Source organism: Serratia sp. LS-1 (assembly GCF_003719595.1).
Taxonomy (GTDB): Bacteria; Pseudomonadota; Gammaproteobacteria; order Enterobacterales; family Enterobacteriaceae; genus Serratia; species Serratia ureilytica.
Genome location: NZ_CP033504.1, coordinates 4,141,022 through 4,198,692, shown reverse-complemented (window position 1 = coordinate 4,198,692; position 57,671 = coordinate 4,141,022). Strand labels below are relative to the sequence as shown.

The 57,671-nt window shown below is 61.4% G+C and carries 50 protein-coding genes (1 of these 50 cut by a window edge); 26 read left to right on the top strand and 24 right to left on the bottom strand.

The annotated features are described in order from the left end of the window. Positions 1-19 precede the first annotated feature (19 nt). From glgB to glgP, 5 genes are all read left to right on the top strand, one after another. The gene (gene glgB, locus EDY99_RS20080; protein WP_033645310.1) at positions 20-2,206 is read left to right on the top strand and encodes a 1,4-alpha-glucan branching enzyme; all 2,187 of its coding nucleotides are present in this window, start codon (positions 20-22) and stop codon (positions 2,204-2,206) included. After that, positions 2,203-4,185 (top strand): glycogen debranching protein GlgX, encoded by a 1,983-nt coding sequence (glgX, locus tag EDY99_RS20075; RefSeq protein WP_123062020.1) that lies wholly within the window; start codon positions 2,203-2,205, stop codon positions 4,183-4,185. The genes glgB and glgX overlap by 4 nt, the downstream gene beginning before the upstream one ends. A gap of 15 nt (positions 4,186-4,200) precedes the next feature. Further along, positions 4,201-5,478, top strand: coding sequence for a glucose-1-phosphate adenylyltransferase (glgC, locus tag EDY99_RS20070; protein ID WP_004930810.1), 1,278 nt, complete (start codon positions 4,201-4,203; stop codon positions 5,476-5,478). A gap of 135 nt (positions 5,479-5,613) precedes the next feature. After that, on the top strand, positions 5,614-7,044 hold the full coding sequence (gene glgA, locus EDY99_RS20065; protein ID WP_033645308.1) for a glycogen synthase GlgA: 1,431 nt from the start codon (positions 5,614-5,616) through the stop codon (positions 7,042-7,044). Positions 7,045-7,184: 140 nt separating this feature from the next. After that, positions 7,185-9,632, top strand: a complete 2,448-nt coding sequence (glgP, locus tag EDY99_RS20060) for a glycogen phosphorylase (protein WP_123062019.1) — start codon at positions 7,185-7,187, stop codon at positions 9,630-9,632. Between the two features lie 58 nt (positions 9,633-9,690). Here the strand turns inward: glgP and glpD are convergent, their stop codons facing one another. The 5 genes from glpD to malT all read right to left on the bottom strand — a co-directional run bounded on the left by glpD (position 9,691) and on the right by malT (position 16,385). Continuing rightward, the gene (gene glpD / locus EDY99_RS20055) at positions 9,691-11,199 is read right to left on the bottom strand and encodes a glycerol-3-phosphate dehydrogenase (protein WP_004930801.1); all 1,509 of its coding nucleotides are present in this window, start codon (positions 11,197-11,199) and stop codon (positions 9,691-9,693) included. Positions 11,200-11,444: 245 nt separating this feature from the next. After that, a complete protein-coding gene (locus EDY99_RS20050; protein ID WP_004930797.1) occupies positions 11,445-12,203 on the bottom strand; it encodes a DeoR/GlpR family transcriptional regulator in 759 nt (252 codons plus the stop codon). A gap of 50 nt (positions 12,204-12,253) precedes the next feature. After that, positions 12,254-13,090: a rhomboid family intramembrane serine protease GlpG gene (glpG, locus tag EDY99_RS20045; RefSeq protein ID WP_033651754.1), complete on the bottom strand. Its 837-nt coding sequence runs from the start codon at positions 13,088-13,090 to the stop codon at positions 12,254-12,256. Positions 13,091-13,261: 171 nt separating this feature from the next. Then, positions 13,262-13,588 carry a thiosulfate sulfurtransferase GlpE gene (glpE, locus tag EDY99_RS20040; protein ID WP_004930790.1) on the bottom strand — a complete coding sequence of 109 codons (327 nt, stop codon included), beginning with the start codon at positions 13,586-13,588 and terminating at the stop codon, positions 13,262-13,264. An 82-nt stretch (positions 13,589-13,670) separates the two neighbouring features. After that, positions 13,671-16,385, bottom strand: coding sequence for an HTH-type transcriptional regulator MalT (gene malT, locus EDY99_RS20035; protein ID WP_069100677.1), 2,715 nt, complete (start codon positions 16,383-16,385; stop codon positions 13,671-13,673). 460 nt (positions 16,386-16,845) lie between these two features. Between malT and malP the strand changes: the two genes are divergently transcribed. After that, a complete protein-coding gene (gene malP, locus EDY99_RS20030) occupies positions 16,846-19,251 on the top strand; it encodes a maltodextrin phosphorylase (protein WP_096242658.1) in 2,406 nt (801 codons plus the stop codon). 9 nt (positions 19,252-19,260) lie between these two features. Then, positions 19,261-21,354 carry a 4-alpha-glucanotransferase gene (gene malQ / locus EDY99_RS20025; RefSeq protein WP_089195266.1) on the top strand — a complete coding sequence of 698 codons (2,094 nt, stop codon included), beginning with the start codon at positions 19,261-19,263 and terminating at the stop codon, positions 21,352-21,354. 184 nt (positions 21,355-21,538) lie between these two features. Here the strand turns inward: malQ and nfuA are convergent, their stop codons facing one another. Together nfuA and gntX are read right to left on the bottom strand one after the other, a co-directional pair. Next, positions 21,539-22,114: a Fe-S biogenesis protein NfuA gene (gene nfuA / locus EDY99_RS20020; RefSeq protein WP_004930777.1), complete on the bottom strand. Its 576-nt coding sequence runs from the start codon at positions 22,112-22,114 to the stop codon at positions 21,539-21,541. Between the two features lie 58 nt (positions 22,115-22,172). Next, positions 22,173-22,856, bottom strand: a complete 684-nt coding sequence (gntX, locus tag EDY99_RS20015) for a DNA utilization protein GntX (RefSeq protein ID WP_069100680.1) — start codon at positions 22,854-22,856, stop codon at positions 22,173-22,175. A gap of 40 nt (positions 22,857-22,896) precedes the next feature. Here gntX and bioH point away from each other — a divergent pair, with 40 nt between their 5' ends. Together bioH and EDY99_RS20005 are read left to right on the top strand one after the other, a co-directional pair. Further along, positions 22,897-23,667, top strand: coding sequence for a pimeloyl-ACP methyl ester esterase BioH (gene bioH / locus EDY99_RS20010; RefSeq protein WP_042785508.1), 771 nt, complete (start codon positions 22,897-22,899; stop codon positions 23,665-23,667). A gap of 270 nt (positions 23,668-23,937) precedes the next feature. After that, positions 23,938-24,222 (top strand): YdgH/BhsA/McbA-like domain containing protein, encoded by a 285-nt coding sequence (locus EDY99_RS20005; RefSeq protein ID WP_004930765.1) that lies wholly within the window; start codon positions 23,938-23,940, stop codon positions 24,220-24,222. A 43-nt stretch (positions 24,223-24,265) separates the two neighbouring features. Here the strand turns inward: EDY99_RS20005 and EDY99_RS20000 are convergent, their stop codons facing one another. The 6 genes from EDY99_RS20000 to greB form a co-directional block, all read right to left on the bottom strand. Next, positions 24,266-24,505, bottom strand: a complete 240-nt coding sequence (locus tag EDY99_RS20000) for a FeoC-like transcriptional regulator (protein ID WP_123062018.1) — start codon at positions 24,503-24,505, stop codon at positions 24,266-24,268. Continuing rightward, on the bottom strand, positions 24,505-26,820 hold the full coding sequence (feoB, locus tag EDY99_RS19995; protein ID WP_123062017.1) for a Fe(2+) transporter permease subunit FeoB: 2,316 nt from the start codon (positions 26,818-26,820) through the stop codon (positions 24,505-24,507). The genes EDY99_RS20000 and feoB overlap by 1 nt, the downstream gene beginning before the upstream one ends. Before the next feature lie 72 nt (positions 26,821-26,892). Beyond that, a complete protein-coding gene (feoA, locus tag EDY99_RS19990; protein ID WP_033645291.1) occupies positions 26,893-27,117 on the bottom strand; it encodes a ferrous iron transporter A in 225 nt (74 codons plus the stop codon). Positions 27,118-27,121: 4 nt separating this feature from the next. Then, on the bottom strand, positions 27,122-27,418 hold the full coding sequence (locus EDY99_RS24685) for a hypothetical protein (protein ID WP_142076148.1): 297 nt from the start codon (positions 27,416-27,418) through the stop codon (positions 27,122-27,124). A 304-nt stretch (positions 27,419-27,722) separates the two neighbouring features. Next, positions 27,723-30,056 (bottom strand): Tex family protein, encoded by a 2,334-nt coding sequence (locus EDY99_RS19985; RefSeq protein WP_123062016.1) that lies wholly within the window; start codon positions 30,054-30,056, stop codon positions 27,723-27,725. A 157-nt stretch (positions 30,057-30,213) separates the two neighbouring features. Continuing rightward, the gene (gene greB, locus EDY99_RS19980; protein WP_033645289.1) at positions 30,214-30,687 is read right to left on the bottom strand and encodes a transcription elongation factor GreB; all 474 of its coding nucleotides are present in this window, start codon (positions 30,685-30,687) and stop codon (positions 30,214-30,216) included. A gap of 230 nt (positions 30,688-30,917) precedes the next feature. Between greB and cbpA the strand changes: the two genes are divergently transcribed. From cbpA to envZ, 4 genes are all read left to right on the top strand, one after another. Further along, a complete protein-coding gene (cbpA, locus tag EDY99_RS19975; protein ID WP_033645288.1) occupies positions 30,918-31,880 on the top strand; it encodes a curved DNA-binding protein in 963 nt (320 codons plus the stop codon). Positions 31,881-31,885: 5 nt separating this feature from the next. Then, the gene (locus EDY99_RS19970; RefSeq protein WP_004930739.1) at positions 31,886-32,191 is read left to right on the top strand and encodes a chaperone modulator CbpM; all 306 of its coding nucleotides are present in this window, start codon (positions 31,886-31,888) and stop codon (positions 32,189-32,191) included. A gap of 256 nt (positions 32,192-32,447) precedes the next feature. After that, complete coding sequence (ompR, locus tag EDY99_RS19965; protein ID WP_004709363.1) at positions 32,448-33,167, top strand: two-component system response regulator OmpR; 720 nt, start codon at positions 32,448-32,450, stop codon at positions 33,165-33,167. Further along, entirely contained in the window at positions 33,164-34,534 is a 1,371-nt protein-coding gene (gene envZ, locus EDY99_RS19960) for a two-component system sensor histidine kinase EnvZ (protein WP_033645286.1), read from the top strand. The genes ompR and envZ overlap by 4 nt, the downstream gene beginning before the upstream one ends. 32 nt (positions 34,535-34,566) lie before the next feature. Here the strand turns inward: envZ and EDY99_RS19955 are convergent, their stop codons facing one another. From EDY99_RS19955 to EDY99_RS19925, 7 genes are all read right to left on the bottom strand, one after another. Further along, positions 34,567-35,046: a type II toxin-antitoxin system VapC family toxin gene (locus EDY99_RS19955; RefSeq protein ID WP_033645285.1), complete on the bottom strand. Its 480-nt coding sequence runs from the start codon at positions 35,044-35,046 to the stop codon at positions 34,567-34,569. Further along, a complete protein-coding gene (locus EDY99_RS19950) occupies positions 35,043-35,306 on the bottom strand; it encodes a plasmid stability protein (RefSeq protein ID WP_004930730.1) in 264 nt (87 codons plus the stop codon). Before EDY99_RS19950 ends, EDY99_RS19955 begins: the two co-directional genes overlap by 4 nt. Positions 35,307-35,432: 126 nt before the next feature. Then, positions 35,433-37,052 (bottom strand): phosphoenolpyruvate carboxykinase (ATP), encoded by a 1,620-nt coding sequence (gene pckA, locus EDY99_RS19945; protein ID WP_015379308.1) that lies wholly within the window; start codon positions 37,050-37,052, stop codon positions 35,433-35,435. Between the two features lie 194 nt (positions 37,053-37,246). Continuing rightward, on the bottom strand, positions 37,247-38,125 hold the full coding sequence (gene hslO / locus EDY99_RS19940; RefSeq protein WP_123062015.1) for an Hsp33 family molecular chaperone HslO: 879 nt from the start codon (positions 38,123-38,125) through the stop codon (positions 37,247-37,249). 25 nt (positions 38,126-38,150) lie between these two features. Then, positions 38,151-38,558 carry a ribosome-associated heat shock protein Hsp15 gene (gene hslR / locus EDY99_RS19935; RefSeq protein WP_123062014.1) on the bottom strand — a complete coding sequence of 136 codons (408 nt, stop codon included), beginning with the start codon at positions 38,556-38,558 and terminating at the stop codon, positions 38,151-38,153. Then, positions 38,555-39,235, bottom strand: coding sequence for a GMP/IMP nucleotidase (gene yrfG, locus EDY99_RS19930; RefSeq protein WP_025304546.1), 681 nt, complete (start codon positions 39,233-39,235; stop codon positions 38,555-38,557). The genes hslR and yrfG overlap by 4 nt, the downstream gene beginning before the upstream one ends. Positions 39,236-39,333: 98 nt before the next feature. After that, a complete protein-coding gene (locus EDY99_RS19925) occupies positions 39,334-41,466 on the bottom strand; it encodes an intracellular growth attenuator family protein (protein WP_123062013.1) in 2,133 nt (710 codons plus the stop codon). Between the two features lie 445 nt (positions 41,467-41,911). On the opposite strand from EDY99_RS19925, the gene nudE reads away from it, so the two are divergent. Beyond that, entirely contained in the window at positions 41,912-42,466 is a 555-nt protein-coding gene (nudE, locus tag EDY99_RS19920; protein ID WP_123062012.1) for an ADP compounds hydrolase NudE, read from the top strand. A gap of 51 nt (positions 42,467-42,517) precedes the next feature. Here nudE and mrcA read toward each other — a convergent pair whose 3' ends face one another. Further along, a complete protein-coding gene (gene mrcA / locus EDY99_RS19915) occupies positions 42,518-45,076 on the bottom strand; it encodes a peptidoglycan glycosyltransferase/peptidoglycan DD-transpeptidase MrcA (RefSeq protein ID WP_033645280.1) in 2,559 nt (852 codons plus the stop codon). 121 nt (positions 45,077-45,197) lie between these two features. On the opposite strand from mrcA, the gene pilM reads away from it, so the two are divergent. The 12 genes from pilM to trpS all read left to right on the top strand — a co-directional run bounded on the left by pilM (position 45,198) and on the right by trpS (position 55,225). Next, positions 45,198-46,031 (top strand): type IV pilus biogenesis protein PilM, encoded by an 834-nt coding sequence (gene pilM / locus EDY99_RS19910; RefSeq protein ID WP_046687927.1) that lies wholly within the window; start codon positions 45,198-45,200, stop codon positions 46,029-46,031. After that, complete coding sequence (locus EDY99_RS19905) at positions 46,031-46,570, top strand: PilN domain-containing protein (protein WP_046687926.1); 540 nt, start codon at positions 46,031-46,033, stop codon at positions 46,568-46,570. Before pilM ends, EDY99_RS19905 begins: the two co-directional genes overlap by 1 nt. After that, positions 46,563-47,057, top strand: coding sequence for a hypothetical protein (locus EDY99_RS19900; protein WP_033645277.1), 495 nt, complete (start codon positions 46,563-46,565; stop codon positions 47,055-47,057). Before EDY99_RS19905 ends, EDY99_RS19900 begins: the two co-directional genes overlap by 8 nt. Then, positions 47,050-47,409, top strand: a complete 360-nt coding sequence (locus EDY99_RS19895; RefSeq protein ID WP_123062011.1) for a HofP DNA utilization family protein — start codon at positions 47,050-47,052, stop codon at positions 47,407-47,409. The genes EDY99_RS19900 and EDY99_RS19895 overlap by 8 nt, the downstream gene beginning before the upstream one ends. Continuing rightward, positions 47,406-48,650, top strand: coding sequence for a DNA uptake porin HofQ (gene hofQ / locus EDY99_RS19890; RefSeq protein ID WP_123062010.1), 1,245 nt, complete (start codon positions 47,406-47,408; stop codon positions 48,648-48,650). Before EDY99_RS19895 ends, hofQ begins: the two co-directional genes overlap by 4 nt. 349 nt (positions 48,651-48,999) lie before the next feature. Further along, positions 49,000-49,521, top strand: coding sequence for a shikimate kinase AroK (gene aroK, locus EDY99_RS19885; protein ID WP_004391482.1), 522 nt, complete (start codon positions 49,000-49,002; stop codon positions 49,519-49,521). Between the two features lie 106 nt (positions 49,522-49,627). Further along, on the top strand, positions 49,628-50,728 hold the full coding sequence (gene aroB / locus EDY99_RS19880) for a 3-dehydroquinate synthase (protein ID WP_046687922.1): 1,101 nt from the start codon (positions 49,628-49,630) through the stop codon (positions 50,726-50,728). 156 nt (positions 50,729-50,884) lie between these two features. Further along, positions 50,885-51,898 (top strand): SPOR domain-containing protein, encoded by a 1,014-nt coding sequence (locus EDY99_RS19875; protein WP_033645274.1) that lies wholly within the window; start codon positions 50,885-50,887, stop codon positions 51,896-51,898. An 84-nt stretch (positions 51,899-51,982) separates the two neighbouring features. Beyond that, positions 51,983-52,795, top strand: a complete 813-nt coding sequence (gene dam, locus EDY99_RS19870) for an adenine-specific DNA-methyltransferase (protein WP_033651736.1) — start codon at positions 51,983-51,985, stop codon at positions 52,793-52,795. A gap of 51 nt (positions 52,796-52,846) precedes the next feature. After that, on the top strand, positions 52,847-53,524 hold the full coding sequence (gene rpe, locus EDY99_RS19865) for a ribulose-phosphate 3-epimerase (RefSeq protein WP_019456160.1): 678 nt from the start codon (positions 52,847-52,849) through the stop codon (positions 53,522-53,524). Then, positions 53,517-54,215: a phosphoglycolate phosphatase gene (locus EDY99_RS19860; protein WP_033645272.1), complete on the top strand. Its 699-nt coding sequence runs from the start codon at positions 53,517-53,519 to the stop codon at positions 54,213-54,215. The genes rpe and EDY99_RS19860 overlap by 8 nt, the downstream gene beginning before the upstream one ends. 2 nt (positions 54,216-54,217) lie before the next feature. Continuing rightward, on the top strand, positions 54,218-55,225 hold the full coding sequence (gene trpS, locus EDY99_RS19855; protein WP_004930324.1) for a tryptophan--tRNA ligase: 1,008 nt from the start codon (positions 54,218-54,220) through the stop codon (positions 55,223-55,225). A 51-nt stretch (positions 55,226-55,276) separates the two neighbouring features. Here trpS and cysG read toward each other — a convergent pair whose 3' ends face one another. The 3 genes in view from cysG to nirB are tightly spaced (at most 50 nt apart) and all read right to left on the bottom strand, a layout consistent with a single transcriptional unit that may run on beyond the window. Next, positions 55,277-56,680: a siroheme synthase CysG gene (gene cysG, locus EDY99_RS19850; RefSeq protein WP_108682135.1), complete on the bottom strand. Its 1,404-nt coding sequence runs from the start codon at positions 56,678-56,680 to the stop codon at positions 55,277-55,279. 50 nt (positions 56,681-56,730) lie between these two features. Continuing rightward, complete coding sequence (nirD, locus tag EDY99_RS19845) at positions 56,731-57,057, bottom strand: nitrite reductase small subunit NirD (protein WP_033645269.1); 327 nt, start codon at positions 57,055-57,057, stop codon at positions 56,731-56,733. Next, positions 57,054-57,671, bottom strand: the end of a protein-coding gene (gene nirB / locus EDY99_RS19840; protein WP_123062009.1) for a nitrite reductase large subunit NirB. 1,932 nt of this gene lie beyond the right edge of the window; 618 of the gene's 2,550 nt are visible here — the last part of the coding sequence; its start codon lies off the right edge, out of view; its stop codon occupies positions 57,054-57,056. The genes nirD and nirB overlap by 4 nt, the downstream gene beginning before the upstream one ends.

The following is a 57,671-nucleotide window of genomic DNA, read 5'->3' as shown; positions in this document are numbered from 1 at the left end:
TAATCTAAGGAAGAAGACTATGCCTGTACTTCCCGATCGTGACGTGATTGATCAGATCATCTCCGGCCATTACGCCGATCCCTTTGCTCTGCTTGGCATGCATGCGACCGATAACGGTCTGCAAGTGCGCGCGCTGCTGCCGGACGCCGGCGCAGTCTGGCTGGTGGAACAGCAAACCGGCCGGCGACTGGTGCAGCTGAACTGCGACGATCCGCGCGGTTTCTTCAGCGCCGTGGTGCCGCGGCGAAAAAATCCTTTCCGCTATCAGCTGCAGGTCAGCTGGCGCGATCATCAACAGATCGTCGACGATCCCTACCGGTTCGGCCCGCTGCTGCAGGATATCGACAGCTGGTTATTGGCCGAAGGCACGCACCTGCGCCCCTATGAACGGCTGGGCGCTCACCTCGTCACGCTGGATGGCGTCGACGGCGTCAGCTTTGCGGTCTGGGCGCCCAACGCGCAGCGCGTCTCGGTGGTGGGGGAATTCAACTTCTGGGACGGCCGCCGCCACCCGATGCGTCTGCGGCGTGAGAACGGCATCTGGGAGCTGTTCTTGCCCGGCGTGCGGGCCGGGCAACTGTACAAATATGAAATCGTCGATTGCTATGGCAATACCCAACTGAAAGCCGATCCTTACGCCTTTGAGGCGCAGATGCGCCCGGATACCGCCTCGCTGGTGGCGCCGCTACCGGAGGTGGTGCCGTCGACGCCGGCGCGCCGCCGCGCCAACGATTTTGACCAGCCGATCGCCATTTACGAGGTGCATCTCGGATCATGGCGGCGCCACACCGATAACCACTTTTGGCTCAGCTACGGTGAACTGGCGGTGCAGCTGATCGACTATGTGAAGGACATGGGATTCACCCATATCGAGTTGCTGCCGGTCAACGAGCACCCGTTCGACGGCAGCTGGGGCTACCAGCCGCTGGGGCTGTATGCGCCGACCCGGCGCTTCGGCACGCCGGCCGACTTCAGGGCGTTTGTGGCGGCGGCGCATGAGGCGGGCATCAACGTGATCCTCGACTGGGTGCCGGGGCACTTCCCCAGCGACGCCTACGGCCTGGCGAATTTCGATGGCACTGCGCTGTACGAATACGCCGATCCGCGCGAGGGCTACCATCAGGACTGGAATACGCTGATTTACAACTACGGTCGCCACGAGGTGCGCAACTACCTGGCGGGCAACGCGCTGTATTGGCTGGAGCGCTTCGGCATCGACGCGCTGCGGGTGGATGCGGTGGCGTCGATGATCTATCGCGACTACAGCCGCGCCGACGGCGAGTGGGTGCCGAATTACTACGGCGGCAACGAGAATCTGGAGGCCATCGCCTTCCTGCGTTATACCAACCAGACTATCGGCCAGGCGCAGCCGGGCGCGGTGACGCTGGCGGAGGAGTCCACCGACTATCCCGGCGTCACCCTGCCGCCGGACGCCAACGGCCTTGGGTTCCACTACAAATGGAACCTCGGCTGGATGCACGACACGCTCAATTACATGAAGTGCGATCCGGTGCACCGCAAGTATCACCACAACCAGATGACCTTCGGCATGCTGTACGCCTATACCGAGAACTTCGTGTTGCCTATCTCGCACGATGAAGTGGTGCACGGCAAAAAATCGGTCCTCGACCGTATGCCGGGCGACGCCTGGCAGAAATTCGCCAACCTGCGCGCCTATTACGGCTTTATGTGGGCGCATCCGGGCAAGAAGCTGCTGTTTATGGGCTGCGAATTCGCACAGGGGCGCGAGTGGAATTTCGATACCAGCCTCGACTGGCATTTATTGGAAGGGTTGGATAACTGGCATAACGGCGTGCAGCGGCTGGTGCGCGATCTGAACCACTGCTACCGGCAGCAGGCGCCGCTGTACGAGCGCGACTACCGGCCTGACGGCTTCGAGTGGCTGGTGGTCGACGATCACGACAACTCGGTGTTCGCCTTCGCGCGCTACGATTCGCAGGGCAATGAGCTGATCGCCATCAGCAACTTTACCCCGGTGCCGCGCTACCGCTACCGCATCGGCCTCTCGCGCGCCGGTGACTACCGCGAGATCCTCAATACCGATTCGCACCACTATCACGGCAGCAACGCCGGCAATCAGGGGCGGGTCTCTTCCGAAGCGGTCGGCAGCCACGGCCGCGACTTCTCCATCTGCGTAACGCTGCCGCCGCTGGCGACCATTTATCTGCTGCGGGAGGCGCCATGACGGAGCTGACGGCCGGCCTCGCCGCGCCGCTGGGCGCGCATTACGACGGCGAAGGCATCAACTTTACCCTGTACTCGGCGCACGCCGAGCGGGTGGAGCTGTGCCTGTTCGACGGCCAGCAGCGCGAAGTGCGCCTGCCGCTGCCGGCGCGCAGCGGCGATATCTGGCATGGCTACTTACCGGGCGGCAGGCCGGGGCAACGTTACGGTTACCGGGTCTACGGCCCGTTTGACCCGGCGAACGGACAGCGTTTTAACCCCAACAAACTGGCGCTCGATCCGGCCGCGCGCGCGGTGGAAGGGCCGGTGGCGGATCACCCGCACCTGCACGGCGGTTACGAGCAGCCGGACCCGCACGACAGCGCGGAGCTGATGCCGAAGTGCGTGGTGGTGGACGAACGGTACGACTGGCAGGACGATCGCCCGCCTGCCACGCCCTGGGGACAGACGGTGATTTACGAAGCGCACGTGCGCGGCCTGACGCTGCTGCACCCGCAGATCCCGCCGGCGCTGCGCGGCAGCTTCGCCGCATTGGGGCACCCGGCGATGATCGCCCACTTCAAACGCCTCGGCATCACCGCGCTGGAACTGCTGCCGGTGCAGCAACATACCTCCGAACCGCGCCTGCAGCGGTTGGGGCTGATCAACTATTGGGGCTATAACGTGCTGGCGCCCTATGCGCCGGACAACCGCTACGCCAGCCTGAGCACCGATGCCACGCCGCTGAACGAATTCCGCGATGCGGTCAAGGCGCTGCACAAAGCCGGCATCGAGGTGATCCTCGACGTGGTGTTCAACCACAGCGCCGAGCTGGATATGGACGGGCCGATGCTGTCGCTGAGCGGCATCGATAACCTGAGCTACTACTGGCTGACGCCCGAAGGGGACTATGTCAACGACACCGGCTGCGGCAACACGCTGCGGTTGGATCAGCCGCAGGGCGTGGCCTGGGTGATGGATTGCCTGCGTTTTTGGGTGCGGGAGTGCCACGTCGACGGCTTCCGTTTCGATCTGGGCAGCGTGCTCGGCCGCACGCCGGGGTTCGATCGCGATGCGCCGCTGTTCCAGGCGATGCTGGCGGACGATGTGCTGTCGCGCTGCAAGCTGATCGCCGAACCCTGGGACATTGGCCCCGGCGGCTATCAGGTAGGGGCGTTTCCCGGCCGCTTCGCCGAATGGAACGATCATTACCGCGATGACATGCGTCGTTTCTGGCTGCAGAGCGGCGTATCGCTCGGCCAGTTCGCCCGGCGTTTTGCCGCTTCCAGCGATCTGTATAACCAGCGCGGGCGAGCGCCTTACGCCACCGTCAACATGCTGACCGCCCATGACGGTTTTACCCTGCAGGACGTGGTCAGCTTCAACGAGAAACACAATCAGCCCAACGGCGAGGGCAACCGCGACGGCAGCGATCGCAATTTCAGCAACAACCACGGCGTCGAAGGCCTGGTCGCCGACGACGCCATTGTGCAACGCCGCAGGGCCAGCCAGCGGGCGATGCTCGCCACGCTGTTGCTGTCCCAGGGAACGCCGATGCTGCTGGCCGGCGATGAACAGGGACACAGCCAGCAGGGGAACAACAATGCCTATTGTCAGGACAACGCCACCACCTGGCTCGATTGGGCCACGGCGGACGACGCGCTGACCGATTACGTCGCGGCGCTGATCGCGCTGCGCCGCCAGATCCCCGCGCTGCAGCAGGACCGCTGGTGGCAGCAGGACGACGGCAGCGTGCAGTGGCTGAACGCGCAAGGGCAGGCGCTCGACGCGCAGCAGTGGGAGCAGGGCGAGCTGCGCATGCAGATCCTGCTGTCGCAGCGCTGGCTGCTGCTGATCAACGCCACGCCGCAAACGACGGAGATGAGGTTGCCGGAAGGCGATTGGCAGGTTGTCGCCCCGTTCACTCAGGAAGACTCACGGGCGGTATTGCCCGCCTGGCACCAGGCCGCGCGCTCGCTTTGCGTACTGGTACGGAAATAATAAAAGGAGTCCGCTATGGTTAGGTTTGAAAATAAAGACCCCCTGATGTTGGCGCGCCAGCTGCCGATTAAATCCGTAGCGCTGATCCTGGCCGGCGGCCGCGGTTCACGTCTGAAAGATTTGACCTCCACCCGCGCCAAGCCCGCCGTCCACTTTGGCGGCAAATTCCGCATCATCGACTTCGCCTTGTCGAACTGCCTGAACTCCGGCATCCGCCGCATCGGCGTGATCACCCAATACCAGTCGCACACGCTGGTGCAGCACATTCAGCGCGGCTGGTCGTTCCTCAACGAGGAGATGAATGAGTTCGTCGATCTGCTGCCGGCCCAGCAGCGCCTCAGCACCGAGCATTGGTACAAGGGTACCGCCGACGCGGTGTACCAGAACCTGGATATCATCCGCCGCTACGAGGCCGAATACGTGGTGATCCTGGCGGGCGATCACATCTACAAGATGGATTATTCGCGCATGCTGATCGACCACGTCGAGAAGGGCGCTCAGTGCACCGTGGCTTGCCTGCCGGTGCCGCGCAGCGAAGCCGGCGAATTCGGCGTGATGAAGGTGGATGAAAGCGACCGCATCATCGAGTTTCTGGAAAAGCCCGCCGATCCGCCGGCGATGCCGGGCAACCCGGATATGTCGCTGGCCAGCATGGGCATCTATATTTTTAATGCCGCCTACCTGTTCCAACTGCTGGAAGAGGATATGTCGACCCCCGGCTCCAGCCACGATTTCGGCAAGGATCTGATCCCGAAAATCACCGCGCAGCAGGCGGCGTGGGCGCATCCGTTTACCTTGTCCTGCGTGACGTCCAACCCCGACTTGCCGCCTTACTGGCGCGACGTGGGCACGCTGGACGCTTACTGGCGCGCCAATCTCGATCTGGCGTCGGTGACGCCGGAGCTGGACATGTACGACCGCGCCTGGCCGATCCGCACCCACATGGAACCGCTGCCGCCGGCCAAGTTCGTGCAGGATCGCTCCGGTAGCCATGGCATGACCATGAATTCGCTGGTGTCCGGCGGTTGCATCGTCTCGGGCTCGGTGGTGGTGCATTCGGTGCTGTTCCCGCGCGTGCGAGTGAACTCGTTTTGCACCATCGACTCTACCGTATTGTTGCCGGACGTGAACGTCGGCCGTTCCTGCCGCCTGCGGCGCTGCATCATCGACCGCGCCTGCCATATTCCGGAGGGCATGGTGATCGGGGAAAACGCCGATGAGGACAGCAAGCGTTTCTATCGCTCGGAAGGCGGCATCGTGCTGGTGACGCGCGAAATGTTGTCAAAATTGTGAGTTAACGTGGGGGGCAGAACGATAGCCTGCCGCCCGATGAACGGTTCGATGGCTTGCGCAACGCGGCACACATAACAGCGGCAAGCCTGCTTTATTTCTTATCCAGAGGCCTTCGGCCGACTTTCAGGAGTGATAATGCAGGTCTTACACGTATGTTCTGAAATGTTCCCCCTGCTGAAAACGGGCGGACTCGCAGACGTGGTTGGCGCGCTGCCGGCGGCGCAAATCGCCGAAGGCGCCGATGTTCGGGTACTATTGCCCGCTTTCCCTGACGTACGCAACGGCATACCCGACACCGTGCTGGTGGCGGAGATAGACTCGTTCGCCGGCCGTGTCGGCCTGCGTTACGGCACCTACCATGGCGTGGGCATTTACCTGATCGATGCGCCCTGGCTGTATGACCGGCCGGGCAGCCCATACCACGATCAGTCCATGTACGCCTACCCCGACAACCACCGGCGCTTTGCGCTGCTGGGCTGGATGGCCTGCGAATTAGCCAAGGGGCTGGATCGCTACTGGCGTCCGCAGTTGGTGCACGCCCACGACTGGCATGCCGGCCTGAGCTGCGCCTATCTGGCCGCCAACGGCCACCCGGCGCGTTCGGTGTTCACCGTGCACAACCTGGCCTATCAGGGCCTGTTCTCCGCCCATCACGTGACCGAGCTGTGGTTGCCGGCGTCGTTTTACGATGTTTATGGCCTGGAGTTCTACGGCCAGATGTCGTTCCTCAAGGCCGGGCTGTTTTATGCCGACCACGTGACCGCCGTCAGTCCGACCTATGCGCGCGAGATCACCCGGCCGGAGTTTGGCTACGGCATGGAGGGGCTGCTGCAGGAGCGGCAGCGGCAAGGCAGGTTGAGCGGCATCCTCAACGGCGTGGACGACAAGATTTGGGATCCGGCCCACGACCCGCGGCTGAGCGCCCGCTACGACGCCGACGATCTGAAAAGCAAGGTCAAAAACAAGCTGCATCTGCAAAAGGCCATGGGGCTGAAGGTGGACGAATCGCTGCCGGTGTTCGCGGTGGTGAGCCGATTGACCAGCCAGAAAGGCCTCGATCTGGTGCTGCAGGCGTTGCCCGAATTGCTGGCGCAGGGCGGGCAGTTGGCGCTGCTGGGCGCCGGCGACGCGGTGCTGCAGCAGGCGTTTCTGGCCGCCGCCGCCGACTACCCTGAGCAGGTCGGCGTGCAGATCGGTTATCACGAATCCTTCTCCCACCGCATCATCGGCGGCGCCGACGTCATTCTGGTGCCGAGCCGCTTCGAGCCCTGCGGCCTGACGCAGCTCTACGGCCTGAAATACGGCACGCTGCCGCTGGTGCGCCGCACCGGCGGACTGGCGGACACGGTCGTGGACTGCGCGCTGGAGAACCTGGCCGACGGCACCGCCAGCGGATTCGTGTTCGACGATTGCGACGCCGTCGCGCTGGGCAACGCCATCCGCCGCGCCATGGTGCTGTGGAGCCGGCCGAAACACTGGCGCCACGTTCAGCGCCACGCCATGAGCGTGGACTTCGGCTGGCCGGTGGCGGCGAAAGAGTATTTATCGCTTTATCAACGCTTGTAGCCCGCGATTCGCGTCGCGGGTTGACGCGCGGCGGGCAACCGTAAGGGTAGATTGTCGGGGCGCAGCGTACCGCGCCCATGTTCAGCGGGGCCAGCTATTCCGCGGCGGATGGCTGGGCTCCCCATTAGGGATTAAAAGCCATGACTTCACCGTTTAGTTACACCTCACCTACGGTCAGTGTGGAAGCGCTGAAACATTCCATTGCCTATAAGCTGATGTTTATCGTCGGCAAGGATCCGGCGATCGCCAACCGCCACGACTGGCTCAACGCCGTCCTGTTCGCGGTGCGCGATCGCATGGTGGAGCGCTGGCTGCGCTCCAACCGCGCCCAGCTGTCTCAAGACGTGCGGCAGGTGTATTACCTGTCGATGGAGTTTCTGATCGGCCGCACGTTGTCGAACGCGCTGCTGTCGATGGGCATTTATCAGGACATCGACAACGCGTTGAACGAGATGGGGCTGAACCTGGCGGAGCTGCTGGAGGAAGAGAACGACCCCGGGCTCGGCAACGGCGGTCTGGGCCGGCTGGCGGCCTGCTTCCTCGACTCGCTGGCGACGCTGGCGCTGCCGGGGCGCGGCTATGGCATTCGCTATGAGTACGGCATGTTCAAGCAGAACATCGTCAACGGCCAACAGATGGAATCGCCGGACTACTGGCTGGAGTACGGCAATCCGTGGGAGTTTCCGCGCCATAACACCCGCTACAAGGTGCGCTTCGGCGGCCGCGTGCAGCAGGAGGGGGCCAAGGCCCGCTGGCTGGAGACCGAAGAAATCGTGGCCATCGCCTACGATCAGGTGATCCCCGGTTTCGACACCGACGCCACCAACACGCTGCGGTTGTGGGGCGCGCAGGCCAGTAACGAGATCAACCTCGGCAAGTTCAATCAGGGCGATTACTTCGCGGCGGTGGAAGATAAAAACCATTCGGAGAACGTGTCGCGCGTGCTCTATCCGGACGATTCGACCTCCTCCGGACGTGAATTGCGCTTGCGACAAGAGTATTTCCTGGTGTCGGCCACGGTGCAGGATATTCTCAATCGCCATTGGCTGATGCACAAAACCTTCGACAACCTGGCGGACAAGATCGCCATTCACCTCAACGACACTCACCCGGTGTTGTCGATTCCGGAGCTGATGCACCGGCTGATCGACGAGCACAAGTTCAAGTGGCTCGACGCCTGGGAAGTGGTGGAGCAGGTATTCTCCTACACTAACCACACGCTGATGAGCGAGGCGCTGGAGACCTGGCCGGTGGACATGCTCGGCCGCATCCTGCCGCGCCATCTGCAGCTGATTTTCGAGATCAACGATCACTTCCTCAAAATGGTGCAGGAGGTGGCGCCGGGCGACAACGATCTGCTGGCGCGGGTCTCGATCATCGACGAAACCAACGGCCGTCGGGTGCGCATGGCGTGGCTGGCGGTGGTGGCCAGCCACAAGGTCAACGGCGTTTCCGCTCTGCATTCCGAACTGATGGTGCAGTCGCTGTTCGCCGACTTCGCCCGGCTGTTCCCGACTCGTTTCTGCAACAAAACCAACGGGGTGACGCCGCGTCGTTGGCTGGCGCTGGCCAACCCGCCGTTGGCGGCGGTGCTGGACGACTGCATCGGCCAAACCTGGCGCACCGATCTCAGCCAGCTGAGCGAGATCAAGGCCAACATCGATTACCCGAGCTTCCTGCAGGCGGTGCAGCGCGCCAAGCGGCAGAACAAGGAGCGGCTGGCGCTGTACATCGCCAAAACGCTCAACGTGGTGGTTAACCCGGATGCGCTGTTCGACGTGCAGATCAAACGCATCCACGAGTACAAACGGCAGTTGCTCAACGTGTTGCACGTCATCACGCTGTATAACCGTTTACTGGCCGACCCTGATATCGAGCGCGTGCCGCGGGTGGTGATCTTCGCCGGCAAGGCGGCCTCGGCCTACTATGCCGCCAAGCAGATCATCCGCCTGATCAACGACGTGGCCAAAGTGATCAACAACGATCCGCTCGTGCATACCCAGTTGAAGGTGGTGTTCATTCCGAACTACGGCGTCAGCCTGGCGCAGATCATCATCCCGGCGGCGGATCTGTCGGAACAGATCTCGCTGGCGGGCACCGAAGCCTCGGGCACCAGCAATATGAAGTTCGCGCTGAACGGCGCGCTGACCATCGGCACGTTGGACGGCGCCAACGTCGAGATGCGCGAGCACGTGGGGGAGGAGAACATCTTTATCTTCGGCAATACCGCCGAGCAGGTCGAGGAACTGCGCCGCAACGGTTACAACCCGCGACAGTACTACGAGCAAGACCCAGAGCTGCATCAGGCGCTGACGCAGATCGCCACCGGCATGTTCAGCCCTGAGGAGCCGAAGCGCTATGGCAATTTGTTCGACTCGCTGGTGAACCTCGGCGACCACTATCAGCTGTTGGCGGATTACCGCAGCTATGTGGACACGCAGGACAAGGTGGACGAGGTGTATCTCAATCAGGACGAGTGGACGCGGCGCGCGGTGCTGAATATCGCCAATATGGGTTACTTCTCATCCGATCGCACCATTCAGGAATATGCGGATGAAATTTGGCACATTAAGCCGGTGAAGCTGTAAAGCGGACAGAAAAAAAGCAAAGGGCCGGATAACCGGCCCTTTTTCGTTACGCTGCGGCTCAGGAAGCCAGCGACAGCGCTTTCGTTTTCGCGTGTTCCGCCAGCCAGGCTTTCACGCGCGCCTGCTGCGCTTCGTCCAGCCACATGCCCAGCTTGGTGCGGCGCCAGATAGCGTCGTCCAGCTCCACGACCCACTCTTTCTCGGTCAGGTAGCGCAGTTCGGCTTCATACAGACCGTGGCCGAAATCTTCGCCCAGATCGGCGAGGCCGTTGGCGCCGGCCAGGATCAGCTCGCTCTGGCTGCCGTAGGTGCGGGCATAGCGGCGCGCCAGGGCTTCCGGCAGCCAGCCGTGCGCACGGCGCAGTTTGGCCGCGTAACCGTCGCGGTCGCCGTCGATGTCACCGCCCGGCAGCGTGGCGTTTTTGGTCCACGCCGGGCCGCAGCCTGGGTAGTAGTGGGCCAGTTTTTCCATCGCATGTTCGGCCAGCTTGCGGTAGGTGGTCAGCTTGCCGCCGAAGACCGACAGCAGCGGCGCCTTGCCTTGCTCGTCGTGCACGTCCAGCGTGTAATCGCGGGTGATCGCCTGCGGTGAATCGGATTCGTCGTCGCACAGCGGACGCACGCCGGAGTAAGTCCAGACGATGTCGTCGCGGCCCAGCTGCTTCTTGAAGTGATCGTTGTACACTTTCAGCAGATAAGCGATTTCGTTCTCGTCGATCTTCACGTCTTTCGGATCGCCTTTGTACTCCACGTCGGTGGTGCCGATGATGGAGAACTCGTCATTCCACGGGATCACGAACACGATGCGGTGGTCTTCGTTCTGCAGAATGTAAGACTGCGGCTGATCGTGCACGCGCGGCACCACGATGTGGCTGCCTTTGATCAGACGGATGCCGTAAGGCGATTTCAGCTTCAGGCCGTCGTCGAAGAAGTTTTTCACCCACGGGCCGGTGGCGTTCACCAGGCCTTTGGCGCGCCAGGTGAAGGTTTTGCCGCTGTCGATATCGACCGCTTCCACCATCCACAGGCCGTTTTCGCGCCATGCGCGGGTCACTTTGGTGCGGGTGCGCACTTCGCCGCCGCGTTTTTCCACTTCCTGCGCGTTCAGCACCACCAGGCGAGCATCGTCGACCCAGCAGTCGGAATATTCGAAACCGCGCTTCAGTTCAGGCTTCAGCACCGATTCTGGTCCAAAGCGCAACCCCTTGCTGCCCGGCAGGCTGGTGCGTTTGCCCAGGTGATCGTACAGGAACAGGCCGATACGGATCATCCAGGCCGGACGCAGGTGCGGCTGGTGCGGCAGGCGGAAACGCATCGGGAACGCGATGTGCGGCGCCAGTTTCAGCAGCACTTCACGTTCGGCCAGCGCTTCGCTCACCAGACGGAATTCGTAGTGTTCCAGGTAGCGCAGGCCACCGTGGATCAGTTTGGAACTGGCGGAAGACGTAGCACAGGCCAAGTCTTGCGCTTCCAGTAGCAGTACCGACAGCCCGCGCCCGGCAGCATCCGCCGCGATGCCGGCACCGTTGATGCCGCCACCGATAACGATCAAGTCTTTGGTTTCCACGTCATCTTCCTCCAGATGTTCGAAATAGCTCTTTCATGTTCGTTTTCGCTCATGATTGTAATCAAAAACCAACAAGCAAGCCAAGACTTAACCAAACAAAAACATTTAGGCGTGATAGAGGTAACAGTTTGGTGATGATAGTCACACAAGTAGCATGGATATGGCGCGGGCGCGCAAACGGCTGTCGGTGAGGGGGTTAAAGGGATGAAACGGGGCGGCGGCGCGCCCCGCAGGTTAAGGCCGAATCAGCACAGCTCCAGCTGCACGTCGTACTGTTCGATGATTTTCATCACGCTCGGCGGCGGCAGCTGGTCGGTAAACAGGTAGTCGATCAGGTTCATGTTGCCCAGGTTGACCATGGCGTTGCGGCCGAATTTGGAGTGGTCGGTCACCAGCATCACGCAGCGGGAATTTTCGATAATCGCGCGTTTGGTGCGCACTTCGTGATAGTCGAATTCGAGCAGTGAGCCGTCCATATCGATGCCGCTGATGCCGAGAATGCCGTAATCGAGACGGAATTGGGAGATGAAGTCCAGGGTGGCTTCGCCCATGATGCCGCCGTCGCGGGTGCGCACTTCGCCGCCGGCCAGGATCAGGCGGAAGTCTTCCTTGGCGGTCAGCAGGGTGGCGACGTTAAGGTTGTTGGTGACCACGCGCAGGTTCTTGTGGTTCATCAGCGCATGGGCCACCGCCTCCGGCGTGGTGCCGATATCGATGAACAGCGTGGCACCGTCCGGGATCTGGCTGGCGACGCGCTGCGCGATGCGGGCTTTCTCTTCCGACCACATCACCTTGCGATCGTTATAGGCAGCGTTGACCGAGCTGGAAGGCAGCGCCGCGCCGCCGTGGTGACGCTGGATCTTGTTCTGGTCGGCCAGGTCATTCAAATCGCGGCGAATCGTTTGCGGGCTGACGTCAAAATGCTCGACCAGCTCTTCCGTGCTGACGTAACCCTGCAGGCGCACCAGCTCGATAATTGCGTCATGACGCTGTGTTTGCTTCACGATAATCCCCTAAAACGCCCGCTATGCCCGCTGGGCATAGCTCCCGGCTGTTATTGTTCGTTGTGTGCGCGATGACGCGTATCCCAAAATGCCATCAATAACCCTAACACTAAACCGGCTACGTGTGCCGCGTTGGCGATCGACATTCCTAAAATATCGAAATATCCGGCCACCAGCCACAGCACCGAGAACACCATCAGGCCGCGCGGCAGCATCAGGCCGCGCTCCGGCGCCCGTTCGCCCGACAGCCAGACATAGCCCATCAGCGCATAGACCACGCCTGACAGCCCGCCGAACAGCGCGCCGCTGAACAGCGATTGCGCCCAGCCGCTGAAGAACGCCGACACCACCGCCAGCACGAACAGCTTGCCGGCGCCGAGGCGTTTTTCCATCTGGCCGCCGAGATACCACCACCACATCAGGTTAAACAGGATATGCAGCAGGGAGAAATGCAGGAACGCATGGCTGATCCAGCGCCACAGCTGGGTGTATTGGCTGCTGTCCTGCGGCCAGGAGAGCCAGTACATCACGGTATCGTCGCCCAGCGCCTGCATCAGAATATAGACCGCGATGCACAGCACCATCACGCCGAGCGTCAGCGGCCCGGCCTTGCTGCGCAGGGTGTGCAGGTAGGACTCGCTCTGATAGTGCAGGCCGGCGTCGGTATGGCCGGTCTGCCAGCTGGCGGCCTGATAACGGCGGTTGAGCGGATCGACCAGAAACTGCTGCAGCTCGTGTTGCACCTGCTCGAGATGACCTTCGTCGGCCAGCCAGATTTCCGCCGCCTCGCCGCTGTTGCGCAGCTCAAGCCGGATGCCCTGGGTCGCCATATAGTCGACAAAGGCCAGCGCCAGGCGCGGGTTGGATACGGCGATTACTCTAACCATTGCTCTTCCGTCGTAAGTGAATGATTTTGGCCGCGGCTTGCGCGCCGGCGACCCTGACGGCCGATTATAACGTCGAAATCCTGAGCGCTGGCAAACGGATCTGCGAAAAACCCGCGAAAACGCGCATAAAAACGAAGGGGAAGCCCGCCGACGCACGGCGGGGAGCGGGGATCAGGCTGAGGTTTCCACGTCTTGCGGATACTGACGGGCCCAGGCCTCGAAGCCGCCGTCGATGCTGTAGACCGCGTCGAACCCCTGGTGCAGCAGGTATTGCGCCGCGCTGCGGCTGCTGTTGCCGTGGTAGCACATCACCATCACCGGCCGCTCGAAGTCGTTTTGTTGCATAAAGGCCGACAGGGTGGCGTTGGTGAGGTGAAAGGCGCCCGGCGTATGCCCGGCTTCAAAACTTTGCGGATCGCGGATGTCGACCAGGGCGGCGCTGCCCTCTTTCCAGCGGGTGTAAGCCTGTTCAACGTTGATCGCTTCGAACTGTTCCATACTGCTGACTGCCTCATTATTGGGGGACGCCGCTATTGTAACCAACTCTGCGGCGTTTAAGACCAGAGCAATATCAGGGTTTTTACGCGCCGTACCCCATCATCTTCAGCAGCTGCTGCGCTTGCTGCACCGCTTCCTGGCGATGGGCCACGCCCAGCTTCTGGTATAGATTGCGGATATGGGTCTTGATGGTGGTGGCCGCTACATCCAACTCACCGGCGATCTGGTCGTTGCTGTAACCGGAATAGATCAACCCCAGCACCTGCCATTCGCGTTGGGTCAACGGACTGGTGCGGATCAGTTCCGGCACCTGCGGATGGGTCAGCAGCTTATCGACGAAGTTCTCGTCGAAATGCGCGAACTTGTGCCGATGATGCTGGTTGATGTCGCGCAGGATGCGCTGGGCGCGATGCTGTTCCAGCTCCGGCAGCGTGTTGAGCTGGATCAGCTGGCGCAGCTGCTGCGCCATCGCTTCGCCTTCGATGACGAAGTGGCTGATAAAGCCGGTGCGGTTGGCCAGCGACAGCGCTTCGATCAGCGCCTGCTGCGCTTCGCCCTTGCGCTCTTGCAGCCAGTAGAGCTGGTTGCTGAGCAGCAGATTGCGGTTGAGATCGCTCACCAGCCGCAGGCGGCGGGCGTTCTCGTTCAGCTCATCCAGCACCACCCCGGCCTCTTCATACTGGCCGAGCAGGATTTGCACCCGCGCGATGTTGCGCCATTGGCCCTGCGTGAAGTGGTTGTCCGCCATGCCGGGCTTTTCGGTGTGGCGCAGCCACTGGGCGGCGGCGGTGATGTCGCCGGTCATCTGCCAGTGGATCACCCGCGACTTGTCGGTGTTGGTCAGCCAGTCGCGATGATAGTGGGCGCCGTGCAGCAGGGTTTCGCAGCGCTGCAGATGGGTATTGGCGTTGTCCAGATCGCCGCGCGCCAGCGAGCATTTGGCCAACATGGCGATGCACTGCAGCTGCTGCTGCGGTTGGTAGTTCGCCAGGATTTTCAGCCCGGCGCGCGCCGCGTCTTCCGCTTCGTCCAAGCGCGACCATGACCACAGGATCTGGGCGCGGATGCGCAGCAGAAATTCGTGCATCGGCAGCTGTTCCAGGTGCTGCTCGCGGATCAGTTCGAACGCCTTATCCTGGGTTTCGTAAGCGGCCTGCAGGAAGCCTTGGGCGATAAGGATTTCGCTCTGCTGCAGCAGCGCCCAGAGCGCGTAATGGTTGGCCTGATGACGACGCGCCATCTGCTCGGTCTGCTGCATCATCGGCAGCGCGCGCGCCAGTTCGCCCTTGCAGTGGTGCACTTCGCCGGTCACCGAGGTGGCGACGATGCGGCTGTAGTAGCTGGACAGCGGCAGGAATTTCAACGCTTCGGTCGCCAGCCGCTCGGCTTCTTCCGGTTTGCCGGCGTTGATCGCCACCTGGGCGCGCAAGGCGTCGAACTCGGCGTGCAGCGTTTGGTCTATCTCGATTTTCTGTTCGCGCATGGTGCGCTCGGCGCGCTCCAGCAGGGTGTTGACCTCGCTGTAACGGTGCTGGCTCTGCGCCAGCCAGGCCTGCAGCAGCGCCAGCTTGGGGTTTTGGATCAGGCGCTCATACGGCAGCGCGTTGAGGCACTCCTCCAGCAAGGCCAGTTCGCTGTGGTGGAACAGCGACCAGGCGTGTTGCAGCAGGATATCGCGCAGCATGCTGACGTCGCTGGCCGCCAGCGCGTGGTGAATGGCCTCCGCCGGATACCCCAGCGCCAGCCAGCCTTCGGCGGCGGCGCGGTGCAGCCCCGGCAGCTCCAGCGCTAGCTCCCACTGGCAACGCTGGCGCAGGAAAGAGGCGAACAGCGGATGGAAGTTGAACCATTCGCCGGTGTCGTCCATGCGGTGGATAAACAGCCCCTGGCGCTCCAGCTCCTCCAGCCGCTGCTGGCCGTTGTCTTCGCCGGTCAGCCGCACGATCAGCGCGTCGTTCATTGAGCGCAGCACCGAACAGCGCAGCAGGAAGGCGCGCGCATCGGCATCGACGTGATCCAGCACTTCGTCCACCAGATAGTCGGACAGATGGCTGGCGTTCAACCCCGCTAGCCGCTTGGCCGACAGTTGAGCGGACGAAGCGGATTGGCGGGCCGACAGCGCGATCAGCTGCAGCGCGGTGGCCCAGCCTTCGACTTCGTCGCACAGGCGGCTGCTGTCCTGCTGTTCCATCGGCGCCGCCAGGCGGCAATCGAAGAACTGTTTGGCTTCCTGATGGGTGAACGCCAGCTGCTGCGTGCCCATTTCCAGCAGCTGATCGCGCACCCGCAGGTTGGCGATGCCGAGCGGCGGCAGGGTGCGCGAGAGCAGGATCAGCGTCAGGTTTTCCGGCTGATGGCGCAGGAAAAAGCGCATGGCTTCGTGAATGGCGTCGTTGGTGATCAGGTGATAGTCGTCGATCACCAGGTACAGCGGCTGATGCCAGTCGGCCAGCTCGATAAACAGCTGGGCGAACAGCGCCGACAGGCTGGCGTACTGGTGCTTCTGGCTCAGCGCTTCGCTCTTGACGCAGCGGCCGCCGCTGGCCTGCTGCAGCGCCGCGATCAGGTAGCTGGCGAAGCGCTCCGGCTGGTTGTCGCTCTCATCCAGCGAATACCAGCCCAGATCGGCCTTGCCGGCCGCCCATTGGGCGATCAGCGTGGTTTTCCCGTATCCCGCCGGGCAATTGACCAGTGTCAGACGATAGTTGCCCGCGCTGGCCAGTTTGGCCAGCAGGCGATCGCGGATCACGGTATTTTGCAGCCGTACCGGGCGGCTCAGTTTTGATGGGATCAGCATAGTATTCCAGGATATAAATCGCGGTTCCCGCCGGGATTGGAGTGGCGCTAATTATTTTATGGTTCGTAATTAATAGCTCCCCCTAACTTCTGCCAACCCTAAACGTATTGCAACAAGCTTCCGCATCGGCTTGGAGTTAAGTTGCTATCGATCACACTTTTTTACGTTTGGTGTCGGAGTACGGCGATGCGGTTGCGGATCGCATTTCCGGCCATGGACAAAACTTCAGCAGCGCGAATACTTGTGCTAACGTCATGGTTAACGTTCTCAGTGCTCGCCGCACGCGTTGGCGGGCTTTTTTGCATCGTTGCAAGGGAGTCAAAAAGTGCCTGAGATCACAATTCCAGCTACGCCCCAATCCTCCTCCCCAGCTAATCCCCAGGCGGGATGATGCCGTCAGGCTTTCTCACCGGCACGATAGCGGCAATTTGACCCACTTACTGGATAGAGAGTTTTCCTTATGTCACAGCCTACGCTCAAGAAGGATGCTTTTCTGGCGGCGCTCGCCCGTCAGTGGCAACGGTTCGGCCTCAGTTCCGCGCAGCAAATGACGCAACATCAATGGTGGGAAGCCGTCAGTGCGGCGCTGGCCGAGCAGTTGGCCGCACAGCCGGCGCCGCGCAAAAGCGCCAAACCGCTGCGTCACGTGAACTACATCTCGATGGAGTTTTTGATTGGCCGGTTGACGGCGAACAACCTGATCAACCTGGGCTGGTACGACACCGTCGAGCAGGCGCTGGCCGAGCAGAACGTCAAGCTGGCGGATCTGCTCGAGCAGGAAACCGATCCGGCGTTGGGCAACGGCGGGCTGGGGCGTTTGGCGGCCTGCTTCCTCGACTCGATGGCGACGGTGGAACAACCGGCCACCGGCTATGGGCTGAACTACCAGTACGGGCTGTTCCGCCAGTCGTTCCAGGGTGGGCAACAGCAAGAGGCGCCGGATAACTGGCAACGCGAGAGCTATCCGTGGTTCCGCCACAACGCCGCGTTGGCGGTGGACGTGGGCATCGGCGGCAAGCTGGAGAAGCAGGCCGACGGCCGCGAACTGTGGCGCCCGGCCTTCACCCTGCGCGGCGAAGCCTGGGATCTGCCGGTGCTGGGGTATCGCAACGGCGTGGCGCAGCCGCTGCGTCTGTGGCAGGCGACCCATCAGCATCCGTTCAACCTGGGCGATTTCAACGACGGCAAATTCCTGCAGGCTGAGAAGCAGGGCGTAGAAGCCGATAAGCTGACCAAGGTGCTTTACCCGAACGACAACCATCAGGCCGGCAAACGCCTGCGCCTGATGCAGCAGTATTTCCAGTGCGCCTGCTCGGTGGCGGACATTTTGCGCAAGCACCATCAGGCCGGCCGCAAGATTGAAGAACTGCCGAAGTATGAAGTGATCCAACTGAACGACACCCACCCGACCATCGCCATTCCGGAAATGCTGCGCATTCTGCTGGACGAGCATCAGCTGGAGTGGGAGGCGGCCTGGGCGATCACCAGCAACACCTTCGCCTACACCAACCACACTTTGATGCCGGAAGCGCTGGAGCGCTGGGATGAAAAATTGGTGCGCAGCCTGCTGCCGCGCCATTTCTCCATCATCAAACAGATCAACGCCAGGTTTAAAAAATTGGTGGATAAGCACTGGCCGGGCGACGAGGCGGTGTGGGCCAAGCTGGCGGTGCACCACGACAAGCAGGTGCGCATGGCCAACCTGTGCGTGGTCAGCGGCTTTGCGGTTAACGGCGTGGCGCAGCTGCATTCGGATCTGGTGGTGAAGGATCTGTTCCCTGAATATCACCAGCTGTGGCCGAACAAATTCCATAACGTCACCAACGGCATCACGCCGCGCCGCTGGCTGAAACAGTGCAACCCGGCGCTGTCAGGCCTGATCGACGAGACGCTGAAGGTGGAGTGGGCGGGCGATCTCGACGCGCTGCGCGGGCTGGAGAAATTCGCCGACGACGCGGCGTTCCGCCAGCGTTATCAGCAGATCAAACGCGACAACAAGGTGGCGCTGGCTCATTACGTGCACGGTGTGATGGGGCTGACGCTCGATCCGGACGCGATCTTCGACGTGCAGATCAAACGCCTGCACGAGTACAAACGCCAGCACCTGAACCTGCTGCACATCCTGTCGCTGTATCGCCAGCTGCGCGACAACCCGAACCTGGACATCGTGCCGCGCGTCTTCCTGTTCGGCGCCAAGGCGGCGCCGGGCTACTACCTGGCGAAGAACATCATCTACGCCATCAATCAGGCAGCCGAGAAAATCAATAACGATCCGTTGGTGAAAGATCGCCTGAAAGTGGCGTTCATCCCGGACTACCGCGTGTCGGTGGCCGAACTGATGATCCCGGCGGCGGATATCTCCGAGCAGATCTCCACCGCCGGCAAAGAGGCCTCCGGCACCGGCAACATGAAACTGGCGCTGAACGGCGCGCTGACGGTCGGCACGCTGGACGGCGCCAACGTCGAAATCGCCGAGCAGGTGGGCGAAGACAACATCTTTATCTTCGGCAATACCGTGGAGCAGGTGAAGGCGATAGTGGCGAAGGGCTACGATCCGCTCAGCTACCGCAAGAAGGACAAGCACCTGAAGGCGATTTTGGATGAACTGGCGAGCGGCGCTTTCAGCCATGGCGACAAGCACGCGTTCGACATGATGCTGCACAGCCTGCTGGAAGGCGGCGATCCCTATCTGGTGCTGGCGGACTTTGCCTCGTACTGCCAGGCGCAGCGCCGGGTCGATGAGCTGTATCGCGATCGGGACGAGTGGACGCGGCGGACTATCCTTAACACCGCGCGCGTCGGCATGTTCAGCTCGGATCGCTCGATCCGCGATTACCAGCAGCGCATCTGGCAAGCCAAACGTTAAGGAGAGCGAATGGATCGCAAGCGTATCGATCAGGCGGCAGCGCAGGCGGGGATCGCTGCCGATTTCATCAATGCTCACGGCAAACGGCAGGCGATTGAGCCGCAGACCAAGCGCAAGCTGCTGGCGGCCATGAAGTGGGCCGATGATGCGGTGCAGGATACCGCGCCGCCGCCGTTACCGGCGGTCAAGGTGTTCTATCAGGGCGCGCCGTTGGCGCTGACGCCGACGGGCGAAGGCGAATACCTGTGGGCGCTGCAGCGTGAAGACGGCGAATGCCTGCAGGGGCGCGTCGGCGCGCGCAAGACCCTGACGCTGCCCGGCGAGCTGCCGGCGGGTTACCACCAATTGACGTTGAGCCAGGGCGCACGGCAGTGGTCATGCCGAGTGATCGTCGCGCCGAGGCGCTGCTTCGAGCCGGACGCCTTGTTGACCGGCAAAAAGCTGTGGGGCGCCTGCGTTCAGCTGTACACGCTGCGCTCCGATCGCAACTGGGGCATCGGCGATTTCGGCGATCTGCGCCTGATGGTGGAAGAGGTGGGGGAACGCGGCGGCGCTTTCGTCGGCCTCAACCCGATCCATGCGCTGTACCCCGCCAACCCGGAGAGCGCCAGCCCATACAGCCCCTCGTCGCGCCGCTGGCTGAACCTGGCGTATATCGACGTCAACGCGGTGGAGGATTTCCAGCGCAGCGACGCGGCGCAGCGCTGGTGGCAGAAGCCGGCGACGCAGAAACAGCTCGCCAAAGCGCGCGCTGCGGAGTGGGTGGATTACACCGCCGTGATGCAGTTGAAACTGGCGGCGCTGAAGCTGGCGTTTCCGGTATTTCAGGCGCGCAAGCCAAACGACGCGCAGCGTCAGGCGTTCGAGCAATTCGTGACGGACGGCGGCGACAGCCTGTACCGGCAGGCGGCCTTCGACGCGCTGCATGCCCATTTGGCGGCGGATGACATCAGCCAGTGGGGCTGGCCGGCCTGGCCCGAACGTTATCGGCAGGGGGATAGCGAAGCGGTGCGGCAGTTCTGCACTGAACACCAGGAAACGGTTCGTTTTTACCTGTGGCTGCAGTGGCTCGCGGCCACCCAGTTCGCGCAGTGTTTTGACCAGAGCAGGCAGCAGCAGATGCCGATCGGCCTGTATCGCGATCTGGCGGTCGGGGTGGCGGAAGGCGGGGCGGAAACCTGGTGTGACCGCGAGCTGTACTGCCTGAAAGCGTCGGTCGGGGCGCCGCCGGATATTCTGGGCCCGCTGGGGCAAAACTGGGGCCTGCCGCCGATGGATCCGCACGTGATGGCGGCGCGCGGGTATCAGCCGTTCATTGATCTTTTGCGCGCCAACATGACCAGCTGCGGCGCGCTGCGTATCGATCACGTCATGGCGCTGCTGCGGCTGTGGTGGATCCCGTATGGCGAAACCGCCGATCGCGGCGCCTACGTCAAATATCCGGTGGACGATCTGCTGGCGGTGCTGGCGCTGGAAAGCCAGCGCCATCGCTGCATGGTGATCGGCGAGGATCTCGGTACGGTGCCGGTGGAAATCGTCGGCAAGCTGCGCGACAGCGGCGTCTATTCCTACAAAGTGCTCTATTTCGAAAGCGACGGCGAACACCATTTCCGCGCGCCGCAGGCCTATCCGGTGCAGGCGATGGCGACCATCACCACCCACGATCTGCCGACGCTGCGCGGCTACTGGCAAAGCGACGATCTGACGCTCGGCAACCGGTTGGGTCTCTACCCGGACGCGGAAATCCTGCGGGCGCTGTTCGCCGATCGAGAACGCGCCAAGCAGGGGCTGCTGGATGGATTGCATCGTTATGGCTGCGTGCCGCAGAAGGTGGGCAAGAAGGCGGCGCTGCTCGGCATGAGCCCGCTGCTCAACCGCGGCCTGCAGCGTTATGTCGCCGACAGCGCCAGCGCCTTGCTTGGCCTGCAGCCGGAAGACTGGCTGGACATGGCCGATCCGGTCAACATCCCCGGCACCAGCGATCAGTACCCTAACTGGCGGCGCAAGCTGACCCGGACGTTGGAGGAGATGTTCGCCGACCCGCGGATAAACCGGCTGCTGAAGGATTTGGACAAGCGCCGACGCAAGGTGTCGGTGGGGTGACGATGAGGTGTCGTTGTATTAGGTCAAAGGATGAGAACTTTAGTCCCATCCAAATGACGGATACCCGAATTAATTGGCGTTGCAGCTAGGCGGCAAGTGCGTAAAACCCCAGGAGCTTACTTAAGTAAGTGACTGGGGTGCGCGCATGCGGCCAACAACGCTGCAACTTCAAGTAAGAAGGGTATCAGTAGTAGGAGTGCTCGCCGCGCTGGTGCTCGGTCAAATCACGCACGCCCTTCAGCTCCGGGAACTTCTGCAGCAGCTCTTTCTCGATGCCTTCTTTCAGCGTGACGTCGACCATCGAACAGCCGTTGCAACCGCCGCCGAACTGCAGAATAGCCATGTTGTCGTCGGTGATCTCCATCAGCGTTACGCGGCCGCCGTGGCCCGCCAGCTGTGGGTTGATCTGCGACTGCAGCACGTATTCCACGCGTTCCATCAGCGGCGCGTCGTCATCGACCTTGCGCATCTTGGCGTTCGGCGCCTTCAGCGTCAGCTGAGAACCCAGCTGGTCGGTCACGAAGTCGATTTCGGCGTCTTCCAGATACGGCGCGCTCAGTTCATCGACATAGGCGGACAGTTTGTCGAACTTCAGTTCGGTATCCGTCGCTTCTACCGCGTCCGGCGGGCAATAAGAGACACCGCATTCGGCCGTCGGCGTGCCCGGGTTGATCACGAATACGCGGATTTGGGTGCCTTCTTCTTGATTTGCCAGCAGTTTGGCAAAGTGTTCCTGTGCAGCATCTGTTATACGGATCATAGCATTAGCTCAATAGTTGACTTCTATAGTCGGTTATAATACGCCCATTGCCGTGGCACTACAACGTGCGGCAAACGCACCATATCTGCACCGAGGCGGCGCCTTGCCGCCGCAGCAGCGCCGCGATCTCCGAGACGGTGCTGCCGGTGGTCACCACGTCATCCACCAGGGCGATATGCCGGCCGGCGACCGGCACGGTACAGGCGAACGCGCGCTGCAGATTGCGTCTGCGGGCAGAGGCGCTCAGCCGCTGTTGCAGAGCGGTTTTGCGCACCCGGCGCAAGGCGGCGGGCCGGTAGGCGCAGCCCAGCCAGCGCGCCAGCGGCCGGGCCAGCAGATCGCTCTGGTTATAGCCACGGCGCCAGCAGCGTGTTGCATGCAAGGGTACCGCCAAAATCAGGTCGGGTCTGTTCAGATACTGCTCTCTGCGCGCCTGCTGCCAGCGCAACAGCATCAGGCGCGCCAGCGCCGGCGCCAGCTCGGGCGCGCGGTGGAACTTGAACCTTTTTACCAAGCCGCTGAGCGGCGTCACGTAGTCGCCGACGAACACCAGCCGTTGCCAGGGCGGTGGCCGTTGCAGGCAGCGGCCGCAGGGCGTGCGCGTCTCCCCGGCGGGCAGCCCGCAGCGCGGGCAACACGGCGGTCTGGCCGGCAGGTGACGCAGGCAGCAGCTGCAGAGGCCATGACGCATCAGGCTCAATGGCTGTCGGCATAGCCAACAGCGGCTGCGGATTGATAGCATAGTGTCTCCGAGACGGGTAAGCATGAAAGGACAATAACCAATGACAGCGCTGTACTGGCAAACAATAGGTGAAGGTGAACGCGATCTTGTGCTGCTGCACGGCTGGGGATTGAACGCCGAAGTGTGGAGTTGCATTCAGGCGCGGCTGACGCCGCATTTTCGCCTGCACCTGGTCGATCTGCCGGGGTACGGCCGCAGCCAGGGGTTCGGCGCCCTGTCGCTGGCGCAGATGACGGAAATCGTGCTGGCGGCTGCCCCGCCGCAGGCCTGGTGGCTCGGCTGGTCGCTCGGCGGGCTGGTGGCCAGCCAGGCGGCGCTGATGCAGCCGCAGCGGGTCAGCGGGCTTATCACCGTGGCCTCCTCGCCGTGCTTTGCCGCCCGCGATGAGTGGCCGGGGATCCGTCCGGACGTGCTGAGCGGTTTCCAGCACCAGCTAAGCCTGGATTTCCAGCGCACCGTCGAGCGTTTTCTGGCGCTGCAGACGCTGGGCACCGAGAGCGCGCGTCAGGATGCGCGCCAGCTGAAAGCGGTGGTGCTCAACCAACCGACGCCGAGCGTCGAAGTGTTGAACGGCGGGTTGGAGATCCTGCGCACCGCCGATCTGCGCGCGCCGCTGGCGGAGTTGAATCTGCCGCTGCTGCGGATCTACGGCTATCTGGACGGGCTGGTGCCGCGCAAGGTCGCCGAGCTGCTCGACGCCGCCTGGCCGAACTCCACGTCGCAGATCGTGGCTAAAGCCGCCCATGCGCCGTTTATCTCTCATCCCGATGAATTTGTGACGATGATCGAAGCGTTTATTGCAGCACATTGAATGCAGCGTGAAAACGCACGATAGAGCGCGAAAAAAAACGCTGCCGGGTGGATAAAAGACAAAGCTGTTCAATACTTAGTGAGTCAATGCGTTGGCTGCAAAATGAAAAGACCGCGTGCGGCGATTTTCATTTTGGCGTTTCGTCTCTGGGAAACAGGCCCCGTCAGGGAAAGCAACGAGGCCTGAGGATGTCGCGGCAGCCTGCAGTACTACGCATGGATCCTGGACGGCTTTCATAACAGATAAATTATCCATTGAGAGGTTAGTGTCATGAAATCATTGAAGATGATTATTGCAGCGGCAGTGCTGGGTTCGGTGTCTTTCGGCTCCATGGCGGCAACCCTGCTGACCAAGGAAGATCTGGATAAGAATCCGGGTAAATACGAGAAGATCGGCACCGTGACCACCACGGCGGAAACCACGTCGCCGATGGATGCCAAGGAAGAGCTGTCCAAACTGGCGGACGAAAAGGGCGGTCAATACTACGTGATCCTGGCGGGCCGCGAACACGGTAAATTCAGCGCCATCGCCGAAGTTTACAAAGACAAGCAATAAGCCTTGAACGGCAAAGGGGCGCCCGCAGCGGCGCCCCTGAACGTCAGGCCTTCAGTCGGTAGAACACCGTGCTGCACCCCTGGCCCTGCGGGCAGCTTTTGCAGCCGCCGCTCAGACAGGCGCCGTCATCCTGTTCGATGCGTTCCACTTTCCCCATCGCCGTCAAACGGTCCAGCATCGCCTGCACCAGCGGCAGCGGCGTCGCCAGCGATTGGCTGAGCTGCAGCGCCTGGGCGCTGCCGCGCAGCGCCAACGCATCGCGCACCTGCAGCAGCCCGGCCATCAGTGGCAGCTCCCTTTGGCGCCCTGACAGCAGGCCGCCGGCGTGGTGTTGCCCAGGCGAACCGTGACGCGGCTGCGCGCCCGGCGCAGGCCAAACAGCACCAGCAGGTTTACCAGCACCACCGCCAGGATCGCCGTCAGGCTGTACTGCGGATGTTGGTTGAAGGTGGCCGCCTGATAGAACAGCGTCGCCAGCGAGTAGGCGACGTTCAGCCCCCACAGGATTGAGAAGGTCATCCAGCCGCGGCTCGATTCACGGGCGATGGCGCCCATCACCGAGACGCAAGGCACGTACAGCAACACGAAGATCAGGTAGCTGTAGGCGGAAATGCCGGAGCCGAATTTGCTGCTCATCACGCCCATCGAGCCGACGCCCATCTCGCCGTCGCCCTTGCTGGCTTCGATCGGGTTGGAGAGCACGCTCAGGCTGAAGGTGTTTTTCAGCCCGTCCCAGGTTTCCTGCAGCGCCCCGCCCAGTTCATCGAGCAAGTTGAAGTTGGCGGCGTCGAACGCCTCTTTGTTGATGTGCTCGGCGGTATACAGCGTGTTCAGCGTGCCGACCACCACTTCTTTCGCCATCGCGCCGGTCACCAGCCCGACGGTGGCCTGCCAGTTATCGCTGTGGACGCCCATCGGCTGCAGCAGCGGCGTCAGCACCTTGGAGACCGAGGCCAGCGCGGAGTCGTTGATGTTGTCGACCGTCTTGCCGCTGAACGAGAAGCTGTTCAGGCCGCCGATGAACATGCTGGCGACCACGATCACCTTGCCGGCGCGCAACACGAAGCCTTTCAGCCGCTGCCAGGTTTGCAGCAGCAGGCTTTTCAGGTGCGGCACGTGGTAAACCGGCAGCTCCATCACGAACGGCGAGGCTTCGCCGCGCATGAGGGTGTATTTCAGCACCAGGCCGGTCAGGATCGCCACCGCGATGCCGAGCATATACAGCGAGAACACCACCCCAGCGCCGTCCTGGCCGAAGAAGGCGGCGGCGAACACCGCGAAGATCGCCAGACGGGCGCCGCAGGACATGAACGGCGCCATCATGATGGTGATCAGGCGCTCGCGCTGGGCGTCCAGCGTACGGGTGCCCATGATGGACGGCACGTTACAGCCGAAGCCGACGATCAGCGGCACGAAGGATTTGCCCGGCAGCCCGAGCGCCTGCATCAGGCGATCCATCACGAACGCCGCGCGCGCCATGTAGCCGGAGTCTTCCAGGAACGACAGGAACAGGTACATCATGCCGATCTGCGGCACCAGCGGTAGCACGGTGTTGATGCCGCCGCCGACGCCCTGCGCCAGGAAGACGGTCAGCCAGTCGGGGAAGTGCAGGGTGTAACCGAGCCACTGAATGCCCTGAATGAAGATCGCCGCCGAGCCGATATCGAAGATCGGCTGCAGCGCGCCGCCGATATTGATCGCCAGCAGGAACATCAGGTACATCACCAGCAGGAAGATCGGTACGCCCAGCCAGCGGTTGAGGATCACTTTATCCAGCATGTCGGTCAGGCGGTTGGGCATCGCCTGCTGCGAGTTGCTGACCGCGTCGCACAGGGCGGCGATGGACTGGTAGCGTGCGTCGGCGATCACCAGCGCCGGGTCCTCCTGCTGCTGCTGTTGCAGCGCCTGAATGGCCGCTGGCAGCCGCGCCACGGCGGGGCCGGCCAGACGGTGGCTGTAGATGTCGCCCTCCAGCATCTGCAACGCCAGCCAGCGGCGCTGCGCCGCCGGCAGCGTTTGCGGCATGGCGTCGCTCAGCGTGGCGACCTCTTTCAGCAGCAGCGGCGGGTAGTTCACCAGCGCCTGCTGTTCGTTGATGCGATGATTGTCGATCATTTGTTTCAGCACGCCGATGCCGTCGGCGCGGGTGGAGACCATCGGCACTACCGGGCAACCGAGGCGCGCCGACAGCGCGGCGACGTCGATATCGATATGCTGGCTTTTGGCGATGTCGAGCATGTTGAGCGCCACGATGCAGGGAATGCCCAGCTCCAGCAGCTGCAGCGTCAGGTAGAGGTTGCGTTCCAGGTTGGAGGCATCCACCACGTTGATCAGCAGATCGGCGTCGCCGCTCAAAATGTAGTGGCAGGCGATCTGCTCATCGAGCGACGTCTGCTCCGAAATGGTGGTCAGGGAGTAGGTGCCGGGCAAATCGACCAGCCGCACGTCGGACTGCGGGGTGGTGAAATGGCCTTCCTTGCGTTCGACCGTCACGCCCGCCCAGTTGCCGACCCGCTGGCGCGCGCCGGTCAGTTGGTTGAACAGCGTGGTTTTGCCGGAGTTCGGGTTGCCGATTAAGCCGATGGTGAGTTTTTTCATAGTTCTGCGTGTCGTCTTCAAGGAGAACAGCGCCGGCGCAAAGGCGCACCGGCAAACGGAGGGCGCGCCGGCTCAGGGCTGGCCGTCGAGCTGCAGCAGCGCCAAATCCTTCCTGCGCAGCACCAGGCTGACGCGGCGGGTTTTAATTTCTATCGGGTCGCCCAGCGGCGCGACGCGCACCACGTCGAACGAAGAGCCGGGCAGCATGCCGAGCGATAACAATTTTTGGCGGTAGGCCGGCGCAATCTCGCTGGAAAAGCCGACAATCTTATATGTGCGTTTAGGTTGAAGCTGCATGTCATTAACCTTCCGGGTGCCGATGAGCATCGGGCTGATGATAATTGGACGTTGCCGGCGAAAATGCCACGCCGTCGGCGGTATTCATCCATAAGGTCATGCAATAAAGTGAGCGAAAATAATAGTAATTATCATTATCGCATTCAATGCAAAAAGTAAGGGTATTGTAACCAATTATTTTGGCGGCGGCCGCTTTTTGGCTGGCCCCCTTGATAATCCCCGTTTTACCACCGCTTATACGCGGCGACAAATGAGAATGGTGAGTTAAATCAGTTACGTATTTGTAGCCGAGTTTTCTCATTTGCAAATATCGATGGCTTTTTCCCTTTATTTATTTCCGCTGAAAGGCAATTCGATAACATTATTCCGCCGTAATGCGAGCGGTAACCATTTGTGTTTCTCTCACAATTCGCGAGATGAAAAATGCGTGTTAACGAAGTTGTTAATAAATGGCTGCAGGAGGCATTTTTGTTGCCTGAATAATGGGAGGGCGGTCACGCAGGAACGGGAAATAAAAAGATGATGGTTTATTGAGGCGGGTCAAAAATGCCGCAAGTTTTATTCATCAGAAAGGGCGGAGCAGGCTCCGCCCTGTTGGCTCTGGCTTAGCGTTTCTTGCCGAACGCCGCTGCCAGCGCGTCGCCCATGGCGCTGTTGCCGGCCGGCGTCGCATTGCGCGGTTTGGCCTTGTTGCCGCCTGCCGAACGGTTGGCGTTGTCGCGCGCCTGTGCAGGCGCGTTGCCGCCGCGGCGCGGTGAACCTTCGCCCGGTTGCTCATCCAGGCGCATGCTCAGCGCGATGCGTTTCCGCTGCAGATCGACTTCCATCACCTTCACTTTGACGATGTCGCCGGCCTTCACCACGGTGTGCGGATCTTCGACGAACTTGTCCGCCAGCGAGGAGATGTGCACCAGACCGTCCTGATGCACGCCGATATCCACGAAGGCGCCGAAGTTGGTGACGTTAGTGACCGACCCTTCCAGGATCATGCCTACCTGCAGATCGTTGAGGGTTTCCACGCCTTCGGCAAAGGTCGCGGTTTTGAATTCCGGACGCGGATCGCGGCCCGGCTTCTCCAGCTCTTTCAGGATATCGGTGACCGTCGGCACGCCGAACTTGTCGTCGGTGAAATCGACCGCTTTCAGGCTGCGCACCGCCGAAGCATTGCCCATCAGATCCTGCAGCGCCTGCTCGGTGGCGGCCAGAATGCGCTGCACCACCGGGTAGGCTTCCGGGTGAACGGTGGAGGCGTCCAGCGGGTTGTCGCCGTGGTTGATGCGCAGGAAGCCGGCGCACTGTTCGAAGGCTTTCGGCCCCAGGCGGCTGACCTTCAGCAGCTGTTCGCGGTTGCTGAAGCGGCCGTTCTCGTCGCGCCAGTTGACGATGTTCTGCGCCATCATGCGCGTCAGGCCGGCCACGCGGGTCAGCAACGGCACCGAAGCGGTGTTCAGATCGACGCCGACGGCGTTCACGCAGTCTTCCACCACCGAGTCCAGCTTTTTCGCCAGCTGGCTCTGGCTGACGTCGTGCTGATACTGGCCGACGCCGATGGATTTCGGGTCGATCTTCACCAGCTCCGCCAGCGGATCCTGCAGACGACGGGCGATGGACACCGCGCCGCGCAGCGACACGTCGAGATCCGGGAACTCCTGCGCCGCCAGTTCGGACGCGGAGTACACCGACGCGCCCGCTTCGCTGACGATCACTTTTTGCGCCCGGACGTCGCTGAACTGCTTTTGCAGGTCGAGATAGAACCGCTCGGTTTCACGTGAAGCGGTGCCGTTGCCGATCGCCACCAGCTCCACGTTGTGTTTGATGCACAGCGCCGCGACGATGGCGGCGGCTTTGGCCGCTTGCCCGGTGTGCGGATAGACGGTGTCGGTGGCCACCAGTTTGCCGGTTGCGTCGACCACGGCGACTTTCACCCCGGTGCGCAGGCCCGGATCGAGGCCCATGGTGGCTCGCATGCCGGCCGGCGCGGCCATCAACAGATCATGCATGTTGCGGGCGAAGACGTTGATCGCTTCATCCTCCGCGCGTTCGCGCACCGTGCCCATCAGTTCGGTTTCCAGGTGCAGCAGCACCTTGATGCGCCAGGTCCAGTTGACCACCGCCTTGCGCCAGGCGTCGGCCGGAGCGTTGTTCAGGCGCAGATTGAGGTGATTGATGATGATCAGCTCCGCCTGGCTTTCGCGCGGCGCTTCCTCAAACTGCGGATCGGCGTTCAGCGCCAGCTGCAGCACACCTTCGTTGCGGCCGCGGAACATCGCCAGCGCGCGGTGCGAAGGCACCTGGGAAATCGGTTCGTGGTGATCGAAGTAGTCGCGGAACTTGGCGCCTTCGTCTTCCTTGCCCTCGACCACTTTGGAGACCAGATGGGCGTTTTTCCACAGATAGTCGCGCACCTTGGCCAGCAGCGAGGCATCTTCGGCGAAGCGCTCCATCAGGATATAGCGCGCGCCGTCGAGGGCGGCTTTCACGTCCGCCACGCCCTTGTCGGCGTCGACGTAGCGTTCAGCCAGCTGTTCCGGCTGCTGTTGCGGATCCTGCCACAGCGTGTCCGCCAGCGGTTCCAGACCGGCTTCGATGGCGATCTGGCCACGGGTGCGGCGCTTGGGTTTGTACGGCAGGTAGAGATCTTCGAGTTCGGTCTTGCTCAGCGTGGCGTTGATCGCCCCCGCCAGTTGTTCGGTCAGTTTGCCCTGTTCATCGATCGACTTCAGGATGGTCTGACGACGATCTTCCAGTTCACGCAGATAACCCAGGCGGGTTTCCAGCTGGCGCAGTTGGGTGTCGTCCAGGCCCCCGGTGACTTCCTTACGATAGCGTGCAATAAAGGGCACGGTATTACCTTCATCCAGCAGACGGATGGCGGAGTCGACTTGCTCCGGCCGGGCCTGCAGTTCTGTTGCAATAATGCGGCTCAGTGGGTCATTCATAGGTCTGGTATCTGTATTGAGAACGGTGAATAAACAGGGGACAGTTATACGGATTGATCGCGGAAAATGCCAGCGGAGCGGGCCGCCGCCGCGCGGCCGCGGCGTGGAGAACAGCTCGGGCGGCGGCGTTGGCGGCGGTTAGGAAAAAGCTGAAAGCTTACTTCGGGTAGTTTATCTCGTTAACGTACCACTGCGCCTCGCCCAGCGGGGTATTGACGGTGGCGACGTCCCCGACCTCTTTTTTCAGCAGGGCGCGCGCCATCGGCGCATCGATGGAGATGTAATCCTTGCGGCCGAAAATCTCATCGTAGCCGACGATGCGAAAACGTTTGATCTCGCCGTCGTCATTCTCCACCTCCACCCAGGCCCCGAAGAACACTTTGCCTTCCTGCTGCGGGGAGTAATCGACGATCTTCAACTGCTCCAGGCATTTGGTCAGATAGCGGACGCGGCGATCGATCTCGCGCAGCCGCTTCTTGTTGTATTGGTAATCGGCGTTTTCGCTTCTGTCGCCCAGGCTGGCGGCCCAGGTCACTTTCTTGGTCACCTCGGGGCGTTCTTCGCGCCAGAGGTAATCCAGCTCTTGTTTGAGCTTGTCATACCCTTCACGGGTTATCAGTTGAGTTCTCATCGTGATTTATCTTTATGGGGCCACCGCCACAGTGTACGTGAATGCGGAGGGCTTTAAAAATGGCGCGCGGGCCTGCGCCTTGTCGCACGGTTTTTATTCAGTTTGCGCAGCTTTTAACAATCGGGAGTATGCTTAGCGATAGCGGAAAAAGAATGTGACGAAAGGAGGATATCTGGCGAGAGAGACAAGGAATTTTGGCGCACAACCCAACACATTGAAGGTATTACCGCATGGAATTTAAAGATTACTACGCCACGATGGGCGTTGAGCCCAACGCCGATCTGAAAACCATCAAAACGGCCTACCGCCGGCTGGCGCGTAAATATCACCCTGACGTGAGCACCGAAGACGACGCCGAGAGCAAGTTCAAGGAACTGGCCGAAGCCTATGAGGTACTGAAGGACGACGAGCGCCGCGCCGAGTACGATCAGATCCGGCTGCATCGCAACGATCCGAACTTTGGCCGCCAGGCGCGCGGCGATCACGGCGGCTATCAGCAGAGCGCCTCATGGCACGGCGGCGGCGCCGACGCGCAAGACTTCTCCGACTTCTTCGAGAGCATGTTCGGCGGGCGGGCGGCGGGCGGGCACCGTTCCGCTTCGCACTCGCACGGCGGGCATGGCTTCCGCGGCCAGGATCTGGAGATGGAGGTGCCGCTGTTCCTCGAGGAAACGCTGCATGGTCAAAGCCGCGAGATTTCCTACAAGCTGCCGGTGTACGACGAACTGGGGCGGCAGGTAAGCGAAGCCAGCAAGACGCTGAACGTGAAAATTCCGGCCGGCGTGGGCGACGGCGAGCGCATTCGCCTCAAGGGGCAGGGCGTTGCCGGCGTGGGCGGCGGCCAGAACGGCGACCTGTATCTGGTTATCCGCCTCGCGCCGCACCCGCTGTTTGAGATAGACGGCCACAACCTGAGCATCGTGGCGCCGCTCGCTCCGTGGGAGGCGGCGCTCGGCGCCAGCATTGAGGTGCCGACGCTGACCGGCAAAATCGCGCTGACCGTGCCGGCCGGCAGCCAGAGCGGCAAACGGCTGCGGGTCAAAGGCAAAGGGCTGGCGGGCAAGAAAGAGCCCGGTGACCTGTACGTTATTCTCAAGGTGGTGATGCCGCCGAAGCCGAACGAGAAGGCCAGCGCCCTGTGGCGGGAACTGGCTGAACAGGCGGCGTTCAACCCGCGCGCGGAATGGGAGTAAAGCAGATGATGAAAAAAGAGATCACTTTCACCGTGGTGGAATTGTGTCAGAGGGTGGAGATTTCAGAGGACGAGCTGGTCGAGATCGTCGGCCTGGGCGTTATCGTGCCGCTGGAGCCGGCGCAGCCGCGCTGGGAGTTTGATTATCCGGCGCTGAGCCATCTGCAGCGCGCACGCAGGCTGCGGGCGGAGCTGGATCTGGACTGGCCGGGGATCGCCATGGCGCTGACGCTGCTCGACCGGGTTGATGCGCTACAGCAAGAGAACCGGCAGCTGCGCAGGCAGCTGGCGCGTTTCCTGCAAACTTCCTGACCCGACGGCTGAACGCCACCGGGCGCTTCCCGGTGGCGAAATTGCACAAAATTGGGCCGTCGCCCCACATTGCGCCGATAAAGGGCGAAATTTTGACGAACCCCCGTCGACATTCACTGAAAATTGTTGATAAATGGGGAAAAGAATAAGCTTTGTAACAATTTCGTCTAGAATACATACCATTAAACGCTGTCTCAAATGGCAAGGTTTTCTAACAATATTCGAGTCAGGCAATAAAGCCTTTGGGAGTAATACCATGCAAGAGAATCATAAGATCCTGGTTGTCGATGATGACATGCGCCTGCGCGCGCTTTTAGAACGTTATTTAACCGAGCAGGGCTTCCAGGTTCGCAGCGTTGCCAACGCTGAGCAAATGGATCGCTTGCTGACTCGTGAATCCTTCCATTTGATGGTGCTCGATCTGATGTTGCCGGGCGAAGACGGCCTGTCCATCTGCCGCCGCCTGCGCAGCCAGAGCAACCCGATGCCGATCATTATGGTCACCGCGAAAGGCGAAGAGGTCGATCGCATCGTGGGCCTGGAAATCGGCGCCGACGACTACATTCCTAAACCGTTCAACCCGCGTGAGCTGTTGGCTCGTATCCGCGCGGTGCTGCGCCGTCAGGCGAACGAACTGCCGGGCGCGCCTTCGCAGGAAGAAGCGGTGATCGCTTTCGGCAAATTCAAACTGAACCTCGGCACCCGCGAGATGTTCCGCGAAGACGAGCCGATGCCGTTGACCAGCGGCGAGTTCGCGGTACTGAAGGCGCTGGTCAGCCACCCGCGTGAACCGCTGTCGCGCGATAAGCTGATGAACCTGGCGCGTGGCCGCGAATACAGCGCCATGGAACGCTCCATCGACGTGCAGATCTCTCGTCTGCGCCGTATGGTTGAAGAAGATCCGGCGCATCCGCGTTATATCCAGACCGTGTGGGGTCTCGGCTACGTCTTCGTCCCGGACGGCAGTAAGGCATGAGGCGATTGCGCTTTTCACCGCGTAGCTCGTTTGCCCGAACCCTGTTGTTGATCGTCACCTTGCTGTTCGTCAGCCTGGTGACGACCTATCTGGTGGTGCTGAACTTCGCCATCCTGCCCAGCCTGCAGCAGTTCAACAAGGTATTGGCCTACGAAGTGCGTATGCTGATGACCGATCGGCTACAGCTGGAGGATGGCACGCTGCTGGAGGTGCCGCCGGCGTTCCGCCGTGAGATCTACCGCGAGCTGGGCATCTCTCTCTACACCAACTCGGCGGCGGAGGAGAGCGGCCTGCGCTGGGCGCAGCACTACCAGTTCCTCAGCCAGCAGATGGCGCAGCAGCTCGGCGGGCCGACCGATGTGCGGGTGGAGGTGAACAAGAACTCCCCGGTGGTGTGGCTGAAAACCTGGCTGCAGCCCGATATCTGGGTGCGCGTGCCGCTGACGGAAATCCACCAGGGCGATTTCTCGCCGCTGTTCCGCTATACGCTGGCGATTATGCTGCTCGCGATCGGCGGCGCCTGGCTGTTTATTCGTATTCAAAACCGCCCGCTGGTGGAGCTGGAACATGCGGCGCTGCAGGTGGGCAAGGGCATTATTCCGCCGCCGCTGCGCGAGTATGGCGCTTCCGAAGTGCGGTCGGTGACTCGCGCATTCAATCAGATGGCGTCGGGCGTCAAACAGCTGGCGGATGACCGCACTTTGCTGATGGCCGGAGTCAGCCACGACCTGCGCACGCCGTTGACGCGCATCCGCCTGGCGACGGAGATGATGAGCGCCGAAGACGGCTATCTGGCCGAGTCGATCAATAAAGACATCGAAGAGTGCAACGCCATCATCGAGCAGTTCATCGATTATCTGCGCACCGGGCAGGAAATGCCGACTGAAAGCAGCGATCTGAACGCCATTTTAGGCGAAGTGGTCGCGGCCGAGAGCGGCTATGAGCGGGTGATTGAAACCGCGCTGTCGCCGGGCGAGCTGATGATGAACGTGCATCCGCTGTCGATTAAACGGGCGGCGGTGAATATGGTGGTGAACGCGGCGCGTTACGGCAACGGCTGGATCAAGGTCAGCAGCGGCCGTGAGCTGCAGCGCGGCTGGTTCCAGGTGGAAGATGACGGCCCGGGCATCAAGCCGGACGAGTTGAAGCACCTGCTGCAGCCGTTCGTACGCGGTGACAGCGCGCGCAGCACCAGCGGCACCGGCCTGGGGCTGGCGATCGTGCAGCGTATTATCGACGCGCATGATGGCGAACTGGATATCGGCACCAGCGAGCGCGGCGGGCTATTGATCCGCGCTTATATTCCGTTGCCGATGGAGAAAAAAGAGTCGACCAACGGCCATCAAACGGCCAGGGAAACCGCCTGACCTCTGATGTGGGCCGCGCCGCTGCGGCCCCGTCAGGACTTTCTGCTCATCACGTAGTATTCCGCCGCATCCTCATGCAACCGGCGGCCGGTCGGCGCCTGCCACGGATCGATTAATTCGATGCCGCAGTGGAGGAAGTCTTTGGTATTGCGGGTGGCCAGCGCGGCGCCGTAATGCAGGCAGGTGGCGGCGATTTGGGTATCGGGCACGCTCATCGCTTTACCCAACAGCCGATTCCTTGCCGTCAATTCCGCGTATTGCATCGCGCACAGCCCATCAAACGGCAATATCTGCCCCTCGAACTTCAATTCAATGGCGTCCGCCAATTTCAGCTTGAGATCCCGCTGGCGTTTGCCGTCAGGCATGCAGGCCACGCCGCTGAACAGTTCGGCGAGGACGATGGCGCTGAGATAGAGCTCGTCATTGTCCTTTTCATTTAACCAGTTAATGACGTTGTAGTACGGGCTGGGACGCAGCGTTTCTGAAATGACGTCGGTGTCGATAATGATCATGCGTTGTCATCTTCATCATCAAAGGTGACGATGCGTGGCGGCACGGCGTCACGCGGTGGGATCTCCAGCTCAACGCCGCCGAATTCGGCGAAGTGCTGATGCATCCAGGTACCCAATCCATAGCGCGGCGGCTTTTTCACCAGCGCCTGTTTCAGGATCATGCGCGCTTCCTCTTCCATGGAATGGCCGTTTTTCGCCGCTGAGATACGCAGCAGCTCTTTGATTTCGTCGTCCAGATTTCTGACGGTGATAGTAGCCATTGAAACCTCCTTTGCTATCAATGATTGCATTGACTTATTTTCTCGTCTTGCCGGTTAAAAAGCAATCAATTGAAATAAAAAAAGGCGCGGGATCCGCGCCTTAGCTGAAGAGGTAACGCTACCGAATTACAGCTTCGGGCCGGCGCTGACCAGCGCGGCGCCCGCAGGCGTGTCGGTGTATTTGTCGAAGTTGGTGATGAAGCGCTCGGCCAGATCCTGCGCTTTTTCCTGCCACTGCTCGAGGCTGGCGTAGGTGTTGCGTGGATCGAGGATCTCCGGGTTCACGCCAGGCAGCGCGGTCGGCATCGCCAGATCGAAGATAGGCAGGGTAACGGTTTCCGCCTTGTCGATTTCACCGCTCAGGATGGCGTCGATGATGCCGCGCGTATCTTTGATCGAGATGCGTTTGCCGGTGCCGTTCCAGCCGGTGTTGACCAGGTAAGCCTGGGCGCCGGCGGCCTGCATGCGTTTCACCAGCACTTCGGCGTACTGCGTCGGGTGCAGCGACAGGAATGCGGCGCCGAAGCAGGCGGAGAAGGTTGGCGTCGGCTCGGTCACGCCGCGCTCGGTGCCGGCCAGCTTGGCGGTGAAGCCGGACAGGAAGTGGTACTGAGTCTGGTTGGCGGTCAGGCGCGATACCGGCGGCAGCACGCCGAAGGCGTCGGCGGTCAGGAAGATCACCTTGGTGGCGTGACCCGCCTTGGACACCGGCTTGACGATGTTCTGGATATGGTAGATCGGGTAAGAAACGCGGGTATTCTCGGTTTTCGAACCGTCGTTGAAGTCGATGCTGCCGTCGGCCAACACGGTGACGTTTTCCAGCAGCGCATCGCGTTTGATGGCGTGGTAGATGTCCGGCTCGGCTTCTTCAGACAGCTTGATGGTCTTGGCGTAGCAACCGCCTTCGAAGTTGAACACGCCGTCGTCGTCCCAGCCGTGCTCGTCATCGCCGATCAGCTGACGCTTAGGATCGGTGGAGAGGGTGGTCTTGCCGGTGCCGGACAGGCCGAAGAACACCGCCACGTCGCCTTTCTCGCCCACGTTGGCCGAGCAGTGCATCGAGGCGATGCCTTTCAGCGGCAGCAGGTAGTTCATCATCGAGAACATGCCTTTCTTCATTTCGCCGCCATACCAGGTGCCGCCGATCAGCTGCATGCGCTCGGTCAGGTTGAAGGCGACGAAGTTCTCCGAGTTCAGGCCTTGCTGCTGCCAGTTCGGGTTGGTGCATTTGGCGCCGTTCATCACCACGAAGTCCGGCTCGAAGTCTGCCAGCTCTTCGTCGCTCGGGCGGATGAACATGTTTTTCACGAAGTGCGCCTGCCAGGCCACCTCGGTGATGAAACGCACTTTCAGGCGCGAGTCGGCGTTGGCGCCGCAGAAGGTATCCACCACGAACAGGCGCTTGCCGGACAGTTGCTCGGTGACCAGGTGTTTCAGATCGGCCCAGACTTCCGGGCTGAGAGGTTTGTTGTCGTTTTTGCCTTTGCCCTGATCGGCCCACCACACGGTATCGCGGGTGATGTCGTCACGGACGATGTATTTGTCTTTCGGCGAACGGCCGGTGAAGATGCCGGTATCGACGGAGACGGCACCCAGCTTGGTGACTACCCCACGCTCAAAACCTTCCAGAGATGGGTCTGTTTCTTCCTTAAACAGCAGTTCATAGCTCGGGTTGTGAACGATTTCGCTGACGTCGTGAATGCCGTAAGCGGCCAGATCCTGAGGGGTTATACCTTTAACGCGCATGTTACTACTCCTTGGTCACAGAATTTCTGGCGGCAATTGTAGGGATCTAACGGTGCGTAACCGCGATGGGTATCAAATATTTAACGTTTTAGGCGGTATTTCGTTACGATCTGAGAGATAGCACACGGAAAAAAGCAAACGTGCAAACGGCGGGGCTTGGCGGGCGCCGGGCGCGCCCGCCGAGAGGGTGTGACTTAGTGCAACCGATCGCTTTCGCCGGCGTTGCCCGCATACAACGCGGCAACATCAACCGGGTCAAAGACATAGTGGCTGCCGCAGTAGTCGCAGTGCATGTCGATATTGCCGTCCTGCTCCAGCATGTCCGCCACTTCGTCGGTCGGCAGCGTCAGCAGCGCGTCGGCGCAACGCTGGCGTGAACAGGTACAACGGAATTGCACGTCCTGCGGTTCATACAGGGTGACTTCTTCCTGATGATACAGACGGTACAGCACCTCGTTGGCCGGCAGGCCGAACAGCTCTTCGCTTTTGACCGTGTTGGTCAGTTGCACCAGGTGATCGAAATCATCGAGGTTGCCGTCTTGCGCCGGCAGCACCTGCAGCAGCATGCCGGCCGCCGCGGCATTGCCTTCCGCTTCGCCGGTGCGGATGAACAGGCGGGTCGGCAACTGTTCAGACTGGCGGAAGTAGGCTTCCAGGCATTCGGCCAGCGTTTCCCCTTCCAGACCGACCACGCCCTGATAGCGTTCGCCTTCCGTTGGGGAAATGGTGATGACCATGACGCCGTTGCCGATCATCTGATGCAGGGTGCTGTCGTCGGCGATAGGCGCCTGGGTGCGCGCAACGCCGCGCATCTCCTGGCAGTTGTTGCCATTGATCACCGCCAGCTTCAGCGGGCCGTCGCCTTGCAGCTGAACGGTGATGTCGCCGTCGAACTTCAGGGTTGCGGTCAGCAGACTGGTGGCGACCAGCAGCTCGCCCAGCAGTTTTTGCACCGGCGCCGGGTAGTCGTGGTTGTTCAGGATCTGCTGATAGGTTTCGCTGACGGTAACCAGCTCGCCGCGCACCGCGTAGTTTTCAAACAGGTAACGGTGCAATTGGTCATGGTTGGACATAATCTTCTCTCATTGCGGTGAGGGGTTATTCCGGCTCACCAAATTTAAATTTCATCAGGTCTCGCCGCTCCTTTTTGTCCGGACGACGGTCCGGATGCGGCATGGTCAACGCGTTCATCTTGCGCGCCAGCGCCATCTTTTCGCGGTTGGCGATGCTGGCTTCGGTTTCCTGATACATTTGCTGCGCCTCGCCGGCGCCGCGGCGTTGGCTGGTCAGCGCCAGCACGATCACCGTACGTTCTTCGTTGCCTTGCCGCAGCTTGAGCTCGGCGTTGAGTTCGACAATCTTGCTCGGCTTGCCGCGCTGGCCGTTGTAATGCACCTTGCCGCCGTCGATCATTTCGCGCGCCAGCGCACGGGTCTTATAGAAGCGAGCGGCCCAGAGCCACTTATCCAGCCGTACCGCGTCGTCGTGCGTCGCTTTTTCCTTCATGCTTCCCCCTTGGCCAGCGCCGGTATCAGCAGGCGGTAGTCACGCATCGACGGATGGCGCTGGAAGCTTTTCTCCGCCGTACTGGAGTCCGGGTTTTGCACGCCCAGGCAGTAACGAATGCCGAAAGTGCGCGCCGCGTCGAGGATCGGCTCGCCGTCGTCGACGAACAGCGTGCGCTGCGGATTGAATCCGGTGTGCTGTTGCACCGCCTGCCACAGACGCTGATCTTCTTTCGGATAACCAAATGTGTGGGTGGAAAACAATAAATCAAGGTGCCGATCGAGGCCGGTATGCTCGATTTTCACCGCCAGGCTGTGCGGATGGGCGTTGGTCAGCAAAATGGTTTGCAGACCGGCGTCGCGCAGCGCCCGTAAAAACGGCTCGGTGTCTTCGCGCAGCCGGGCGCGGCTGCCCACTTCGCTGGTCATGCGGTAAATGTCCAGATCCAGCCGCTCGCTCCAGTAATCGAAGCAATACCAGTTCATGGTGTGCTGCACCGCCTGATATTCCCGCTCGATGATGTGGCGGGCTTCGTCGAACGGAATGGCGCGCCTTTCGCTCAGCGCCTGCGGCACCAGGCTGAGCCAAAAGTGGCTGTCGAACTCCAGATCCAGCAAGGTGCCGTCCATATCCAGCAGCACGGTATCGATCTGCGGCCAATCAAACTCGGGAACCATAAAAACTCCACGGGCGGACCGACGGGCAGTCCGCAGATGAGAATAATAGCGTTAGCGTAGCATAAGCGGATGACAGGGCCGAAGCCCCGGCGTCAGGTTCAGGCCATCGGCCGCATCGACATCGGATTGAGCTGCGGGTTGAAGCAGCTGTCGTAGTAACGCTGGATATCGGCGACGCGGTGCTGATTGATGCGCCGACGCTGCACCAGCCGCCAGGCGTTATAACCCAGGCTGACCACTACGGCCAGCAACAACAGGCTGGTGCCGAGATAGCGCCACAGGGTGATCATGTCCGGTTCGCTGTGCAACGCCACGTGGCGAGTGCCGTTGGCGTCAACGCTGAGGCTGGTGATCACGCCCTGCGCCTGGAATGGGGTATGCAGCAGCAGGTTGGACTGGCGCTGCAGCTCATTCCACTGGTCGAGCGCGTTGTATTCGCTTTGCGGCGTCTGCGGCTGGGGGTGACTGACCCACTGGCGGCCTTCGTCGCTGCGGATCAGGAAACCACCTGGCGGCGGGCTGTTAAGCGCAGCGGCGGCCAGTCGCGTCTCATTGAAGATGAACGACGAGGTGGCCACTTTGGTCAGGCTTTCCAGCGATTCGGCGCTGACCGGACGAAGCAGGACGTTGACGCCTTGCAGCGCGCCGGATTTGGCGCGTTTCACCAGGCTGCTCCAGTTTTTCGCGTTGCCCAGGTTAACCAGCGCGTTTTTCAGCCGTACGCAGTCGTTTTCCGTCTGGCACAGATCCTGCGTTTTCAGCACGATATCGGAGAAATCGTCCAGCAGGATCATGCCGGATTTCTCGATGGCGCTGGCCAGCTGCGGGTTGACCTTCTGATCGGCGCCGCTCGGATGCAGCTGACCGCTGACCGTCGCCAGCAGGGCTGTCGCTTTGTCTATGACTTCCGATTCCGGCTGCGGCAGCGGGGCGGCGGTGTTCCAATAGATGCCGGAGCAGTCGAACGGCGCAAAATTGACGGCGCCGCCGCCGTTGGCCGGCGGCGGGACATAGCACATGCCGCTGCCGCGCACTTTCAGCGTGTCGCCGATGCGCAGCGGCGTGGCCTCCAGCGCCTGTACGCTGGTCACTTCCACTTTTTGCGCGCCTTGCAGCCAGGCCATGCTGAGGGTCAACGGCAGGTTGAGCGGGATATAGATCAGCAGCAGCAGCAGAACCAGCGCCGAGCTGGCGACCAGCACCGCATTGCGGCCCCACTGCTGCAACGGGAAATTCTTCACTTCGTCATGCAGCGACAGGAAGCGCCCCTGCCGCACCACCTGACGGTTGAGATAGACGTCCACATCGGTGGTTTTGCCCAGATCCTGCGTCAGGTACGGTTGCCAGTGCGGCGGATAGATCAGATCGATAATGCCGAGCGAAATATTGCTGATCTGCCCCTGGCCGGATTCGCCGAACAGGCCCCAGCGCTTTGGCGTGCCGCGCAGGCAGTGGATCTCTTTCAACTCGCGCGACGCCGGGCGGCGGAACAGATTCCACCCTCCCCAGGCGATCATCAGCACCGCCACGAAAATCATCCAGGGGATCACCAGCACCGGGCTGATCAGGCTGAAGAACAGCAGCAGCAGCGCGGCGGAGATGATGACGGCTTCACGGATGCCGTTCGGCCGGTTCAGCGCATGCTCTTCCGGCGTTTCCTTGCGAATGTTCACCAGCTCGACATGCTCGCTCTCTTCCTTGCGGATGGAGGCGTTTTTGGTCGGCGCGGCGGTCACGACTGGCGGCTGCGGCCGGTCGTGGATATGATCTTTCAGCGAGTGCCCGTTGAGCGAAATCACCAGCGGCAGCGTCTGGGTTCGGATCACTTCCACATGGTTGTCGGCGGTGATGTAGGGTTCCCAAAATGGCGGCAGATGTACCTCTTCGGCATCGAGGTAATAGCGCCATTTATTGGGATCGTCGCTGGCCAGCCCGTAACGGGTGATGGCGTGCGTCACGGGATAAACGTTATCGCTTTGCGGGGTGAGCGCCAGTTTGGCTGCGGGCAGCGTAGCGCCGCCGGGCAACAGTTTGTTGCTCAGCTTGTTTTGTTGATTGAGGTAGAACTCGACCGCCGCGCGTTCTTCGTCGGTCAGCTTGCGGTGGGCGGGTTTGATAAACGGCAGCGTGCGTGCCAGCGCCGTCGGGTGGCGGGCCTTGAACCACAGGTACAGGCCGGCGGCAATCAGGCAGACAAGCACTAAGGCCAATATCAACACTATTGTGCTCATGCAATCCCCATCTCACACCCGTGAATTTCGCCAACCTGATGAAAAGCTGAATATTATACGGAGTAAACCGCCAGGAGGCACCCAGAACTAATGAGGGAACAAACAGATTTTCGCTTTGGATCTCATTCCTTCATGAAGCAAGGTCATTTTATCACTGATTCTTGCCTGCGTGATACTAGCAACCGGCCCCTGCTGTCGATATCGGCATTATCCTATTTTCATGCGCGCTGTTTGCTGAATCAGTGCAGAAAATCGCCCGCGGCTGGCGACGCTTGTTAAAAGAAAGTAAATTACTGTTCATGCGCGTTGCGGCCGAGCTTGCCCTTAACGCACAATGTGATCAAGATCGAATTTGGTCAGCGTTTGAGCGCCAACGAGCCGTGCGTTACGCCAATCATTTTTTCGGTTGCCCTGTCCGCGCCTGGGCAACCTCTTTGAGGCAATCATGGATAAACACCTGCAAAAACCTAAAATTCTGAAAGTGGAAACGGTCGCGCGTTCGCGTTTGTTCAACGTCGAGTCGGTCGATTTGGAATTCAGCAACGGTGTGCGGCGGGTGTATGAGCGCATGCGGCCTTCGGATCGCGAAGCGGTGATGATTGTGCCGGTGATTGGCGATGACCTGCTGCTGATCCGCGAATATGCGGTGGGCACTGAATCCTATGAGCTCGGCTTCCCGAAAGGGTTGATCGATCCCGGCGAGGGGGTGCTGGAGGCGGCCAACCGCGAGCTGATGGAAGAGGTGGGATTCGGCGCCAGACGCTTTGATTTCCTCAGCCAGCTGACGATGGCGCCATCCTACTTTTCCAGCAAAATGAATATCGTGCTGGCGCACGATCTCTACCCGCAGAGCCTGGAGGGGGACGAACCGGAACCCCTGCCGCAGGTGCGCTGGCCGATCGCCAACATGATGGCGCTGCTGGCGGAACCGGATTTCCGTGAGGCGCGCAACGTCAGCGCGCTGTTCCTCTCCGAGGCGTTTCTGCGCGCTTCGCGCTGAGACGCTTCACGCCTCATAAAAAAAGGGCCAGATTTCTCTGGCCCTTTTCGATCAGAACAGCTCGTGGCTTTCGCCACCCGGATCGGTCAGCGTGGTGCCGGTATCGCGCGATGGGTAGTCCGTCGGCTGCGTTCCTTCGATAAAGTACTCGGAGCGGCTGCCGCCGCCACCGCCAGAGAGCTTGCCGCTGCTCTTGTCGATGGTGACGCTGATGATGCCCGGCGGCGGCGTGACTTTCTGCTCCGGAATGCCTTCCAGCGCGATCTTCATGAAGTCGTCCCACGCCGGCTGGGCGCTCTTGGCACCGCCTTCGCCGCCGGAAATCTGATCCGGGATGGCGCCGGACACTGTCGAACGGCCCAGATCGCGGCGGTGATCGTCGAAGCCGATCCACACCGACGTCACGGTATCCGGGCCATAGCCGGAGAACCAGGCGTCTTTGGAACTGTTGGTGGTACCGGTTTTGCCGCCGATATCATGACGTTTCAGATCGCGCCCGGCGCGCCAGGCGGTGCCCATCCAACCCGGTTCACCGAAGATGTTGCTGTTCAGCGCGTCGTGGATCAGGAAGGCCAGCGGCGTGCTGATCACGTGTGGCGCATACTGTTGGTCGCCGTCCTGCTGCACCTGAGCCGGGGTTACCTGCTCCAACTGCGGCATCGGCACCGTGCTGTTGCTGCCTTCCTGCGAGGTGGCGACGTTTTCGATGTTGTCATCGGACAGCACGGCCGAACGGTGAGTATCACCGTAGATGACCGGCAGGTTGCAGCTGCTGCAAACCACTTTAGGTTTGGCTTCGAACACCGTATTGCCGTTGTCGTCTTCAATTTTGGTGATGAAGTACGGATCGACCAGATAACCGCCGTTCGCCAGCACCGCGTAACCGCGCACCAGCTGCATCGGGGTGAAGGAAGCGGAGCCCAGCGCCAGCGATTCGGTATGCACGATGTTCTGTGCCGGGAAGCCGAAACGCTGCAGATATTCCGCCGCGTAGTCGACGCCCATCGCACGCATCGCGCGCACCATCACCACGTTCTTCGACTGCCCCAGCCCTTGACGCAGACGAATCGGGCCATCGTAGGTCGGCGGCGAGTTCTTCGGCCGCCAGTCGGTGCCGGCGCCGGCATCCCAACGGGTGATCGGCAAGTCGTTCAGGATGGTGGCCAGCGTCAGGCCTTTATCCATCGCGGCGGTATACAGGAACGGTTTGATGTTCGAGCCCACCTGACGCAGGGCCTGCGTGACGCGGTTGAACTTGCTCTGGTTGAAATCGAAGCCGCCGACCAGCGCTTTCACCGCGCCGTCGTTCGGGTTGATGGAAACCAGCGCCGAGTTGACGTCCGGCACCTGCGACAGCCACCAGGCCTCGTTCACTTTACGCACCCAGACCTGCTGGCCTGGCTGCACCACGTCGGTGACGCGTTTCGGCGTTGGGCCTTGCTGAGTGTCTGAACGGTATGGGCGCGCCCAGCGCATGGTGGCCATCGGCAGGGCAATGCTGCTGCCGTCGGCCAGCATCGCCGTCGCTTCCTGCGGGTTGGCGGCGGTGATGACCGCCGGCGCCAGCGGGCCGTAGTTCGGCAGGTTTTTCAGCGAGTCGACAATCTGTTTGCGATCCCAGGCCGCTTCGCCGACTTTCCACAGCACGTTTGACGGGCCGCGATAGCCGTGGCGCATGTCATAGGCCAACACGTTATTGCGCACCGATTCCTGCGCCGCCAGCTGCAGCCGTTTGGTCACGGTGGTGTAAACCTTATAACCGTCGGTATAGGCGTTTTCACCGTAGCGCTTGATCATCTCCTGACGCACCATCTCGGAGAGATACGGGGCGGAGAAGCTGATTTCCGGTGCATGGTAGTTGGCGACCAAATCTTCAGAACGCGCCTGATCGTACTGCGCCTGCGTGATGTAGTGTTCGTCCAGCATGCGCGACAGCACTACGTTGCGACGGGCAACGGCGCGATCGTGCGAATAGAGCGGGTTGAAGGTGGACGGCGCTTTCGGCAGGCCGGCGATGGTCGCCATCTCGCTCAGGGTGAGCTGGCTGACGTCCTTGCCGAAATAGACCTGCGCGGCGGCGCCCACGCCGTAAGCGCGATAACCCAGGTAGATCTTGTTCAGATACAGCTCAAGGATTTCATCTTTGGTCAGCATCTGCTCGATGCGTACCGCCAGAAAGGCTTCCTTGATTTTACGCATCAGGGTGCGTTCCGGGCTTAAGAAGAAGTTACGCGCCAGCTGTTGGGTAATGGTGCTGGCCCCCTGGGAAGCGTGGCCGGAGACCAACGCGATGGAGGCCGCGCGGAAGATGCCGACCGGATCGACACCGTGGTGATCATAGAAGCGGCTGTCTTCGGTGGCGATAAATGCGTGCACCATCACCGGCGGAATTTGATCCAACTTCAGCGGAATGCGGCGCTTCTCGCCGTACTGGGCGATCAGTTCGCCATCGGCGCTGTAAACCTGCATCGGTATCTGCAGCCGCACGTCTTTCAGCGTTGCGACGTCGGGCAGCTGCGGCTCGACATATTTGTACAAGCCGAAAATCGAGGCTGCTCCCAGCACGATGCAACATACTGCAAGGATTAGTAAATACTTTACGAACTTCACCTGAGATTTCCCATTTCTAAGTCATTTGGGCAGTTTATAAACAACCGCGCGGTAGTATAAAGGCAAGCCTGCGACATGGATATGTTCTTTTATCATCGGATGTTATGGAGGCTTGTGAAACATGTTCCCTCAAGCATGGCAGGTGGGGCTGGATATACAAATCGACTGCGTGCGGGCGCTGGCGGTCCAACGCCGCCGCAACGGCTGGCAACTGCGTCACTGGTGGCAACAGACGCTGCCGCAGGCGGTTTTACGCGACGGCTGCCTGGCACCTTCCGAAGCCCTGATCCGGGCGCTGCGGCAATGGCGCGTCCAACTGCCGCGACATATTTCCTTACGCATTGCCCTGCCGGCGCAGCGGGTGTTGCAACAGTGCATGGCGCAGCCGGACGCGCGGCTGCGCGAGCCGGAACGCAGCGACTATATCGTTGGCCACGGCGTGAAGCAGTTCCCACTCGACGGCCAGACGCTGGCGCTCGACTATCGCGCCGCGCCGGCGGAGGGGGCGGCGCTGCTGTTGACCGCCGCGCGGCGGCAGGAGCTGCAGCAGTGGCTGCACTGTCTGCGCCAGGCGGGCCTGCATCCGCAAGCGGTCGATATTACGCCCTGCGCGCTGCGGATGATGGCGACGGCGGCGGGCGTGCCGCACACCGCAGGGCTGATGCATCGTCTCGAGCGAGAATGGCTGTGGGTGGCGCCGGCCGACGGCGCGTTCGCGTTCGGGCTGACGCCGGGCGACGATGACGCGCAGGCGCTGCGGGCGCTGCAAGCCCAGACGCCGACGGACGATGATCGACCGGTCTATGCCGGCAGCGTGCTGGCAGGAGCCTTGCCCGTCGGCTGCCTTTCCTGGTCGCCGCTCAGCGCCTTCACGCAGCTGCGTCCGCCGTTGCCCGTGCATCCCTCAGCGTTTACGTTGGCCGGCGGTCTGGCGCTGCGCGAGGAGGACCGCTGATGTACCAGGTCAACTTTTTGCCCTGGCGGCAACGTCGCGATCGGCGGCGCGGCTGCTTCTGGCTGGGCGTGTTGCTGTTGCAGGTAACGGTGCTGTTGCTGGCAGGGGGCCTCGTCGCCGGCCAACTGCGTCATCAACAGGCGCAGCGTCAGGAGCGGCTGGCGCTGTTGGAAGAAGAGCTGGCGGCAGTGACGCTGCTCGTCCGTCAGCAGCAGCAGGAACGGGCGCAACGGGCGCGATACAGCGCCCTCGCTGAACGGCAGGCGCGCAATGCCCAACATAACCGGCGTTATTTGCAACTGCTGCAGCAACTCTCCTCCTGCCTCCCCCCACCGCTGTGGCTCACGGCGTTGGACAGCGATGCGGCGAACGGCCTGCGGCTGCGTGGATTGAGCCGTTCTCCTGCCGCCATTTCGCAGTTCGAACGGCGGCTGGCGGGGATGCCCGCGTTACCGCGGCTGCGTTTGGCGGAGGTGGCGCAACGCGACGACGGCCTGTACGCCTTTCATCTGGTGGCGCAGTGGGGGCGTGATGGATAACCGTCTGCCATCCGGGCTGCGCTTCTTGCTGGGCCTGTCGGGCCGGCGATTGCTGGCCGCGCAATGGCTGGGCATAGGCACGTTGGCGTTGTTGGGCGGGGGCTGGATGCTGCAAGACGAATGGCGTCAGCGGGAAAGTGCGACAGAGCGGCAACAGCGCCTGCTGCAACAGATCGCCGTGGCGCAGCGCCAACTGGACGAGGCGCCGGTCGCCCTGATGCCGCCGACGCCGCTCGCTCCGGCCGCCACCGGCGATCTGACGAACGGGCTGCAACGTGCGGGGGGCGCCTTATTGCGCTGGCAGCGGCAGGAAAAACCACCGCGGCAGACGCTGAGCTTGCGCATTGACTACCCCGGTTTGTTGGCGCTGCTGGAGGCGCTGCCCGCCGATTTGCGTCTCGAACAATTGAGCGTGGAGACGCCGCCGCAGGGCATGACGGCGCGGTTGGTTTTACAGGATGCCGCCGAGGAGCTGGCCGATGAGTAAAAGATCCGGCCGTTGGTGGTGGCTGCTATGGCCGTGGGCCTTATGCGCCGAACCGCGCGACCCGTTTGCGCCGCCTCCGATGCCTGCTTGCGCCCAGACAGAGACATCCCCGGCGGGCTGGCGATTGAAAGGCGTCATCGGGCAACCGATGCAGCGCTATGGCTGGGTGGTGACGCCGGCGGGGCAATGGTTGCGCCTGCGGCCGCAACAACGGGTGCTTGCCGAGCGCTGGCAGGTGACGCAGGTGCAGGCGCGCAGCCTGACGTTGAAGGCGCTGACGGCCGAACCGGAGTGCCCGGCGAGCCGCGACGACATATCGCTGATGATCGACGACAAGGATGACAAATCATGAAAGGACGCGCTGGACTGGGCTTGGCGCTAGGGTGTTTGGCGCTCGGCACCGCGCAGGCTCAGGATAAACAGATAATCTCATTGGAGTTTCAGGATGCGCCGGTCACGGTCATCCTGCAGGCCTTGGCGGATTATCGGCAGATGAACCTGATCGCCGCGCCGGGCGTGAGCGGCAACCTGACGCTGCGGCTGGAGGATGTGCCCTGGCCCCAGGCGCTGGCGCTGACCCTGCGTATGGGCAAACTGACGATGACGCGGGAGGGTAACGTGATGCTGATCTCCCCGGAGCCGGATGCGCGGGAAAAAAGACAGCTGCAAGAGGCGCTGGCGCAGCGGCAACCCTTGCACAGCCTGACGATGACCGTGCAAAACGGCGATGCGGCGGAAATTGCCGAAAGCCTCAACGCCCAACGTGGCGCGTTGCTGAGCGAGCGTGGCAGCGTGTTGGCGGATAAACGCACCAATACGCTGCTGCTGCGCGACACCGCGCCGATTGTGGCGCAGTTGAAAAAGCGGATAACGGAAATGGATGCGCCGCTGGCACAGGTGCAACTGGCGGCGCATATCGTGACCATCAACAGCGAAAGCCTGCGTGAGCTCGGCGTGCGTTGGGGATTGGCGCCCGACGACAGGCCGGCGTGGCCGCTGCGGCCGGGCAATATCGGCGTTAACCTGCCGTTGGAGCGCAGCGCGGTGAACGCCGGTTTCCATCTGGCGCGCATCAGCGGGCGTTTGCTGAGCCTGGAGCTGACGGCGCTGGAGCAGGAAAATCAGGTGGAGATCATCGCCAGCCCGCGTCTCCTGACGGCGCATCTGCAAACCGCCAGCATCAAGCAAGGGACGGAGATCCCTTATGAAGTGTCCAGCGGCGCCAGCGGTGCGACCGCCATCGAGTTTAAAGAGGCGGTGCTGGGCATGGAGGTGACGCCGAAGGTGTTGCCGGACGGGCGCATCACGCTGACGCTGCAGATCAGCCAAAATATGCCGGGGCGCGCCATCAGCCGAGGGGCCGGAGAGGCGTTGACCATCGATAAACAGGAGATTAAGACGCAGATCACGGTGAAAAACGGCGAAACCCTGGTGCTCGGCGGCATTTTTCAACGGCATCGCGGCAAGACGGCGGACAAGGTGCCGGGACTGGGGGATGCGCCGCTGCTGGGGGGCTTGTTCCGGCAGAGCGGCGCACAACAGAAAAAACGCGAGCTGGTGATCTTTATTACGCCAACCCTGATTAAGGGATAAGCGGCGGCCTGTCGGCCGGGCGGCAAATCGCCTAAAGTTGATGAGCAGATACACTTTTTTATCCCCTTGGGGGGATCTGCGTTTGACGCTGCGGCCGATTTAGCTTACAAGGGTTACCGAATTGAGCACCGAGGTTTTTTGTTAGCGCCAAGACGCCGTTAAAAACATATGGTTTCCCTCCCGCGGCGTGGATTGCGATTTATTCGGTTGCCAAACTACCAAGAGTGTTGAGATAATTTTTCGTCTGATCTCGCACTATCGCTCATGAGGTTTCAGTTTAGGTCCCGCCGCTGATTTGATTGGCGGGGCGGGTTAACATTAACGAATTGTCTTAGTAATACCGAAAAACATGGCAGAGAAACGCAATATCTTTCTGGTTGGGCCTATGGGTGCCGGCAAAAGCACTATTGGCCGTCAGTTAGCTCAGCAACTCAATATGGAGTTCTTCGACTCCGATCAAGAAATTGAGCGACGTACCGGAGCTGACGTGGGCTGGGTATTCGACGTGGAAGGGGAAGAAGGTTTCCGCGATCGTGAAGAAAAAGTCATTAATGAACTGACGGAAAAACAAGGGATTGTGTTGGCGACCGGCGGCGGTTCGGTGAAGTCGCGCGAAACGCGCAACCGTCTGTCCGCGCGCGGCGTGGTGGTTTATCTCGAAACCACGATCGAAAAGCAGTTGGCTCGTACCCAGCGTGATAAAAAACGCCCGCTGCTGCAGGTTGATTCTCCGCCGCGTGAAGTGCTGGAAGCTTTGGCGAAAGAGCGCAATCCGTTGTATGAAGAGATTGCCGATGTCACCATTCGCACCGACGATCAGAGCGCTAAAGTGGTTGCCAACCAGATCATCAACATGCTGGAAAGCAACTGATTGCTGATTTTCGCGTTCGCCGTCGGCCAATGCGGAAAACTGATTTGTGTTCCCCGCCGTTGCGGGGATCAACCACCGCCGTACCATACAGAGAACTAAGCGCGACATGGAGAGAATTACTGTAACGCTTGGGGAGCGCAGCTACCCGATTACCATCGCCGCCGGATTGTTTGACGATCCGGCTTCTTTTATGCCGTTAAAGGCGGGTGAACAAGCGATGTTGGTCACCAACCAGACCCTGGCGCCGCTCTATCTGGAGCGTGTCCGGCAGGTGCTGGAGCAGAGCGGCGTCGTGGTGGATCAGGTGATTCTTCCCGATGGTGAGCAGTACAAATCTCTGGCGGTGTTGGAGCAGGTGTTTTCGGCGCTGCTCGAAAAACCGCACGGGCGCGATACCACGCTGATCGCGCTCGGTGGCGGCGTTGTCGGCGATCTGACCGGCTTTGCCGCCGCGTGCTACCAACGCGGCGTGCGCTTCATTCAGGTTCCCACCACGCTGCTGTCGCAGGTGGACTCCTCCGTGGGCGGCAAGACCGCCGTCAACCACCCGCTCGGCAAAAACATGATCGGCGCTTTCTATCAACCCGCTTCGGTAGTGGTTGATCTGGATTGCCTGAAAACGCTGCCGACGCGTGAACTCTCTTCCGGCCTGGCCGAAGTCATCAAATACGGGATCATCCTCGATCGCGAGTTTTTCGTCTGGTTGGAACATAACATCGATGCGCTGATGGCGTTGGATATGCAGGCGTTGGCCTACTGTATTCGCCGCTGCTGCGAGCTGAAGGCCGAGGTGGTGGCCGCAGACGAACGCGAAAGCGGTCTGCGCGCCCTGCTGAATCTGGGCCATACTTACGGCCATGCTATCGAAGCCGAGATGGGCTACGGCGTGTGGCTGCACGGTGAGGCGGTGGCTGCGGGCATGGTGATGGCGGCGGAAACCGCGCACCGTCTCGGCCAGTTCTCCGTTGAAGACATCGAGCGCATCAAAGCGCTGCTGCTGCGCGCCGGCTTGCCGGTCTGCGGGCCGCAGGAAATGACGCCGGAATCCTACTTGCCGCACATGTTGCGCGACAAGAAAGTGCTGGCGGGGGAACTGCGTTTGGTGTTGCCGACCGCGATCGGTGCGGCGGAAGTGCGCGGCGGCGTAGGGCATGAGCTGGTGCTGGCGTCGATCGCCGCCTGCTTGCCTGAGCGGAAGCGTAATTAAATCGGACTAAGTAACAGTGGCTTAGCCGCCATTAGCATCTATATTAATACAGTGAGCAGAGCACGACGGGTGTCGCTTTGCCATCATCGGGTTAATCCGCCCGTGCCACGGTAGGTCTACGGTGGTGGGCTTTTGCCTCTAGTTGGAGGGTTTCAGATGGACGAGTTTAAACCGGAAGACGATCTCAGACCTGATAGCAGCGATCGTCGTCCTACGCGTTCGCGCAAGCCGGCCGCCGCGCCGCGCTTCGCCGTTTCGCGCCAGCATTTGATGATTGGCATCGGCATTTTGGTGCTGCTGCTGCTGATTATCGGCATCGGTTCAGCCCTGAAGGCGCCGACCAAACATGAAGCGGCTCAGGAGAGCGGCGCGCAAAACGGCGCGGCCCGCGATATCAACCTGTCCGGTTCTTCGTCGCTGACCACCGCCAATAACGGCGTGCCGGGCGGCACGACGGATACCCACGATAATAACGGCGTGAGCGCGACTCAGCCGCAGCAACCGCAGAACGTCAGCGTTCCGCCGATCTCCGGCACGCCGACCGAAGCGCAAACGCAGCCTCAGCAAGGCGGTGCGCAGCAGCGCGTCGATTTGCCGGGCAACATGGCGGATGCGCTGTCGCAGCAGCAGGGGCAGGTGGATGCCGCTACGCAGGGCATGACCGGCGCAGCGTCGACGTTGCCGACCGCACCGGCAACGGTGATGAGCGGCGCCGCAGCGCGCGAAGCGACGCGTCCTGTGCAGGGCACTGCCCCGCAACAGCATAAAACGCCGGCGAAAACCGCCGCCGCCAAACCGACCGCAACGCAGCATAAATCACCGACTACGGTGTATACGCCGCCGGCCAAGCCGTCTTCCACCGCGAAAGCGGGAGCGGTCGCCAGCAGTGGCAGTTCTGTGCAGTCTGCGCCGGGCAGCCACTATACCTTGCAACTGAGCAGCGCTTCGCGTTCCGATACGCTGAACGCCTATGCCAAACAGCAGAAGCTGCAGAATTACCTGGTGTACGCCACCAAGCGTGACGGCAAGCCGTGGTACGTGCTGGTGAGCGGCAACTATGCGTCTTCTGCGGAAGCGAAGCGCGCCATTGCTTCGTTGCCGGCCGATGTGCAGGCGAAAAAACCATGGGTTCGACCTGTACACCAAGTGCAGCAAGATCTTAAAAAATAAATCATTTAAATTTGTGCGCTGATGTGCTGTCTGAAACAGAGTACAATCCGCCGCTCTGAATTGTATAAGTAGCTAATTGACGGCATGAAGAAAAACCGCGCTTTTTTAAAATGGGCTGGTGGAAAATACCCGCTGGTAGATGAGATTCGTCGCCATCTGCCGGCGGGAGACTGCTTAATCGAGCCCTTCGTGGGTGCGGGATCCGTCTTTCTGAATACGGATTACGACGCCTACATTCTCGCCGACATCAATAGCGATCTTATCAACCTGTATAACATCGTTAAGCTGCGCACGGATGACTTCGTGCGCGATGCCCGCACGCTTTTCGCCGATGAATTCAATAACTCGGATCAGTTTTACCTGCTGCGAGAAGAGTTCAATACTAGCACCGAGCCTTACCGCCGGGCGCTGCTGTTCCTGTACCTGAACCGTCACTGCTATAACGGCCTGTGCCGCTATAACCTGCGCGGCGAGTTCAATGTGCCGTTTGGCCGGTACAAGAAACCGTACTTCCCGGAAGAAGAGCTCTACTGGTTTGCTGAAAAATCGCGCAATGCCACTTTTGTCTGTGAGCATTACCGCGATACCATGGCGAAGGCTGCAGCCGGCGCCGTGGTGTATTGCGATCCGCCTTATGCGCCGCTGTCGGCGACGGCGAATTTCACCGCTTACCACACCAACAGCTTCAGCATCGCCGATCAGCAGAGCCTGGCGCATCTGGCGCATCAGCTCTCGGTAGAGAGCCGGGTGCCGGTATTGATTTCCAATCACGATACCGAGCTGACGCGCGACTGGTACCAGCATGCTGCGCTGTATGTGGTGAAAGCGCGCCGCACGATCAGCCGCAATATTCTCGGCCGCAGCAAAGTGAACGAGCTTTTGGCGCTGTATCGCTAAGCCGGGGGCACCCCGGCGCATAACAACTCGACCCTACGTTTGGAGAAGCGGATGAAAAAGTTTTTGATTGCCCCGTCCATTCTGTCGGCAGATTTTGCCCGGTTAGGTGAAGATACCGCTAACGTGCTGGCCGCAGGCGGCGACGTGGTGCACTTCGACGTCATGGACAACCACTACGTGCCCAATCTGACCATCGGTCCGATGGTGTGCGAAGCGCTGCGCAACTACGGCATTACCGCGCCGATTGACGTGCATCTGATGGTCAAGCCGGTGGACCGCATCGTGCCTGACTTCGCCAAGGCCGGCGCGTCTTATATCTCTTTCCACCCTGAAGCCTCCGAACATGTCGATCGCACCATTCAGCTGATCAAAGAGCACGGCTGTAAGGCCGGCCTGGTGTTCAACCCGGCGACCCCGCTGAGCTATCTTGATTACGTGATGGATAAAATCGACGTGATCCTGCTGATGTCGGTCAACCCGGGCTTCGGCGGCCAGTCGTTCATCCACGGCACGCTCGACAAGCTGCGCCAGGTGCGCAAACTGATCGACGACAGCGGCCGCGATATCCGTCTCGAAGTCGACGGCGGGGTGAAGGTGGACAACATCGCCGAAATCGCCGCCGCGGGCGCCGATATGTTTGTCGCCGGTTCCGCCATCTTTGGCCAGCCGGACTACCGCAAGGTGATCGACGAAATGCGCAGCGAGCTGGCGAAGGTTTCCCATGGCTGATTTCGGCGCGATCCGCGCACTGGCCTTCGATCTTGACGGTACGCTGGTCGACAGCGCGCCGGGCCTCGCGGCCGCCATCGATATGGCGCTGGAAGAGAGGGGGCTGCCGCAAGCGGGTGAAGAGCGAGTTGGCACCTGGATCGGCAACGGCGCCGACGTGCTGGTGCAGCGCGCGCTGCGCTGGGCGGAAGCGGAAGACACGCCGGAGCAGTGCAGCCGGCTGCGTGAGCGCTTCGATCATTTCTACGCGCAGACTGTTGACAGCGGCAGCCGCCTGTTCCCGCAGGTGCAAGAGACGCTGGCCCGCCTGGCCGCGCACGGTTACCCGATGGCATTGGTGACCAATAAGCCGACGCCGTTCGTGGCGCCGCTGCTGGCATCGCTGGGCATTGGCGAGTATTTTTCGCTGGTGATTGGCGGCGACGACGTGACGGAAAAGAAACCTCACCCGGCGCCGTTGTATCTGGTGCTCGGCAAGCTTGGGTTGCGAGCGCATGAACTGCTGTTCGTCGGCGATTCGCGCAACGATATTCAAGCCGCTCAGGGGGCCGGTTGCCCGAGCGTCGGTTTTACCTACGGTTATAACTACGGCGAATCGATCGCCCTGAGCCACCCCGATCGGGTGTTGGAGCGCTTCGCCGATTTGTTGCCCGCTCTTGGGCTGTCATCTTTAGAGAATCAGGAAATTTAAACATGAGTAAGCCCATCGTATTTAGCGGCGCGCAGCCGTCCGGCGAACTGACCATCGGCAACTACATGGGTGCGCTGCGTCAGTGGGTGCAGATGCAGGACGACTACGACTGCATCTACTGCATCGTCGATCTGCATGCCATCACCGTGCGCCAAGACGCCGAAAAGCTGCGCAAAGCCACGCTGGATACGCTGGCGCTGTATCTGGCCTGCGGTATCGATCCGGAAAAAAGCACCATCTTCGTGCAGTCGCACGTGCCTGAGCACACGCAGCTGAGCTGGGTGCTGAACTGCTACACCTATTTCGGCGAACTGAGCCGCATGACGCAGTTCAAAGACAAATCCGCACGCTACGCGGAGAACATCAACGCCGGGCTGTTCAGCTATCCGGTGCTGATGGCGGCGGACATCCTGCTGTATCAAACTAATCAGGTGCCGGTGGGCGAAGACCAGAAACAACACCTGGAACTGAGCCGCGACGTGGGCCAGCGTTTCAACGCGCTGTACGGCGACGTGTTCAAAGTGCCGGAGCCGTTTATTCCTAAATCCGGCGCACGCGTGATGTCGCTGCAGGAACCGACCAAGAAGATGTCCAAGTCGGACGATAACCGCAACAACGTGATCGGCCTGCTGGAAGATCCGAAAGCGGTGACCAAAAAGATCAAACGCGCAATGACCGACTCGGAAGAGCCACCTGTCGTGCGTTACGACGTGGTCAACAAGGCGGGCGTCTCCAACCTGTTGGACATCCTCGCCGGCGTCACCGGCAAGAGCATCGCGCAGCTGGAAGCCGAGTTCGAAGGCCAAATGTACGGCCACCTGAAAGGCGCGGTGGCGGAAGCCGTCTCCGGCATGCTGGCTGAGCTGCAGGAGCGTTACCACCGCTTCCGCAACGACGAAGCCTACCTGCAGCAGGTGATGCGCGACGGCGCCGCCAAGGCTCGCGCACGCGCGCAGGAAACCCTGGCGAAGGTTTATCAGGCCGTCGGTTTCGTACCGCCGCAGGCGTAACGCCGGCGCAAATAAAAAAAGCGGCCTTGGGCCGCTTTTTTTACGTCGGTATCACGCCATTTGCGCCAGGCCGGCGGGCGGGGCTTCGCTGGCGAACCAATTGAGCTTGCTGCGCAGGCTGACCACGCTGCCGACGATGATCAGGCTGGGGCTGGCGGCCTGCAGGGACAAGGCGCCCAGTTGGCCAAGCTCGCCTTCGATCACCCGCTGACGACAGGAAGTGCCGTTTTCCACCAGCGCCACCGGCGTGGCGGCCGGCAGCCCGTTCGCGATCAGCCGGCGCTGGATCTCCGCCGCCTGCGACAGCCCCATATAGAACACCAGCGTCTGTTGCCCGGCGGCCAGCGTCGCCCAGTCCAATCCACCGTCGGCCTTGGCGTGGCCGGTCACCAGACGCACGCTCTGCGCGTGGTCGCGGTGGGTGAGCGGGATGCCGCTGTAGGCGGAACAGCCGGAGGCGGCGGTGATGCCCGGCACCACCGAGAACGGCACGTCGGCGTCCGCCAGCGTTTCCAGCTCTTCGCCGCCGCGGCCGAAGATAAAGGGATCGCCGCCCTTCAGGCGCACCACGCGTTTGCCTTGCCGCGCTTGCTGCAGCAAGATGTGGTTGATCTGCTCCTGCGGCACGCAGTGATGGCCGGCGCGTTTGCCAACGAAGATGCGCTCGGCGTCGCGACGAACCAGCGTCATGATCTCTTCGGAGACCAGCCGGTCGTAAACCACCACGTCGGCCTGCTGGATCTGTTGCAGCCCTTTCAGCGTCAGCAGGCCGGCATCGCCCGGCCCGGCGCCCACCAGCACCACTTCACCGCGATCCTCCGGCCGTTCGCTGAACAGCTGTTCGAGCTGGCGTTCGGCCAGAGCCGCGTCGTCATTGGCCAGCGATTGCGCCAGCCGATCGTGAGCGAACAGCCGCTCCCAGAAGCGGCGGCGCGCGCCGAGGCTGCTGAAGCGCTGTTTCACCCGTTGACGCAGCGATCCGCCGAGCTGCGCCAGCTTGCCGAGGTGTTGCGGCAGCAGCGCTTCCAGCTTCTCGCGCAGCAACCGCGCCAACACCGGCGCTTTGCCGCCGGAGGACACCGCCACCACGATCGGCGAACGATCGATGATCGACGGCATGATAAAGCTGGCGCGTTTCGGGTCATCGACCACGTTGCAGAACACCCGCTGCTGGTTGGCGCACTGGTACACCCGCGCGTTGACCTCCAGCCTATCGGTGGCGGCGATCACCAACCATTTTTCCGTCAGCAGGGCCGGGCTGAATTCGCCCTCGGCCAGCGTCAACAGGCCTTCTGCCGCCCACTGGTGGAACTGCGGGCTGAAGGCCAGGGCGTTGACGGTCAGCGCCGCGCCGGCGTCCAGCAGCAGGCGCGCCTTGCGTTCGGCGATTTCGCCGCCGCCGACCAGCAGGCAGGCTTTGTGTTGCAGTTGGCAGAAAATCGGCAGGTAGTCCATCGGCATTCCTCGGGATTATCGGCGTGGGGGCGGGATGCGCCCCCGAAAGGTTATGCCGCGACTTGCACGATGCCGTCGACCACCCGGCTGGTGAAGCTGGCGACGGAGCGGCTGTCATCTTCCAGGCAGTGGCCATCGTACAGGCGGAAACGCTGTTTCTTCAGCGGGCTGGCGACCCACAACTCCCCCTGATGCTCGGCGATCAGCCCGCGCGACAGCACGCTGGCCTGGGCGAACGGGTCGATATTGCTGATGGCGAACACCTGTTCGTCGGCATAGGGGCGGAACACCGCCACCTGCCGATCGCCGATCAGGGCGCATACGCCGGTGCCGGGCAGGATGTCGGCGATGGGGCAAACGGTAATCCACTGGCTCATGCTTGGCTCTCCTCGGTGTCGATCAGGGTGACGGCAATGCGCTCGTCAGGGCGCGCCGGGCGGTGTTGGTCACGTTCGGCCACCACCTGCACGTTCGGATCGCGCAGCGGGCTGTTGATGAAGTGGGCGAAGCGCAGCTGCGTTTCCGGGTGCTCGACGGTTTCTTTCCACTCGCAGATCACTGCCTCGCGCAGGCGGGCGATATCCGCTTCCAGCTGCTCGTTGATGCCGAGCTTGTCGTCAACGATCACCTTGCGCAGGTAATCGATGCCGCCTTCCAGGCTCTCCAGCCATACCGAGGTGCGCTGCAGCTTATCGGCGGTGCGGATATAGAACATCATGAAACGGTCAAGGTAGCGCACCAGGGTCTCGCTATCGAGATCGGCGGCCAGCAGGTCGGCGTGGCGCGGTTTCATGCCGCCGTTGCCGCAAACATACAGGTTCCAGCCGTTTTCGGTGGCGATGATGCCGACGTCCTTGCCCTGCGCTTCGGCGCATTCCCGGGTACAGCCCGAGACGCCGAATTTCATTTTGTGCGGGGTGCGGATGCCTTTGTAGCGATGTTCCAGCGTGACGCCGAAACCGACGCTGTCGCCGACGCCATAGCGGCACCA

Excerpts from the sequence above, each read along its gene's own strand:
- dam (WP_033651736.1), top strand. The coding sequence starts at position 51,983 with ATGAAGAAAAACCGCGCTTTTTTAAAATGGGCTGGTGGAAAATACCCG.
- glgX (WP_123062020.1), top strand. The coding sequence starts at position 2,203 with ATGACGGAGCTGACGGCCGGCCTCGCCGCGCCGCTGGGCGCGCATTAC.
- envZ (WP_033645286.1), top strand. The coding sequence starts at position 33,164 with ATGAGGCGATTGCGCTTTTCACCGCGTAGCTCGTTTGCCCGAACCCTG.
- EDY99_RS19955 (WP_033645285.1), bottom strand. The coding sequence starts at position 35,046 with ATGATCATTATCGACACCGACGTCATTTCAGAAACGCTGCGTCCCAGC.
- trpS (WP_004930324.1), top strand. The coding sequence starts at position 54,218 with ATGAGTAAGCCCATCGTATTTAGCGGCGCGCAGCCGTCCGGCGAACTG.
- glpE (WP_004930790.1), bottom strand. The coding sequence starts at position 13,588 with ATGGAACAGTTCGAAGCGATCAACGTTGAACAGGCTTACACCCGCTGG.
- feoB (WP_123062017.1), bottom strand. The coding sequence starts at position 26,820 with ATGAAAAAACTCACCATCGGCTTAATCGGCAACCCGAACTCCGGCAAA.
- rpe (WP_019456160.1), top strand. The coding sequence starts at position 52,847 with ATGAAAAAGTTTTTGATTGCCCCGTCCATTCTGTCGGCAGATTTTGCC.
- glgA (WP_033645308.1), top strand. The coding sequence starts at position 5,614 with ATGCAGGTCTTACACGTATGTTCTGAAATGTTCCCCCTGCTGAAAACG.
- glgP (WP_123062019.1), top strand. The coding sequence starts at position 7,185 with ATGACTTCACCGTTTAGTTACACCTCACCTACGGTCAGTGTGGAAGCG.
- aroB (WP_046687922.1), top strand. The coding sequence starts at position 49,628 with ATGGAGAGAATTACTGTAACGCTTGGGGAGCGCAGCTACCCGATTACC.
- nirD (WP_033645269.1), bottom strand. The coding sequence starts at position 57,057 with ATGAGCCAGTGGATTACCGTTTGCCCCATCGCCGACATCCTGCCCGGC.
- nudE (WP_123062012.1), top strand. The coding sequence starts at position 41,912 with ATGGATAAACACCTGCAAAAACCTAAAATTCTGAAAGTGGAAACGGTC.
- EDY99_RS19905 (WP_046687926.1), top strand. The coding sequence starts at position 46,031 with ATGTACCAGGTCAACTTTTTGCCCTGGCGGCAACGTCGCGATCGGCGG.
- hslO (WP_123062015.1), bottom strand. The coding sequence starts at position 38,125 with ATGTCCAACCATGACCAATTGCACCGTTACCTGTTTGAAAACTACGCG.
- EDY99_RS20000 (WP_123062018.1), bottom strand. The coding sequence starts at position 24,505 with ATGGCCGGGCTGCTGCAGGTGCGCGATGCGTTGGCGCTGCGCGGCAGC.
- EDY99_RS24685 (WP_142076148.1), bottom strand. The coding sequence starts at position 27,418 with ATGAGAAAACTCGGCTACAAATACGTAACTGATTTAACTCACCATTCT.
- cbpA (WP_033645288.1), top strand. The coding sequence starts at position 30,918 with ATGGAATTTAAAGATTACTACGCCACGATGGGCGTTGAGCCCAACGCC.
- bioH (WP_042785508.1), top strand. The coding sequence starts at position 22,897 with ATGACAGCGCTGTACTGGCAAACAATAGGTGAAGGTGAACGCGATCTT.
- EDY99_RS20005 (WP_004930765.1), top strand. The coding sequence starts at position 23,938 with ATGAAATCATTGAAGATGATTATTGCAGCGGCAGTGCTGGGTTCGGTG.
- ompR (WP_004709363.1), top strand. The coding sequence starts at position 32,448 with ATGCAAGAGAATCATAAGATCCTGGTTGTCGATGATGACATGCGCCTG.
- malT (WP_069100677.1), bottom strand. The coding sequence starts at position 16,385 with ATGCTGATCCCATCAAAACTGAGCCGCCCGGTACGGCTGCAAAATACC.
- greB (WP_033645289.1), bottom strand. The coding sequence starts at position 30,687 with ATGAGAACTCAACTGATAACCCGTGAAGGGTATGACAAGCTCAAACAA.
- glgB (WP_033645310.1), top strand. The coding sequence starts at position 20 with ATGCCTGTACTTCCCGATCGTGACGTGATTGATCAGATCATCTCCGGC.
- malQ (WP_089195266.1), top strand. The coding sequence starts at position 19,261 with ATGGATCGCAAGCGTATCGATCAGGCGGCAGCGCAGGCGGGGATCGCT.
- cysG (WP_108682135.1), bottom strand. The coding sequence starts at position 56,680 with ATGGACTACCTGCCGATTTTCTGCCAACTGCAACACAAAGCCTGCCTG.
- pckA (WP_015379308.1), bottom strand. The coding sequence starts at position 37,052 with ATGCGCGTTAAAGGTATAACCCCTCAGGATCTGGCCGCTTACGGCATT.
- feoA (WP_033645291.1), bottom strand. The coding sequence starts at position 27,117 with ATGCAGCTTCAACCTAAACGCACATATAAGATTGTCGGCTTTTCCAGC.
- EDY99_RS19900 (WP_033645277.1), top strand. The coding sequence starts at position 46,563 with ATGGATAACCGTCTGCCATCCGGGCTGCGCTTCTTGCTGGGCCTGTCG.
- hofQ (WP_123062010.1), top strand. The coding sequence starts at position 47,406 with ATGAAAGGACGCGCTGGACTGGGCTTGGCGCTAGGGTGTTTGGCGCTC.
- pilM (WP_046687927.1), top strand. The coding sequence starts at position 45,198 with ATGTTCCCTCAAGCATGGCAGGTGGGGCTGGATATACAAATCGACTGC.
- EDY99_RS19860 (WP_033645272.1), top strand. The coding sequence starts at position 53,517 with ATGGCTGATTTCGGCGCGATCCGCGCACTGGCCTTCGATCTTGACGGT.
- EDY99_RS19925 (WP_123062013.1), bottom strand. The coding sequence starts at position 41,466 with ATGAGCACAATAGTGTTGATATTGGCCTTAGTGCTTGTCTGCCTGATT.
- EDY99_RS19985 (WP_123062016.1), bottom strand. The coding sequence starts at position 30,056 with ATGAATGACCCACTGAGCCGCATTATTGCAACAGAACTGCAGGCCCGG.
- EDY99_RS19950 (WP_004930730.1), bottom strand. The coding sequence starts at position 35,306 with ATGGCTACTATCACCGTCAGAAATCTGGACGACGAAATCAAAGAGCTG.
- gntX (WP_069100680.1), bottom strand. The coding sequence starts at position 22,856 with ATGCTATCAATCCGCAGCCGCTGTTGGCTATGCCGACAGCCATTGAGC.
- malP (WP_096242658.1), top strand. The coding sequence starts at position 16,846 with ATGTCACAGCCTACGCTCAAGAAGGATGCTTTTCTGGCGGCGCTCGCC.
- EDY99_RS19875 (WP_033645274.1), top strand. The coding sequence starts at position 50,885 with ATGGACGAGTTTAAACCGGAAGACGATCTCAGACCTGATAGCAGCGAT.
- aroK (WP_004391482.1), top strand. The coding sequence starts at position 49,000 with ATGGCAGAGAAACGCAATATCTTTCTGGTTGGGCCTATGGGTGCCGGC.
- EDY99_RS19970 (WP_004930739.1), top strand. The coding sequence starts at position 31,886 with ATGATGAAAAAAGAGATCACTTTCACCGTGGTGGAATTGTGTCAGAGG.
- nfuA (WP_004930777.1), bottom strand. The coding sequence starts at position 22,114 with ATGATCCGTATAACAGATGCTGCACAGGAACACTTTGCCAAACTGCTG.
- glgC (WP_004930810.1), top strand. The coding sequence starts at position 4,201 with ATGGTTAGGTTTGAAAATAAAGACCCCCTGATGTTGGCGCGCCAGCTG.
- hslR (WP_123062014.1), bottom strand. The coding sequence starts at position 38,558 with ATGAAGGAAAAAGCGACGCACGACGACGCGGTACGGCTGGATAAGTGG.
- EDY99_RS19895 (WP_123062011.1), top strand. The coding sequence starts at position 47,050 with ATGAGTAAAAGATCCGGCCGTTGGTGGTGGCTGCTATGGCCGTGGGCC.
- yrfG (WP_025304546.1), bottom strand. The coding sequence starts at position 39,235 with ATGGTTCCCGAGTTTGATTGGCCGCAGATCGATACCGTGCTGCTGGAT.
- glpG (WP_033651754.1), bottom strand. The coding sequence starts at position 13,090 with ATGGTTAGAGTAATCGCCGTATCCAACCCGCGCCTGGCGCTGGCCTTT.